This window comes from Planctomycetota bacterium (genome assembly GCA_016125255.1).
Lineage (GTDB): Bacteria > Planctomycetota > Phycisphaerae > Phycisphaerales > Zrk34 > RI-421.
On the sequence record WGMD01000015.1, the window covers coordinates 1 to 57,671 of the forward strand.

The following is a 57,671-nucleotide window of genomic DNA, read 5'->3' on the forward strand; positions in this document are numbered from 1 at the left end:
CGAATCATTCTACGCCTCGCGTGGCGGGTCCGCTGCGCTTGACCCACCCTACTTCGCTAATGGAACATGGGCAATGGAAAATGGAAGACGGATCCGATTTTCCATTGGTCATTTTCCAGTTGCCATTTTCCATTGGGGGACCGGGGAGCGCGGGGGGAGCATGGGGCGAGTTTCGCATGGGCGCGTCGCGAAACGCGCATGGGGATGGCAAATTTGCCTCGGGCGCGCGCACGAGCGTTTGTAAGTGCTTGATTGACGGGGCACGAAGGGCGAGGAAGTTGCCTTGGGCGCGCGCATGGGCGCGCCCGTGCGTGCGGCGATCGGGAAAAGGGATGCGGAAATCGGCGATGGGACGTTGAAAACGGGGGTACCCGGAGGGAGCTGCGGAGGGACGAGCTTTTGGGGGAGTTGCCCGGCGGATGCGCGGGCGGGCGAGCGTCGGCAAAAGGCGTCGGCGATTCGCTGGAATTTGTTTGTCAGGGCGGGATTCGTCGGGTATGTTGAACGTATCGCCACGCCGGGTGGCCGATTTCGGGGGCACATCGTGTGCCCGGGGATACGACAGGGTTGGACGGTTCCGAGGGACTTGGTCATGAGTCATGGCGGTTTGCCGCTGCGCGTGATGGTCCTGGGCGATTCGCCCGCGACGCATGCAAACGACCCATTCTGGTCGGCGCTATTGGCTGACGGGATGTCGGCGGATTTCACATCGGATATGGCGGCTTGTCTGGAGCAAGTGAAGCGCGGCGGGTACGGCGCGGCGGTGCTGGACCTCAACGCACCGGGGCGGAGTCTGATGGAGTTGAGGGCTCTGCGCGGGGAGCGGCCGGAGTTGCCGGTGGTCGTGCTGATCGACGCCACGGACAGCATGGTCGGGCACTGGGTCGTCAAGCATGGGGCGGCGGCGTGTCTGGACCGCAAGTATTACAACGGGGCGGCGGCGCGGCACATCCTCGAACAGGTCGCGGCGCATGCGGCCCAGCGGGCGTAAGCGGACGTTTTCGATCGGCGGGGGATGTGCTACAATCCGTGTTTCCGCATTGTTTTTGCAATGGAGACACGGATCATGACGCAGATGGCGACAAGCAGCAGGACGATCGAGAAGTCGGACCGTTTGAAGGCCCTTCCGCCATACCTTTTTATTGAGATTGACAAGAAGAAGCGGGCGAAGATCGCCAGCGGGGCGGACGTGATCAATCTCGGTGTGGGCGATCCGGACCGGCCGACGCCGAAGTTCATCATCGATCGGATGGCCAAGGCGATCTACGACCCCAAGAATCATCGCTATCCGTTTGACGAAGGCGTGCCGGCGTTCAAGGACTCGGCGGCTTCGTTCATGGAGCGCCGCTTCGGCGTCAAGCTCGATCCGGCGACGCAGATTCTCACCACCATCGGCTCGAAAGACGGGATCGCGCATCTGCCCTTGGCTGTCGTCAATCCGGGCGACATCGTGCTCGTGCCCTCGCCGGGCTATCCGGTGTATCACAGCGGGGCGGTGTTCGCGGGGGGGCGGCCCTGGAAGATGGACCTGACGGAGGCGAACGGATATCTGCCGGATTTGAGTGCGATTCCGGAGGATGTCGCGTCGCAGGCGAAGCTGATCTGGGTCAATTATCCGAACAATCCGACGGCGGCGGTGGCGCCGATGGCGTTTTACGAATCGCTGGTGGAGTTCGCCCGCAAGTACGGGATCATCATCGCGTCGGATCTGGCGTATTCGGAGACGTATTTTGATGAGCCGCCGCGGTCGATTCTGGAAGTGCCGGGGGCGATGGACTGTGCGATCGAGATGCATTCGCTGAGCAAGACGTTCAACATGACCGGTTGGCGACTGGGCTTTGCGGCGGGGAATCGAGAGGTCATCGCGGCGCTGGCGCAGGTCAAGGGCAACAGCGACTCGGGCCAGTTCAATGCGGTGCAGTGGGCGGGCAAGGAAGCGCTCGATCATTACGATCACGAGGAAGTGAAGGCGATGACGGAGACGTATCGGCAACGGCGCGACGCCTTGTGCGACGGCCTGGGCGCGATCGGTATTGAAACGCCCAAGTGTGCCGCGAGTTTCTTTGTGTGGGGCAAGTGCCCGAAGGGGATGAGTTCGATGGATTTCGTGGGGCGCGTGCTGGAGGAAGCGGCGGTGGTCATGGTGCCCGGCGGGGGATTCGGGGCGCACTGCGACAAGTATTTCCGCGCGGCGCTGACGGTCGAAGTCGATCGCATCAGGGAAGCCGTCGAGCGCATCGGGAAGATCAAGTGGTGATCATGCGTTTAGCGGTCGGGCAAAGCCCGACGTTTCGATGGCGAGAGCGCGGGGCGATGCCCCGCCGCTAAACAAGGAGGCGCGTCATGGGCGTGGGCATTTCGTTCCTCGGCATCCTGGTCATCGGCCTCGTCGTGCTCGCCGGCGGATTCGCGGTGATCTATGCGCTGATGGGCGGATTTAAAAAGGACAAGGAGGACTGACATGGCGGCCAAGAAGATTCTGCTGCTGGCGGGGGACTACGTCGAAGACTACGAGATCATGGTGCCGTTTCAGGCGCTCGCCGCGGTCGGACACGTGGTGCATGCGGTGTGCCCCGACAAGAAGGCGGGCGAGCAGGTTCGCACGGCGGTGCACGACTTTGACGGCGCTCAAACCTACAGCGAAAAGCCCGGCCACAACTTCACGCTCAATGCGGCGTTCGCCGATGTCGATCCCGAAAAGTATGACGCGCTGCTCATCCCCGGCGGGCGCGCGCCCGAGTATCTGCGGCTCGATCCGCGCGTGATCAGGATCGTGCGGCACTTCGCGGAGGCGAACAAGCCGATCGCCGCCATCTGTCACGCGCTTCAGCTTCTCGCGGCGGCGGGCGTCCTGAAGGGGCGCGCCTGCACCGCCTACCCCGCCGTTGGCCCGGAGGTCACACTCGCCGGCGGAACCTACGAGGAAGTCGCCATCGACGCCGCGTTCACCGATGGCAATCTTGTCACCGCGCCCGCCTGGCCGGCGCATCCCGCCTGGCTCGCTCAGTTCCTGGACGTGCTGGGCACGAAGATTCAACTTTGAATCGCTGTCAGCGGTCAGGCTTCAGCAGTCAGTCGGACGCGCCGCGCGCCCTCTGGCTGATCGCTGACACCTGATCGCCGACGCCTCGCCACCATATATAGTGGTGCGACACGCCGTTCGCGCCGATATGTGGTGGTCGATTGTGGAAAACGTCGTATCTTGCGTCTATTCATGATGTTCGGCGCAATTTGTTGGACAAAATGTAAAAGTTTTCGCGGCTCCTTAGTCGATGAGGATTACCGGACGCGTCGCGCGCGCCGTCGGCTCCTGCGGCGACGCCGGCTGACATGGAGGTCAGCGGACGGACGAATCTGAATCTGGTCGGCTCGTTGAAAGGATTTCAACATGACCACCTTTGCCCCCGAACGGGCGAGCGCCTGGGCCATCCCTCCAAAACGCTATCGCATCGGAGAGATCGTCCAGCACACCGGCCTCTCTCGCCAAACCATTCACAACTACACGCTCATGGGCCTGATTCACGAATCCGACCGCACGCCCGGCGGGCATCGTCTCTATGACGAGTCGGTCTTCGAGCATCTGGCGCAGATCGCGTCGATGAAGCGCACCAAGCGCATGGAGCAGATCGTGCGACTCATGCGGCTTACCCATCAGCACGTCGATGAACTTCCCTCACGGAGCGGAACTGAAGCGTGACGGACCCTGCTGTCCACAACCCGTCGCCGCGCTGGTCGCAGGTCTGGCAACTGCCGGTGCTCGTGCTGAGCATCGCGCTGTTCGCCGCCGGGCTTTTTATGGCCAAGCCCGAAGCGCCCGTCGATCAGTACGGGCAGGAGTTGCAGAAAGTGCAGGCCTTGGTCGTCGCCGGTCAGTTCGACACCGCGATGGCGACGCTCAACGAGCTCGCCAGGATCATGCCCACTTTGCCCAAGCCCACGCAGGGACAGTTCGAACTGCTCGCCGCCGACACGATGTATCTGGCGCAGCGGTCGAAGGGATGGAACAAGGCGTCCAATGATGAAGGGATCGTCAAGCACTATCAGTCCGCGCGCGATCTGGGTCAGACGCTCGACAATCAGCAGTACGACCGCCTTGTCGATTCGCTCGCCGAACTCGGCCGGGCCGATGAAGGGCTGAATCTGCTGGCCGAGCGCGGCGAGGCCGGCGCCGACGCGCGGTACCACCTGCTCCGCCGCATGATCACGACGGCGATGGCGGTTCAGCCCCTCGACGCTGACAAGGCCGGCAAGCTCATCGACCGTCTGCTCGCCGAGCCGAAGCTGCCCACCAGCGAGGAAGTCTGGGCCACCGCTCGGCAGGCGGAACTCCTCATGAAGGAGGATCGGGTCAAGGAAGCGGTGGATATGCTCCTGCGCCGCATCGCCCGCTTGCAGGACGACAAGGTCGACGCGCTGGGCGAGCTGATGGTGCAGCTTGGGCTCGCGTATCTGGACGACGGCGACATGGTCAACGGCGAACGCTGGCTCCTTCGCGCCCGTCAGTCGCTGACGCCCGACGATGCGCTCAATGCCGATGTGCTGCTGGGCCTCGGTCGTATCCGCTTCAACGAAGGCAACGTCACCGAGGCCGCCGAACATTTCAAGGACGTCGTCGATCAGTTCGCCTCGACGCATGCCTATCCGCCCGCATTGATCGGCCTCGCCGAGTCCAACGCCCGGCTTCAGTACACCGATCAGGCCCTCGCCGACTTCGACAAGGCGGTCAAGCTCATCGGCGTCGACCCCGCGACGAGCCCCGACCTCCGCAAGCAGCTCATCGAAACGCTCACCACGCAGTTCGACCTCCGCTTCGCGCAGGGCGAATATGACACCGCGCTTCAGTACGTCAATCTGATTCAGCAGCTTTACAATCCGCCGCTTCCCGCCGACATCCTCCTCAAACTCGCCACCACGCACGAACAGCTTGCCCGCAAAGGGCTCGGCCTCGCCGACAATCAGACCGAAAAGCCCTCCGACTGGCAGAAGCTCGACAAGAATCAGCGCCGCCAGGTCGCCGAGCACTTCGCCCAGGCCGCCGACAATTACCTCGCTCACGCCCGCGCGGTGACGGTCGAAGATGACGAGACCTACGGCAAGAGTCTCTGGAACGCCGGCGTCTACTACGACAAGGCCGGTCTGCACAAGCAGGCCATCGCCGTGTTCGGCGAATTCGTGACGGCCCGGCCCAACGACCCGCGTCACCTCGCCGCCATGTTCCGCCTCGCCCAGGCCCAGCAGGCCACCGGCAATTACGATCAGGCCGTCGCGCTCTACAAGCAGCTCATCGAAGAACACCCCAAGAGCCCCGAGGCGTACGCCAGTCTTGTCCCCCTCGCCCGCAGCTACATCCTGCAGGGGCCGACCAAAGTCGATCTCGCGGAGCAGGTGCTTTTGAGTGTGGTCACCGATCACCCCGCCCTGCGCCCCGAGAGCACGGAGTATCGCGAAGCGCTGATCGAACTCGGTCAACTTTACTATCGCCGCGGCGCCGAGGGCGACTACGAGAAGGCGATCGCCCGCCTCGATGAAGTCGCCGAGCGCTACGGCGGCGAAGCCGGCCCGACGCAAATGCCCGAACTGATGTTCCAGTTGGGCGACGCATATCGCAAATCGGTGCAGCAGATTGATGAGAAACTCGCGATGGAGCTTCCGCCCAGCAAGAAGGCGGCGCTTCAGGCCGAGCGCGCCCGCCGACTCGACCGTGCTCAGCAGAGTTTCGACGGCGTGATCAACTCCTTTGAATCGCACGACCCGGCGACGCTGACCGATCTGCAGAAACTCTACCTCCGCAACAGCTATTTCTACCGAGGCGACTGCGCTTATGAACTGGGCCGGTACGACGGGCCCGGCGGGGCGATTTCGCTTTATGAGAAAGCGGTGCAGCGTTACGACAAGGAGCCGGCCGCGCTGGTGGCGCTCGTGCAGATGGTCAATAGTTACTGCGAACTGAAGGATTGGGACAAGGCCCGCGCGGTCAATGAGCGGGCGAAGGTGTTCTTGAAACGCATTCCCGAATCGGCGTTCGACGATCCGAACCTGCCGATGAACCGCAAGCACTGGCAGCGCTGGCTCGACTGGACGAGTCAGATGGCGATGACCAGTGCCGACAAGCCGGCCCCGTAGGCACACACTGAGGGCGGAGCCCTCGAAAGGCAGGTCAGGATGACCGTCTCGACGCAACCGGATTGGGCGCTGGAGCTCATCAGTCTCCTCGAGCAGCAGCAGCGCATCTACGAACAGCTCACCGATCTGTCCCGCAAACAGACCCAGCTTGTGAGCACCGGCGACGCCGAGCCGCTCTTGACCGTGCTCGGCCAGCGCCAGCAGCTCATCGATCAACTGACCCGGCTCAACAGCCGCGTCGAACCGTACAAGCAGGACTGGCCCGCGCTGTGGGCGCAGCTCGATCGCATGACGCAGGCGCGCGTGCAGCAACTCATCAGCACCGTGCAGTCGCTCTTGGACGCCATCGTCGAGCAGGACGAAAAGGACCGCGCCGCCCTGTCCGCTCAGCGCATGCAGATCGTCGGCGACATTCAACAGGTCCGCCGCGGCTCCGCCGTCAACCGCGCCTACGGCGCCCCGGCCGTGCGACCGGAAATGAACCGCTACACCGATTACAAGGGCTGATCGTCTCCCATGAGCGTGCAGACTTCGCAATCCCAATCCGCCCCGGCGAGCGTGACAAACGACCGGCTCGATGAGCTGACCCAGATCATCGAGGCCTACAACCGTGTCACCAACAACCTCCAGCAGAGCCACGACACGCTCACGCGCCAGGTCGTGCGCCTGCAGGAGCAGCTTGCCTCCGCCAACGAAGCGCTGCAGCGGTCCCGCCGGCTGGCGGCGCTGGGCGAGATGGCGGCGGGCATCGCGCACGAAGTCCGCAATCCGCTCGCGTCGATTCAACTCTACGCCCGCATGCTCAGCGACGATCTGACCGATCGCGTGCCGCAGCGCGATCTGGCGGAGCGCATCGCCTCGGCCGTGCGCGGACTCGACCGCATCGTCGGCGATGTGCTCACCTACGCCCGCCAACTCCGCCTCAGCACCGCGCCCGTCGAAGTCGCTGAACTGTTCGGCCGGGCGATCGACGCGGTGCGCCCCATGATCGACGCGGCGAATATTCGCATCGTCACGCACATCGACCCCGCCGACCTGTCGCTCGAATGCGATGCCGAGCAGATGCACCAGGCATTGGTGAACCTCGTGCGCAACGCCGCCGAGGCGACCCCCGGAAGCGGCGTCATCCGGCTGGCGGCGAAGCGCGAGGGCGTGTCGATGGTGTTGACGATCGCCGACACCGGGCCGGGCATCGATGCGGAGGATGTGGACCGCATCTTCAATCCGTTTTTCACCACGCGCGCCACGGGCACGGGGCTGGGTCTGCCGATCGTGCACCGGATCGTTGACGCCCACGGCGGATCGATCGCCGTGCACAACGACCCCGAAGATCAGGGCGCGGTCTTCACACTGACCTTCCCGCCGATCGCAGGAGATGTTCGCCATGGCTAAAGTCCTCGTCGTTGATGACAAGCAGATGATGCGCGACAGCGTGACGGCGACGCTGGCGCGCGACGGGCACGCGCCGATCGCCGCCGAAGACGGCGAGATGGCGCTGACGATGATCGCGCGTCATCGGCCCGCCGCGGTGGTGACGGACTTGAAGATGCCGAACATGACGGGCATCGAACTGCTCGCCCGCATCACCAAGATCGACCCGGACCTGCCGGTCATTTTGATGACCGCGTACGCCACCGTCGAGACCGCCGTCGCGGCACTCAAGCAGGGGGCGTTCGACTACATTCAAAAGCCCTTCGAGGGCGACGAACTGGTCGCCACCGTGCGTCGGGCCGTGCGTCATCACGAACTGGCCGTCGAGAATCAGGCGCTCAAGTCCACCTTCAGCGGCGGGGCTTGCCCCGCGCGGCGCGAAATGATCGGTCGCACCACCGTGATGAATCAGCTTCGCGATCAGATCGAGCAGGTCGCCGCGAGCCACGGCACCGTGCTCATCAGTGGTGAATCCGGCACGGGCAAGGAAATCGTCGCCCAGACGCTTCACGCCGCCAGCCCCCGGCGCGACCGCATCATGCTTGCCCTCAACTGCGCCGCGCTCAGCGACAGTCTGCTCGAAAGCGAACTGTTCGGCCACGAAAAAGGCGCCTTCACCGGCGCCGACCAGATGCGCAAGGGCCGCTTCGAGCTTGCCGACGGCGGAACGCTCCTGCTCGATGAAATCAGCGAGATCAGTCTGGCCGTGCAGGCGAAACTGCTTCGCGTGCTTCAGGAGCGTCAGTTCGAGCGCGTCGGTTCCTCGGTGACGATGGACACCGATGTCCGCATCATCGCGACGACGAATCGCGATCTGGAACAGGCGGTGCGTTCGGGCGACTTCCGTCAGGATTTGTATTTCCGGCTCAACGTGCTGCCGATTCGAATTCCGCCGCTGCGGGCGCGCCGGGCGGATGTGCCGCTTCTGGCGGAGCATTTTCTGATGCGTCAGGCGCTGCGCGACGGTCGCGAGGCCAAGCGGTTCGACGTGGAGGCGATCGGGCTGCTGATGGACTACGCCTGGCCCGGCAATGTGCGCGAGCTGGAGAACATCTGCGAGCGCGCCGCCGTGCTGACCGCCGGGCCGACGATCGTGGCGGGAACGATTCAGCCCTGGCTCTGCGGCGCGGTGGTCAGCGAGACCGACGCGGCGATGCCGACCATCGAGGGCAAGACGCTCGAGGAACTGGAGCGCGATGTGATCGTGCGGACGCTCGGGCGATTCGAGGGTCATCGCCAGCGGACCGCCGAGGCGCTGGGCATCGGCGTCCGAACGCTCGGGCTCAAGCTCAAGAAATGGAAGGAGGACCGCCTTGTCGCCAGCACGCTTTGAACAGCGCAAGTATTGCGCCGATGCGGCGCATATTTTGCCGAGAGGCATGATGGCTGATGCGAATTTGCCGCAAAATCGGCGGGATTTCGCACGGCATGACCGTTGCGGGTGTTTTTGTTGGTTCGTCGCGCGATTGGAGCAGTCGGCATGATTGAAGGTCTGTTCAACACCGGTTCGATGCCCGCACTGGAGCGGCTGGTGCAGTTCACCAGCGAGCGCCATCGCCATCTGATCAACAACATCGCCAATCTCTCGACGCCCAACTATCAGCCGACGGATTTATCCGTCAGCGCCTTTGAAGAGCAGCTTGGCGAAGCGATCGACGCCCGGCGGGCGCGGCACGGCACGGCGCAGACCTCGACCGACAACACGCCGTTCGTCGTCGAGAAACTGCACGACAACCTCCGCTTCCACGATGGCAACAACCGCAGTCTCGAAAATGAAATGAAGTCGCTGGCGGAGAACACGATGGCGCACAACGCGGCGCTGGAAATGCTCAAGAACCAGTTTTCCCTGCTCCAGGTCGCCATTCGCGGGCAGGTTTAATTACGGAGTGATCCACTATGTTCGGCGCACTTGATGTTTCAACTTCCGCACTCATCGCCCAGCGCACGCGGCTCAATACGATCTCCGCGAACCTGGCGAATCAGAATTCGATCCTCGATGCCAAGGGCAACTATGCTCCGTATCAGCGTCGGATTCCGATCTTCGCCGCGGGCGACCCGGCGACGGGGTCGGATCTGGGCGTGCACGTCAAGGAGATCGAACTCGACCCGGCGCCGTTTCAGAAAAAGTATCAGCCGGGCAGCCCCTATGCGGACAAGGACGGGTACGTGAACTACCCGAATGTCGATCCGGCGATCGAGATGGTCAATGCGCTCGAGGCGAGCCGGGCGTACGAAGCGAACATCACGGCCGCGGAATCGACCAAGAGCATGATGAACTCGGCGCTGCGGCTATTGGCATAGTTGTGACGCGGTGATGATCACCGCCTTTGAGGTGACGCGATGACGGATCCGCTTGGACTCATTGGAAAGACGGCGAATCTACAGGCCCCGACGCTAGGTAAGTCGGGCGGGAACGCCCCCGCGGAAGGCCCGAGCTTCAAGGATGTTCTGCTCAAGAACATCGAGCAGGTCAACAAGCTTCAGCAGGACGCGGAGGCGGCGATCGAGGACATCGCGGCGGGACGGCGGGATGACATGGCCGACGTCATGATCGCCAAGCAGAAAGCGGACATGGCGTTCAAAATGCTCTTGCAGGTGCGCAACAAAATGATGGACGCATACGACGAGATCAAGCAGCTCAGAGTGTAGCGGTCAGCCGTCAGGCATCAGCGTTCAGCCACAAGGGCTGACGGCTGATACCTGACACCTGACAGCTTCTTTCGGCATGGAGGCCGATTCATGGATTTTGTCCGACGCTGGATGACGCAGATTCACGCGAGAATGCTCGAGCTGACGCTGAGCCAGAAGATGCTCATCATCACGCTGGCGGTGGTCATTCCGATGCTGTTGTGGATGATGTTTCAGTGGGCGGCTTCGCCGGAAATGGTGCCCGTGCTGGATCAGGCGCTCGACGCCCCGCGCCAGGCGCGCATCACCGCCACGCTCGACGGGCGCGGCATCACCTACAAACTCGTCGGAGACCGAATCTTTGTACCGCGCGAGAAGCAGCTCATGGTCCTCGCCACGCTTCAGATGCAGCAGGCGCTGCCCGACGACACGACGCAGGGATTCGAGAAACTCGTCGTGGACAATCAGAGCTGGTGGAAATCCAGCGAGCAGAACCGGCAGGTCTACAACATCGCCAAGCAGAATGTGCTCGCGCAGGTGCTGCGGGCGTATCCGTGGGTGCGTGATGCGACGGTGATCATCTCCCCGCCGCAGGACACCGGCTTCGGCGCGACGCATCAGCGTCCGACCGCGGCGGTGAATCTCGTGCTCGAGGGCGGGGCGATGGACCAGAAGAAGGTCGACGCCGTCGCCGGGCTCGTCAGCGGCGCGGTCGCCGAGATGCGGCCGGAGGACGTGAACGTCATCGACGCCGTCGCCGGCCGGCAGTGGAAAGTCCGCCCCGAAGGCGAAGTGCTCCCCGGCGACTATCTGGAAACAATCAACGCCCAGGAAAAATACGTCCGCGAGAAAATCGGCCGGGCGCTGGGCTACATCAACAACGTCATCGTCGCCGTGAACGTCGAAGTCGACATCACCCAGCGTAAGGCCAACACGCGCAGCTACGACAAGGACAAGAGTCTGACGCTGCCCAATCACGAAAAGACGCAGAGCACCGAGACGTCGTCGACGGAAGGCAACGGCGGGGAGCCGGGCGTACGCTCCAACGCCGGAGCCGCCAACGCCGGCGCGACGATCATCGCCTCCAACGGCGGCAGCAAATCGACCAGCGAGACGACCGAGACGGAGTCCAACACGTTTGCGGGTGAAACGACGGAGGAATCCGTCAATCCCGGCGGCGCGCCGACGCGAATCAGCGCGACGGTCAACATCCCGCGCAGCTATTTCGTGATGCTTTTCAAGCAGGGCAAGGCCGCCGATACGCCCGAGCCGACGGATGAGGCGCTGACGCCGATCGTCGATGCGGCGCTTCAGCGGATCAAGAAGCAGGTCGAGCCGCTGGTGGCGACGGCCAAGGCGCCGGGCGAAGTCGTGGTGGACATGTTCCCCGACGGCGGCGCCGGCTTCGGCGGACCCGGCGGCACCGCCGCGCCGGCCGGATTCAGTAGCACGCTCATGGCGACCGGCTCGATGAAAATGATCAGTCTCGGTGCGCTGGCGCTGACGGCGGTGGGGCTCATGTTGCTGATGGTGCGCAAGGCCAATCAGAAACCGCCGGTCCCGACCTTGCAGGAACTGGCGGGTCTGCCGCCGAAGGTGATGACGGAGGACGAGTTCATCGGGCAGGCGGACGAGGCCGACCCGGCGATGACGGGCGTCGAGCTTGACGAATCGGAGATCCGTCACCGCAAGCTCACCGAGCAGGTCAACGACATGGTGACGGCCAATCCGTCGGAAGTGGCGGCATTGCTCGGGCGGTGGGTGAACAAGACCGAATGAGGCGCCGGGCGCAGCCGGTGCGACAACTATGCCCAAAGTTTCGAAAATCGAGAAGATCGAAGACCTCAACGGCATTCAGAAAGCCGCGGTGCTGATGCTGGCGCTGGGTCAGGAAGCGGCGGGGGCGATTCTCTCGAACATGGGCGAAGGCGCGATCGAAGACATTTCGCGCGAACTGGCGTCGATCGGATCGGTCCCGCCGATGGTCCGCCGGCAGGTCGTCGAGGAGTTTTACAATGTGCTCATGGCCCAGGCATGGGCCACCGAAGGCGGACTCGACTACGCCAAGAATCTCCTGAAAAACAATGTCAATCCCGAACTGGCGTCGAAGATCATCGGCCAGATTTCATCGCACGTGCAGCGCACGCCCTTCGCCTTCCTCCAGAAAGCCGAGAGCGAAAACCTGCTCACGTTCATTCAGGACGAGCACCCGCAGACGATCTCGCTGATTCTCTCGCATCTGCCGTATCACAAGGCCTCGGAAATCCTGGCGGGCTTGCCCAGCCAGAAGCAGATCGAAGTCGTCAAGCGCGTCGCGAACATGGAGCAGACCAACCCCGAAGTCATCCGCGAAGTCGAGAAGGGTCTCGAATCGCGCTTGTCGAGCATGCTCACGCAGAGCTACGAAAAAGCCGGCGGCGTCGAGAGCGTCGCCGAGATGCTCAACCTCTGCGACCGCACGACGGAGAAGGGCATCATGGAGGGCCTCGAATCCGAAGACCCCGATCTCGTCGAGCAGATTCGCCGGCTCATGTTCGTCTTCGAGGACATCCTGCTCGTCGACGACAAGGGCATTCAGGCCGTGCTCAAGGAAGTGGACAACGACGAACTGGCGCTGGCGCTCAAGACGGCCAGCGAGGACCTGAAGAACAAGGTCTTCGGCAACATGTCCGAACGCGCCCGCGAACTGATTCAGGAGGACATGCAGTACATGGGCCCCGTGCGCATCAGCGATGTGGAGGCGGCGCAGCAGCGGATCGTCGACATCGTCCGGCGTCTGGAGGACGCGGGCGAAATCATGATCGCCGGCCGCGGGGGCGAAAAGGAAATGATCGTTTAAGTCACCGTTTAGCGACGCCGCTCGCGGCGTGTTTGAGTCAATGACATGGCCTTAATCAAACGTTCCCAAGCTGACTGCATCTCCCACGACGCGATCGTGCTGGACCTTGGCGATCTCCGCCGGCAGGCCCGCGTGCTCATCGAGCGGGCGCAGCGCCAGGCGGATGAAATCCTCACCAATGCGAAGGCGGAGGCGAAGCGGCTCACGGATGCCGCGTCGAAGATCGGCCATGACGAAGGTTTCGCCAAGGGCAAGGCCGAGGGATTCGAAGCCGGTCGCGCGGCCGGTCGCATCGAGTCGATCCGCAAGACGGACGAGGCGCTGGTGAAGCTTCAGGAAGCATGGATCAACGCGGCGCGTCAATGGGATGCGGATCGGCGGGCGATGCTGCTCGAAGCGCGGCAGTCGATTCTGAAACTGGCGATCGAGATGGCGTCGAAGGTCGTGCGGCGCGTGCCGAAGGTCGATGCGTCGATCGTCGTGGACCAGGTCGCCGAGGCGATCAGCTATGTCGCCCGGCCGTGTGATGTGACGATCCGTATCCATCCCGATGATCGCGCGCTGGTGAGCGATGCGATGCCCAAACTGCTCGACGAGACGCAGCGCATCGAACATGCGACGCTCGTCGACGACGCCAACGTCGCGCCCGGCGGATGCGTCATCACCTTCGGCAAGGGCCGCATCGACGCTTCGCTCGACAAGCAGCTTGAACGGCTCATCGACGCGCTGTTGCCGCACGAGGCGCGCGCGGATCAGGGCATGGAGGGAACGGAAGCGGAATGACGCTTTTCACTGACACATACCGAACGCTCGAGCACCTCATGTCGCCGGAACTGGCGGGGACGGTGTCGCGTGTGCAGGGATTGACGCTGTATGTGTCGGACCTGTCGCTGCCGGTGGGCGCGATGGTGCGCGTCGGCGGCAGGCAGGGTCACGTGTGCGGCGAAGTGGTCGGGTTCGACGACGATCAGACGTTGGTCATGCTGCTGGGCGATACGACGGGCATTCGGCGCGGCGACCGCGTCGTCAGCGCGCAGGCGACGCAGGTGGCGGAAGTCGGCGAGCAGTTGCTCGGCCGCGTCGTCAACGGATTGGGCCGGCCCATTGATGGTCGCGGGCCGTTGCGCGAGACGGTCGCGCGGGCGCTGTCGCCGAGGCCGCTGGACCCGATGGAACGCGTGTCGATCGATCAGCCATTGGGCACGGGCGTCCGCGCGATCGATGCGATGCTCACCGTCGGGCGCGGTCAGCGATTGGGCATCTTCGCCGGCCCGGGCGTCGGAAAGAGCACGCTGCTGGGCATGATGGCGCGACAGACACAAGCGCAGGTTTCCGTCATCGCACTCATCGGCGAGCGCGGCCGCGAAGTCCGCGATTTCATCGAACACAACATTGGCGAAGCGAACATGCACCGCTGCGTCATCGTCGCCGCGACGGGTGATGAATCGGCCCTGATGCGCATTCGAGCGGCTCGTTATGCGACATCGGTCGCTGAGTTCTTCCGTGCCGAAGGGCTCGACGTGGTGCTGCTGATGGACTCGGTCACGCGGTTTTGTCAGGCGTTGCGACAGGTGGGCCTCGCAGCGGGCGAGCCGCCGGCGACGAAGGGGTACACGCCCAGCGTGTTCTCGGCGTTGCCGAGTCTCTTGGAACGGTCCGGCCGGACGCGCGAGGGATCGATCACGGGGTTCTACACGATTCTCGTCGAAGGCGACGACATGACCGAGCCGATCGCCGACGCCGCCCGCGGGATTCTCGATGGTCACGTCGTCCTGTCGCGCGCGATGGGCAATCGCGGTCACTGGCCGGCGATCGACGTGCTCGATTCGGTGAGCCGCGTGATGAACGACGTGACGGACGAGGCGCATCGCGAAGCGCGGGCGCAGATCGCCCGGCTCATCAGCGCGTACCGGGACGTCGAGGACCTTGTGAACATTGGAGCGTATGCCGGCGGGTCGAACCCGGAGTTCGATCTGGCCATCGAGTGCCGCCCGATCATCGAGCAACTTTTGCAGCAGCGATCAGCCGAGGCGGTGACGTTCGAGCAGTCGCGTCAGCAGCTTCTGGCGTCGGCGGCTCAGGTGATGCAACAGGCCGGTCGCCTGCGGCGCAAGGGCGCCGGGGCCGGCGCATCGGCCGCCTAACCGGGTCAGGGACCCATGGAGCCACGGATGGCGACATTCACCTTCAAGTTCGAAGCCGTGCTGCGGCATCGGCGACTCGTGGAAGACGAGCGGCAGCGCGCGCTGGCGAAGCTCCTTCGCCAGCAGATGATCTATCAGTCGAACCTGCGCACGATGCAGGGCACGATCAGCGATGACAAGCACCAGATGGGCGGGGCGCTGGTGGGGCAGGTCGATGTGAACCGCATCCGCCAGCACGCCGCGCACGTCGCGCAGGTCACCGGCCGCGCCCAGCAGATCGCGGTGAAACTGCTGGCGCTGCACCGTCAGATCGAACACGCGCGCACCCAGCTTCAGGAAGCCACCCGTCAGCGCAAGGCGATCGAATTGCTGCATGATCGCCACCTCTCGCAGTGGCGTCAGCAGATGAACAAGCGCGAGACCAACGAGCTGGATGAAATCGCCACCCAGGCCCATGGCCGCAACATCAGGGCGATCGCCGGATGATGAAGACCGCTTTCCATGTTCTGGCGATCATGGCGATCCTCCACATTCTGGGGGCGCTGGGCTTCGTCGGATACATGGTGGCGACGGACCGTGTCAACCGCGAGCGCCTCGAAGCCGTCCGCGCGGTGTTCGAGAAGACGATCGCGCAGGCGGCGGCGGATGCGAAGGAGCAGGCGAAGGTCGACGAAGCGGCGGCGGAACAGGCCCAGCGCATCGCCGCATTGGAGGGCAAGAACGCCGGGCCTGAAACCGTCTCGCAGAAACTCGAAGGCGAACAGGAGCGCAACGAGATCACGCTCCGCCAGCTTGAGCGCACGCGACAGGAAGTGGAGAGTCTTCAGCGCAGTCTTCAGCTTGCGCAGCAGCGCGTCGAAGGGCAGTACAACGAACTGCTCAAGGAGAAGCAGACGCTGCAAAAGCGGCTGGCTCAGATCGAGCAGCAGCGCAATGACGAAGGGTTCAAAAAGACGGTCGAGCTTTATGAAACGCTGCCGCCCAAGCAGGTCAAGGAGATGTTCGTGAAGCTGATGAGCGAAGGCGGCGGCGAGCATGTCGTCGCGTTTCTGGAGGCGATGCAGCCGCGGAAGGCGGCAGGCGTGCTCAAGGAGTTCAAGACCCCCGAGGAGGTCGCCAAGGCGGTGCAGCTCACGGAGCAGTTGCGCGCCCGCGGAAGCGACCTCGTCAAAGCCACGGAGTCCGTCGGATGAAACTCGCGAACCTGGATCTGTTGTCGAATCTGATCGCCACGACGCCGCCGCGTCCGGTCCATAAGGACCGCGGCGAGTTCGATGCGCATTTCAACGATGCGGTTCGCAAATCCGACGTGCCCCCGCCCAAGAGCAAGTCCGGCAACGGTGCAACCAAGAACGCCGGCGATGACACGAAGATCGAATCGGCGGACGCCTCGCCCAAGGATCGCTCGGACGTGGATGCGACGGACGAGCCCGACACGGAGATCGAATCGGCGGACGCGTCGCCGACGCCGACGAAGGTGAAGGCCAAAGAGAAGGCGGATGAGAAACCGGCGGCGAAGGAGGAAGGCGACCCGGAAGACGCCGCCGCCGTCGCGGGCGCGTCGGCGGTCGTGACGACGCAGGCGGAACCGACGGCAGCGGATGCCGAGGCGGAGGCGGCGGCGCAGCTCGCCAAACAGATCGCCGCCAAACAGGCGAAGATCGACGCCGCCGCCAACGCGCGATTGAACCGCGGGCCCGTCAAACCGGCGGTGGACAAGCCGGAGAGCGAAACGCGTGGCGAAGCGGTTGTGAAGCCCGAAGCGAAACACGCCAAGCAGGCGGCGCCCATTGAGAAAAACGCATCGGTCAAGCCGGAAGTGACGCAGACGGTCAAGCCGGCGGAGGATGCCGCGGCGACCGCGACGCTGATCAAGCCGCAGGTCAAGACCCAGGAAAAGGACACGCAGGTCCAAGCACCGAAGGACGCGCCGCAGGTAAAGGCGAATGCGCAGGAAGCCGCCCCCGTCGTCACGCCGGCCGCGACGAAGCCGGTTGCGGAGCATGCACCGACACCCGATCACGACAAGGATCGCAAGCACGATTCGCGCGACTCGTCGCGTGTCTTGGAATTGAAGCGCGCGGCGAACGAAACATCGGCAAGCATCAAGATCGAAGCGCCAACGACGACGACACCCGTGCAGGCAAGCAGCGTTCCTTCGGAGGTGCTCGCCACCACGGCGTCGCATCCGGCGGCGGACGCAACGTCCGCGCCGCCGGCGCATCAGACCGGCGTCGCGGCGGCGTCGCATCATGCGGCGGCGAGCGATGCCGACGGGCTCAACGACACGCGCGTCACGGAGCAGGCGGTGCGAGCGCTCAAGAGCGTGGTGAATCAGAAGGGCGGGAGCGTGACGTTGCGGCTCGATCCGCCGGAGCTGGGGGCGCTGCGCGTGCGCGTGCAGATGGACAGCGGCACGGTGCGGGCGACGTTCGAGGCGGCGAATCAGTCGGTGCGCAGCGCTCTGGAGCAGCAGATGTCGACGTTGCGTCATGCCCTGGAAAGCCACGGGCTCGTCGTCGATCACCTGCATGTGCACACGCCCGCCGCGGCCCCGTCGCAGCAGAGTTTCGCCGATCAGGACAACACGCCGGACGGACAGAGCCGCGGATCGTTCGGCGAAAACCCCGGCGGGCAGGGCGGCGGGGGCGAAGCGCGGGACGGATCGGGGAGGCAGTCGAATTTTGAACGTGAACTTTTGGACCTGGTGGCGTGAACCCATAACGCGGCGACGAGCCGCAGGAGTCGAACATGGCTGTTTCAGGCGTGGGTGAATCTTCGACGACGAGCGCCGGCGTGAGCAATCGCTACGCCGACCTGTCGAGCGAGGATTTTCTCAAGATCATCATGACCGAACTGCAGAGTCAGGATCCGCTCTCACCGCAGGATTCGAGCAAGCTGCTGGATCAGATTTCGAGTCTGCGCAACATCGAAAGCCAGCTCAAGCTCAACGACAACCTTCAGGCGATGGTGCTTCAGAACCAGGTCAGCTCGGCGGGCGGGCTGATCGGGAAGGTGGTGGCGGGGCTCGACGCGAACAACAACAAGGTGGGCGGGCTGGTGTCGTCGGTGCGCGTCGTCGACGACAACGTCATGCTGGAATTGGACACGGGTCAGACGATTTCGATGGACCGCGTGACGGACATCGCCGACGCGAGCATCCTCAACAAATAGAGCGCCATGTCCGACGCATCCAACTTATTGAAACTGCTCGAACCGTCCGTTCGCCCGGCCGGCGCGCCGTCGCCGATCGCGCGGGCGAAGACGCCGGTGCATCAGCAGAGCTTCGCGCAGATGCTGGACAATGCGGCGAGCGCGGGAAGTCAGCCGCTCAAGTTGTCATCGCACGCGCGGCAGCGACTCAATGAGCGGGGCGTGGAGTTGAGCGACGCGCAGATGCAGGCGCTGTCGGCGGCGGCGGACAAGGCGGAGGCCAAAGGTTCGCGGGACGCATTGATGATGATGAATCAGTTAGGGTTGATCGTGAACATTCCCAACCGCACGGTGCTGACGGCGATCGACGCTGATCGGATGCGGGACGGGGTGGTGACGCAGATCGACTCGGCGATGATGGTGGATGACCCGACCGCGCGGCCGACGCCGAGCGGATCGCATCGATTGAAACTTTAACCAGCGGCTGGACCCCATTTGGGGAGGCCCGGGACGGCCGAACGACTGACGCCGTCCAGAAACTCGGAGGTTCGCATGTCCCTGACGACCGCACTGTTCACGGGCCTGACCGGTCTTGACGTTCACACCAAGGTGCTGGACGTGATCGGCAACAACATCACGAACGTCAACACGATCGGCTTCAAGGGGAGCCGGGCGCTGTTCGAGTCGCAGTTGACGACGAGCTTGACGCAGGGCACGGCGCCGGGCGCGACCAGCGGCGGGACGAACCCGACGAGCATCGGGCTGGGCGTGAGCTTCGGCGGCACGCAGCGCAACAACACCAACGGCTCCGTACAGCCGACCGGCGTCAACACCGACCTGGCGCTCGAAGGTGACGGATTCTTCATCCTGCGCCAGCCCAACGGTCAGTTCTTCACGCGCGCCGGCACGTTCGATCTCGATGCGTCCAAGAATCTCGTGTCGCCCAACGGCGGGATCGTGCAGGGCTTCGGCGTCGACTCGAATTTCAACGTCGTGCCGGGCGTGATCAAGGACATCAACGTCCCGCTGGGCACGCTGACGATTGCCGAGGCGACGCGCAACGTCACGCTCTCGGGCAATCTCAACGCCTCGGGCACGCTGGCCACCGCCGGTTCGCTCATCAGCTCGCAGGGGCTTTTCGATTTGGGGACGGCGGGGGTGGCGACGGGGGCGACCCTGTTGTCGGACCTGAGCGCCGACGGCTCGACGCCGCTGTTCACCGCGGGCGCCGGCGCGGGCACGCCGGGCAACGTGATCACGCTTCAGAGCGTGGAAAAGGGCGGCAAATCGCTCGGCACGTTCACCTTCGAAGTCAACAGCGCCAACGCCACCAGCTCGACCGACTTCGGCACGACGCTCGATGATTTCCGTCAGTTTCTCGAAGACGTGCTGGGCATCAACAACACCGTCGACAGCGCCGGCGTGACCGTCGACGGCACGACGGGCGCACTGACCATCGCCGGGAACGTCGGTACGATCAATAACATCACGCTCCAGACCTCCGACATCTTCTCCAACGGATCGGTGGGTCAGCCGTTCCTATTCAGCACTTCGCAGAACGCGGTCGGCGAATCGGTGCGGACGACATTCGTCGCGTACGACTCCCTGGGCACGCCGCTGACGCTCGATCTGAGCGTGGTGCTGACCAACAAGGACTCCAACGGCACGACGTGGCGCTTCTACGGCGAAAGCGCCGATGACACCGACCTGAGTCTGGCGCTGGGCACCGGCACGCTTCAGTTCAATACGTTCGGCGAGCTGAGGGACGTGACCAATCCGAACATGTCCATCAACCGGACCGGCACCGGCGCCGTCGATCCGCTGACGGTCCTGCTGAACTTCGGCGACGGCACCGACGCGGTCAGCGCCCTGACCGATACGTCCAGCAACATGGCGGCGGTGTTCCAGGACGGCTCGCCCATCGGCACGCTCAGCACGTTCAGCATTTCCAACGACGGGACCATCAGCGGCGCGTTCACCAACGGCCTGACCCGCACGCTCGGACAGGTCGCGCTGGCGACCTTCTCCAACCCCGAGGGCCTCGTCGAAGTCGGGTCCAACATGTACGCGGCCGGCCCCAACAGCGGGCTGCCGGTCAATGTGCAGCCGCTGACCTTCGGCACAGGACGCATCGTCGCGGGGGCGCTGGAGCTTTCGAACGTGGACCTGTCGGCGGAGTTCGTCAACCTGATCTCGACGACGACGGGCTTCTCCGCCAGCTCGCGCGTGATCACGACCAGCGACCAGCTCATCCAGCAGTTGCTTCAGGCCGGTCGATAAGCGCGGAGGGTTCCCATCATGATCCGACTCACGCGGCTTAACGGCCAGCCGTTCGTCATCAACGCGGAATTGATCCGCACGGTCGAAGCGCTGCCCGACACGACCATTCGGCTCGTCAACGGCGACACGTTCATCGTCAGCGAGTCGATGGACGAGGTCGTCGAGCGCGCGGTGGAGTACGGGCGGAGTCTGCGCCGGCTGGTACAGCCGAGCTAGGAAGTGGCCGATGAGGGAAGTATGCGGCGGCCGGAGAAGGCTGCGGACATGCCGGTTATCAGACCCGCCCGACGCCGGAGGGATCCGGAAGTGCGAGAGGCGGGCTGTGATCAAGTGTCGGGCCGCGGGGGTCGATACTTGGTCAATCGGACGCGCCCTGACTGCGCGGTCATGGATGATGGGAGTGACAGATGGACCTGGGAACGATCGTCGGCATCCTGATGGGCTTCGCCCTGATCATCTGGAGTATCTGGGCCGGCGGCAGCTTCAGCGCGTTCATTGACGTTCCGAGTATTGTGATCGTGATCGGCGGCGCGATCTGCGCCGTGATGATCGCCAATCCGCTTGAACGCGTCTTCAAGATCATGGGGGTGTTCAAGAAGGCGATGCTCCATAAATCCGAGTCGACGCAGAAGCTCATCACCGAGCTGGTGTCGTACGCTGAAATCGCGCGGCGGGACGGGATTCTGTCGCTCGAAGCGCAGTGCAAGGAGATCGAGGACCCGTTCATCGTGCGCGGGATTCAGATGGCCGTCGACGGGACGGACCCGGAGCTGATCGCGCAGATCATGGAGACGGAGCTGGAGAATCTGATGGAGCGTCACGAAGCGGGCAAAGCCCTGCTCGACACGCTCGGCAAGTACGCTCCGGCGTTCGGCATGATCGGTACGCTGGTGGGTCTGGTGGCCATGCTGGCGAACATGAGCGATCCGTCGAAGATCGGCGGCGGCATGGCGGTCGCGCTGCTCACGACGCTCTACGGCGCGATTCTGTCCAACGTGGTCTGTCTGCCGATGTCGGACAAGCTCGCCAAGCGCAGCGCCGAAGAGGTGCTGATGAAGACGATCATCATCAAGGGGGTCATGAGCATTCAGAGCGGGGACAACCCGCGCGTGGTGGAACAGAAGCTCAAGACGTTCCTACCGCCGTCGCTGCGCGGCGCGGACAGCGAGGCCGAGGCGGCGGCGTGATCGGATCGATGACGCCGGCGACGGGGCCTGATGCGGATGAGGATGCGAGTGGGATATGGCCAAGAAGCATAAATGCCCGGAGGGCGTGCCCGAGTGGATCGTGACGTACGGCGACATGATGTCGCTGCTGTTGTGCTTCTTCATTTTGCTTGCCGCCTTCAGCGAACCGAAAAAGGACAAGGAATACCAGGAAGTCGTGCAGGCGATTCAGGAAGCGTTCGGGTACACCGGCGGATCGGGCTTCATCCCCAGCATCGAATCGCCCGCCACCAGCATCCTCAAGCGCATCGACGCCATCAATCTGCACCGCGACATTCACGCCCGCATCAGCCGGGCTGACGATCCGGGCGTGACCGGCAAGGAAGCGACGGTCAAGAAAGTCCGCGAAGGATTGCAATTCACCGTCGGCGGGCAGATCGCCTTCGAAGCGGGATCGGCCACGCTGACCGATGCGGCGAAAGTCGAGATCGGCAAGATCGCCGCCGTCATCCGCGGGCAGAACAACAAAATCGAAATCCGCGGGCACTGCTCCAACGACGACCTCGTGGCGAACTCCGGATACGCGGACCTGTGGCAGCTTTCAGCGGCGCGGGCGTCGGCGGTGATGCACTTTCTGACGTCACCCGAAGAAGGGATCGACCCGCGGCGACTCCGCGTGGTGGCATGTGCCAATTACGAGCCGATCGCCCAGCGGGTGTACGACCCGAGCAAAGTGGCGGTCAATCGACGCGTGGAGATTCTGGCGACCGAGAATCTCATTTCCGATTTCGAGGACAATCCCGGGCCGAGTTCCGCGGCCCCCATCGACAACAGCAGGTGACACCATGGCAGAAGAAAAGGTAGAAGCAACCGCGTCCGCGCCCGCCGCCGCCTCCGGCTCCAAGGGCGGCACCATCAAGACGCTCATCATGATCGTCGTCGTTCTGCTCCTTGAAGGCGGAACGATTACTGCTACCATGATGCTCGTCGGCGGACCCAAACAGGTTCAGGGCGTCGGATTGGATACCGACAAGGACGCCGACCAGAACAAGCTCGTCGAGGTGCTCGTCGTCAAGGACAAATACGAGAACCTCAAGTCCGGGCGTCAGTTTCTGTATGACACGGAGGTCTATCTCACCGTCCGCAAGAAGGACCAGCAGACCATCACCGATGACCTGACGGCTCAGAAGGCGCAGGTTTCGATGGCGATCGGGACGATCATCCGCCAGGCCGATCCGTCCTACTTTCAGGAAGCGACGCTGGCGACATTGCGGCGGCAGATCAAGGCCATGCTCGACGAGCACATGGGTAAGGACGCGGACGGAACTTCACTGGTGCAGGATGTGCTGATCACGCGATGCATTCCGTTCCGGGGCGACTTCTGATCGCCCGGAATGGACGAACGCGGGAATTGGCCAAAACGCACGCAGTTTGCCGATCTGTAAAAGAGAAGCTGCGAGGTCACGGATGGCCGATGCCCCCAAATCCAATGCCGCTGCGCCCGCCGACGCCGCGTCGGACCCGACGGCGATGGCGGCGGACGCACTGAACGCCGCTCAGCAGGCAGTCGACGAACTTCAGCAGGCCGCCGACGGCGATGCCGGCGACGGCGCTTCGCCCAGCGGACCGAATTTCGATCTGCCGAGTTTTCAGCGCGTGCTCGCCGACGTCGAAGCCAGCGGGATCGACCTGCTGCATGATGTTGATCTGCATGTGAAGATCGAACTGGGTCGGACGCACATGCTCGTAGAGGATGTGCTGCGCCTTGCCGAGGGCAGCGTCGTCGAGCTCGACAAGCTGGCGGGTGATCCGGTGGACGTCTATGTGAACGAACGGCTCGTCGCGCGCGGCGAAGTGCTCGTGCTCAATGATAATTTTTGCGTGCGCGTCAGCGAGATCGTCTCGCAGCTTGATAATAATGAGCTCGGCGAATCGGAAGAAGAGGCGGAGTCGCCCGCCCCGAAGAAGCGGTAGTCGTTGTTGATTGACCCCTGTGGGTCCGTGTCGGCGGAGTCCGGCATGTGAACAGCCAGGATGGCGCATGTTTTTCCGCACGTTCGCAATGGCGGTCGTTCTGATCGTTGGAGGCAGATGCCTCGGCGAAGTCGTCGCGTCCGCACCCGAGCCCGCCGCCGAAAGCAACACGCCGATCACCATCACCCCGGTGCCCGCGCCTGTCGAAAGCCGCGGGCTGAGTCCGCGAAGCCCCGGATCGCCCGTTGCCGCCGCCCCCGAAGTTGAGCCAATCGAAGCACCGAAGGCGGCCGCCGCGCCAGCGCCGGCTCCGACGCCGCGTGCGACCACCTCGACCGCCGCCGCGCCGACGGCCGTTCCGCTGCCCCCGCCTCCGCCGCAGGAGCGTCTGCCGCTCGGGGCATCAACCGAGTCGACATCGCTCGCCGGTGACGCCGCGCCGCCGACGGGGTCGTGGATGTTTCAGACGTTCGCCGCCCTGGCGATCGTCATCAGCATGATCTTCGCCCTGCGGTTCATCCTGCAGCGCGTTGGCGGGGGGGCGACCGCCGCCGCTCATGTCGCGCCGCTGGTCGAAGTCCTCGCTCGCACGACCATCGCGCCCAAGACGCAGGTCATGTTCCTGAAGATCAACCAGCGCATCGTCGCCGTCTGTCAGAGTCCCGCCGGCATGCATCCGCTGACCACCTTTGATCAGCCCGATGACATGGCGTGGATTCTCTCGCAAATCGAAAGCGCTAAGCCCATGTCGATCTCTCAGGGCTTCCGCCAATTGGTGCATCGATTCGACCGCGACTACGCCGCCGAGTCGGAAACCAGCCCGACCGGCCCCGACACCGGCGAACAGTACATCGACCGCACGCGCGATTCGATGTCGAGTCTGCTCAGCCGGCTCCGCACGCTTTCGCGCGGCAAGGGAAATTGACCATTGACCATTGACCATTGCAAATTGAAAATTGCGAACACTGACACCAGCCCGCGCCGGGTCGGGTCCAATTTGCATTTTTCAATTCTCAATTTTCAATTTGCAATGGTTCTTGCGCTCCTCTTTTCAACCTTCGCCTTCGCCGCGCCCGCCTCCGAACCGGCAGCCGCGTCATCGACCGACACCTCGCAGGCCCTGCCCGTCGCCAACACGCTCAAGCCCCTTCAAATCGACAACCCGATCACCATCGTGCAGGACGCCGCCGACTCCGTCCCGGGTTTCTCCGGCGGGCTCTCTGCGACGATCAATATCATTCTGCTCATGACGGTGCTCTCGCTCGCGCCGGCAATCCTGATCCTCTGCACCTGCTTCACGCGCATCATTGTCGTCCTCGCCCTCCTGCGTCAGGCGATCGGCACGCAGGCCCTGCCCCCGAGCCAGATTCTCATCGGCCTCGGACTTTTCATGACCATGCTCATCATGGCCCCCACGTTCACGCAGATCAATCGCGTGGCCATCACCCCGCTCTCCAACGGCCAGATCGATCAGATGACCGCATGGGTCCGTGCCAAGCAGCCGCTCCGCGATTTCATGTTCGACCAGATCGAACGGTCCGGCAACTGGGGCGATGTCTACATGGTCCTCAACTACCGCGGCGTCGACACCGCCCGCCCCGAAAAACTCACCCGCGCCGACGTCGACATGATCACGCTCATCCCCGCCTTCATCTTGAGCGAACTGAAAACCGCCTTCCTCATCGGCTTCCGAATCTACCTGCCGTTCCTCATCATCGACATGGTCATCGCCTCGCTGCTTATCTCGATGGGCATGCTGATGCTCCCGCCGGTGTTGATTTCGCTGCCTTTTAAGCTGCTTTTGTTCGTCCTCGTCGACGGCTGGCGCCTCATCGTGGGCAATCTGCTCGACAGCTTCGCGGTTCATGGAGGGGGAGTGGGTTTCTAGTTTCTGGTTTCTAGTTTCTTGTTGGAGTGACCGTATGGCGACTTTCTCGAGATTTGAAGACATTGAAGCATGGCAGAAAACCCGTGGTCTTGTCAGCAGCATCTATGCTGCAACGCGCCAGGATGTGTTTTCACGTGACTTCGGCCTCCGTGACCAGATTCGACGCGCTGCTGTGTCGGTCCTCTCCAACATTGCCGAGGGATTTGAACGCGACGGCAACAAGGAATTCATTCAGTTTCTGGCAATCGCAAAGGGCTCGCTCGGCGAGATCAAGAGTCAGCTTTGTGTGGCGATGGATCAGCAATACATCCAGAAAGCAGAGTTTGATCACCTGTACAAGACTGCCGGTGAAATCAGCCGCATGATCGCCGGACTCATCACCTACCTGCGACGGACCCCGATACGTGGCCCCAAATACAAACACCCCAACAAATGACAACAACAAGAAACTAGAAACAAGAAACTAGAAACAAGAAACTAGAAACAAGGAACACCCCGCCCATGACCCTCGAACAAGCAACAGCCATTTTACGGGAATCAATGCTCGTGGCCCTGATGATCAGTGGGCCGATCCTTGCGGTGGGCTTGATCATCGGGCTCATCATTTCGCTCTTTCAGGCCGTGACGCAGATTCAGGAGCAGACGCTGACGTTCGTGCCGAAGATCGTCGCGATGGCGGTGACGGTGATTCTGCTGGTGCCGTGGATGGGTGTGAAGATGATTGAGTTTTCGCAGCACATGTTCGCGCCGAGATGAAATGGATATGACGCATGCCCGTATCGCTGGTTCCGATTCTGCCGCACATCCCGGTGTTCCTGCTGGTGGTGTTTCGCCTGGCGGGCATCTTCATGTTCGCGCCGATGTTCGGGTCGGACATCATTCCAGTGAAAGTCAAGGCGCTGCTCGCGCTGGTGCTGGGGTTCTGCGTGTACCCGCTGATTCCCCCGCAGGCGCCGGTGCATTTGACGATGATGTCGATGGTCGTGTCGATCGGGTCGGAGATGCTCATCGGGCTGGTCATCGGCTACGGCGCGTCGCTGCCGCTGGTCGCCATGCAGCTCGGCGGATTGATCATGGGGCAGCAGCTTGGGCTGGGTTTCGCGCAGGTGCTCAATCCCGACTTCGGCGAAGACACGGACGTGTTGGGTCAGACGCTCTTCGTCACCGCGCTGACGGTGTTCATCGTGCTCAACGGGCATCACATTCTGCTTTCGACGCTGGTGCACAGTTTTTCGACCGTGCCGATCGGGGCGTACATGCCCGGGTCGAGCGTGCTGCACGTCATCACCGGCCTGCTGGCGTCGATGTTCGAGTTGGGCGTGCGCGTGGCGGCGCCGCTGCTTTGTCTGGTGTTTTTAGAGACGATCGCGATGGGCTTCATCGCCCGCACGGTGCCGCAGCTCAATATCCTCAGTCTCGGATTCCCGCTGCGCATCATCATCGGCATGATGCTCGTCATCGCGCTGATCGGCCCGATCTACGAGTCGCTGATCGTCTCCATGCGTCACGCGCTGGGTCTGGTTTACCAATTGTTCGGCGGGTGACACGTCGCCGCCTTCGCGTTTCGAGTTTCGGATTTCGAGTTTGATGTAAGGAACTGCCCATGGCCATGGATGAAATGGGCGAAAAGACAGAGGCCCCGACGGCGCGGCGATTGCAGGAGTCGCGCGATGAAGGTCAGATTGCGCGCAGTCAGGACCTGACCGCCGCGATCACGCTGATGGGCGCGATGCTGCTGCTCGGCACGTATGGCGAGAAAATGCTCGGCGGGATGGAAACGCTCGTGCAGTCGATGATCAGCGGGTCCTACACCTCCAACGCCACGCGGGCCGACGACATCGGCGGTCTCTGGGCGATGGGCATGCAGCTGGCGATGCGCATGGTCGCCCCGGTGGCGATCGGCATCGTCGTGCTGGCGATCGTCGCCACCGTCATGCAGGTCGGCATCCTCGTGACCTTCCGCCCGCTCATGCCCAAGTTCGAAAAGCTCTCGCCGCTTCAGGGCTTCGCGAATCTCTTTTCGCTCCGGGGCCTGATGCGGCTGGCGATGAGCGTGCTCAAGGTCGCCATCGTCGGCGCGGTCGGCGCGTGGTGCGTCTATGACGATCTGCCGAAGCTATTGGCGCTGATCTATCTCGATGCGCCGTCGCTGCTGGCGGCGGCGTCATGGCTGATCTGGGTCGTGGCGATCAAGCTCGCGGCGGTGCTCTTGATCCTGGGCATTCTCGATTACGCCTACCAGAAATGGCAGCACATGCAGCAGCTCATGATGAGCAAGCAGGAAGTCAAGGAAGAGATGCGCAACATGGAGGGCGATCCGCTCATCAAGCAGCGCCGGGCGCAGGTCGCACGGCAGCTTGCGATGCAGCGCCTGCAGGCGGACGTGCCCAAGGCGGACGTCATCGTGACCAACCCGACGCACTTTTCCATCGCGCTCCAATACGACGGCAAGAAGATGGCGGCGCCGAAGGTCGTCGCCAAGGGCGCGGACCTGATGGCGATGCGCATTCGGCAACTGGCGGTGCAGCACGGCATCCCGATCGTCGAGCGCCCGCCGCTGGCGCGGGCGCTGTACAAGGCGGTCAAGGTCGGGGACCAGATCCCCGGCGAGTACTACGCCGCGGTGGCGGAAATCCTGGCATACGTGTATCGACTCAACGGACGCAAGAGCGCCTAGTGATCAGGTGAAACGAGCTTCATGGCCAAAGCCCTCGCACAACTGAACACGCCCCGATGGATCCAACTGGTCAAGCAGTACTCGACCTATGCGGTGCCGATCGGCGTGGTGTCGCTCCTGGGCGTCATCATCGTGCCGATGCACCCGCGGGTGATGGACATCCTCATCGCCATGAATCTGGCGCTGTCGGCCATCATCCTGCTGACCACCGTCTACATCGAAAGTCCGCTGGAATTCTCGGTGTTTCCGTCGCTCTTGCTGACCACGACGCTCTTCCGACTCGTGCTTAACGTGGCGTCGACGCGGTTGATTCTCTCGGCCGACGCGACCGATCCATCGCAGGTCGTCGGCGTGGCGGGCGATGTGATTCAGGCGTTCGGCAACTTCGTGGCCGGCGGATCGGTCGTCGTCGGCGTGATCATCTTCGTGATTCTGATCGTCGTGCAGTTCGTCGTCATCACCAAAGGCGCGACGCGCATCTCGGAAGTCGCGGCGCGATTCACGTTGGACGGCATGCCGGGCAAACAGATGGCGATCGACGCGGACCTGAACGCCGGCACGATCAACGAAGGCGAAGCCCGACGCCGGCGCGAACAGGTCACGCAGGAAGCGGACTTCTACGGTGCGATGGACGGTGCGTCGAAGTTCGTGCGCGGCGACGCCATCGCGGGCATCATCATCACGCTCATCAACGTCATCGGCGGGTTCGCCGTCGGCGTGTTCGACAAGGGTTGGCCCGCCGCGGACACGCTTGGCAGTTTCACGAAGCTGACGATCGGCGACGGGCTGGTGTCGCAGATTCCCGCGTTCATCATCTCGATCGCCGCCGGCCTGATCGTAACGCGGTCGAGCTCCAACAACGACCTGGGCACGGAACTGAGCGATCAGCTCACCAGTCAGCCGGTCGCGCTGGCGATGACGGCGATGTTCCTCGGGTTGCTCGCATTCACGGGATTGCCGGCGGTCCCGATGCTGGCGCTGTCGGCGGGCGTGGGGAGCGTGGCGTTCTACCTGATGCGCAATGACAAGGCGGATCGACAAGTCAATGAAGCGGAGAAGAAGGCGAAGGAGGCGGAAGCGGCCGCGCCGCCGCCGGTCGAAAAACTGTTGACGGTCGACACACTGGAACTGGAGATCGGCTACGGACTGGTGCGGCTGGTGGACGCCAAGCAGGGGGGCGATCTGCTGGACCGGATTTCGATGTTGCGGAGACAGATGGCGGTGGAACTGGGGCTGGTCGTGCCGCCGGTGCGGATTCGCGACAACATGCAGCTTCAGCCGCACGATTACCACATCAAGGTGCGCGGCAACACGGTGGCGTCGGGCACGGCTTATCCGGGCAAGTTCCTGGCGATGCAGACGGGCATGGCCGACACGCACAGCGATCCGCTCGACGGCGTGCACACGCGCGAGCCGGCGTTCGGGCTTGACGCATGGTGGGTCGAGCCGGCGCTGAAGCAGCGGGCGGAAACGCTCAACTACACGGTGGTCGATGCGACGACGATGCTGGCGACGCATCTGACGGAGGTCGTGAAGAACCACGCCGCCGAACTGCTCAGCCGCGAGGAGACGAACAATCTCGTGACGCAGCTCAAGGAGAAGTCGCCGAAGCTGGTGGAGGAAGTGATCGGCGAGCAGATCAAGCCGGGCGAGCTTCAGCGGGTCTTGCAGAATCTCTTGCGCGAGCGCGTGCCGGTGCGCGATCTGGAGACGATCGTGGAGACGCTCAGTGAATGGGCGGGTCGGACGAAGGACCTGGATGTGCTGACGGAGTATGCGCGCAACGCGCTTCGCCGGACGATCTGCAATCAGTACATCGAGACGGATGTGGAGACGGGGGCGGGGCGGCTGTTCTGCGTGACGCTCGATCCGTCGCTGGAGGATTTGATCAACGGGTACATCGAGCGGGGGACGGGCGGGACGACGATGACGATGCCGCCGGCGATCGCCAACCGCATCACCAGCGCGATGATCGGCGAGATTCAGAAGCTCATCACGACGGGGCATCATCCCTTGGTGCTCGCTTCGCCGCAGGTTCGTGCGCAGGTGCGCGGATTACTGGAGCAGAGCATTCCCAACATCGCGGTGATGGGGTATAACGAGGTTTCCAAGGGTGTTGAAGTCGAGTCGGTCGGGTTGGTGCAGGTGGAACTTGCACCTGAGCCGACGATCAGCACATCGAATCGATTACAGGGGTCACTCAGTTGAACATGAAGACGTTCGAGGCAGGGTCGATGGCCGAAGCGCTGAAGCGGGTCAAAGCGGAGCTTGGCCCGTCGGCGGTGATTCTGCACACGCGGACATTCCACCGCGGGGGCTGGCTGGGATTCGGCCGGCGCAACGTGGTGGAGGTCACGGCGGCGAATGACGTGAACATCGTGCCGCCCAAGCTTCGCCGCGCGGTGCTGGAGGACACGCCCGTCGCACCGCCGCCGCGGCGCATCGCCGGCAGCGCGGTGGCGGGGGCGTACGGTCAGCCGGCGCCCGCCGCATCGCCGGCGACGGCGCGCCCGACGCCGGAGATCGTCGTGCCGACGCAACAGGCGATGGCGACGCCCGGCGGGGCGGTGAACGAGGACATCACGCAGATTCGCATGATGGTGCAGCAGATGATGCGCCGTCAGTCCGCCCGCCCGCCGCAGGATTTGCCGGACGTGCTGTTCAATCAGTATCTGGCGCTCCTGGAGCGGGAGGTGACGGAGGAGTTGGCGGACGAAGTGGTGCAGAGCGTGCGCGGGAAGCTCAATGCGAAGGAACTCAACGACGCGGGCGCGGTGCGCGAGGCGGTTCGGCGGGAGATCGCCGAGCTGGTGCCGGTCGATGTGCAGTCGCCGCACCGGGCGCGGCCGGCGGACGGTCGCCCGCTGACGATCGCGCTGGTCGGGCCGACGGGTGTGGGCAAGACGACGACGATCGCCAAGCTCGCCGCGACGTTCAAGCTGCGGGAGAAGAAGAAAGTCGCGCTGATCACGATCGACACCTACCGCATCGCCGCGGTGGATCAGTTGCGGACGTACGCGGACATCATTCAGGTGCTGCTGCACGTCGCGCTGACGCCGGCGGAAATGAAGGCGGCGATCCGCAAGTGCGCCGACTGCGACGTGGTGCTCATCGACACCGCCGGTCGCGGTCAGCGCGACGACGCCAAGCTCTCTGAGCTGCGCAAGTTCATCGACGCGGCCAACCCGCACGAGGTGCACCTGGTGCTCTCGAGCACCTGCTGCCAGTCGGTCCTGATGGAGGCGGTCGAGCGGTTCGCCCATGTCCGCACGGACCGGGTGATTTTCACGAAGCTCGACGAGGCGGTGAGTCTGGGCGTGGTATTAAATGTTGTACGCCGGGTCAATAAGCAGCTATCCTATATCACGACAGGCCAGGAAGTCCCCCATCAGATCGAGCCCGGGTGCTCGAATCGGCTGGCGCAACTGATCCTGGGCGAGGGACTGTGAGAAAGGACCGGTATGTACCAGGACCAGGCGACTGAGCTACGCGCGATGATGCACCGAGCAGGCAGTGACAAGCAGTCGGGTTCCGCGCGCGTGGTGGCGATCACCAGCGGCAAGGGCGGCGTCGGTAAGTCCAATGTGGCGGTCAACTTAGCAGCCCGTCTGGCGAAGATGGGACGCAACGTCGTGTTGCTCGATGCGGACATGGGCATGGCCAACGCCGACGTGCTTTGCAACGTCGCGCCGCGGGCGACCCTGGCCCATGTCGTGGCGGGGCGGCGGCAGCTTGAGGAGGCCATGGTCGAAGCCCCCGGCGGGTTCACCCTGATACCGGGAGCGTCGGGTCTGGCTCAGATGGCCAACCTCTCGGAGTTCGAGCGGGCGCGGGTCGTCAATCTGTTCCGCCAGCTCGAGGACCAGCACGACCTACTACTGATTGATACCGGGGCGGGCATCGGCCCCAATGTGATGAGCTTCCTTCTGGCCGCGCAAGAATTGCTCGTCGTCACCACCCCCGAGCCGACCGCCGTCACCGACGCCTACGCGCTCATCAAGGCGGTCAGTCGCCAGCGCGAGTCGGTGACGATCAACCTGCTGGTCAACATGGCGCGGGACCGCGAAGAGGCGCGGCGGGTCTACGAACGGATCAGCGCCGTGACGCGCCGCTTCCTCGGTCACGCGCTCTCCGACGCCGGGTATGTGCTCTACGATCCGCGCGTCGGCGCCTCGGTCCGACGGCGGTGTCCGTTCGTGCTCGACGCCCCCGATGCGCCGGCCAGTCTGTGCATCAAGCAACTCGCCCACAAACTCGATCGCCACGCAACCGAGCCCGGACAAGGCGGATTTTTCAAAAAAGTTGCATCGTGGCTCGCAGGTTAGTATACTTCCCGTGTCCGTATAAAAGTGTGCGGACCTTCTCGTCAATGGATTGACGAGCAGATCTTTGCAGTTCAAGCGACGGAGCGCTGGGGCATGCCCACGCAAGTGTTCGCCAGCAGTCTCGCGTTGATCGGTTTTGCGATCGCGATCGTGACTGGTTTGGCGGTGGACAATCCCGCAACCACGACCTTGATGCGCGCCATCGGCGCGATGATCGTCTGCTACATCGTCGGCACCATCCTCGGCGCGATCGGCGAACGCGCGATCAACGAACATCTTTCCCAATACAAGAAAAAGCACCCGCTGCCTTCGCTCGACGACCCGGAGCAGAGCGAAGACGTCCTTGTGATTGAACATGAACCCGAAGGCGCTGCGCCGGTGATGGATGCCGGCGGCAGACGCGATTCGAAGACGGCGCGGCCGACCCCTGTGCGCGGGGGCGCTGCGGCGTAGTGCTGTGCGGTGCCGTCGCGTATGACGGTGTCGAGCGATCACCAAGACCGTGATCGTCAAGGAAGAGCCGGCTGATCGGTCAAGGAGCAGACCATGGCAAAACGCAGGACCGCCACGAAGAACATCCCGCTGGAAGAACGTGACATCAAGGAAGTGTGGGTCGAGTACAAGCAGACCGGCAGTGAAACCATTCGCAATTTTCTCATGACTAAATACCTGCCGCTGGTCAAGTACAACGCCGAACGCATCCACACCAAGCTTCCCGATGAAGTCGACGTCGAGGACCTCAAGCAGGCGGGCATCTTCGGGCTCATGGACGCCATCGACGCGTTTCAGATGGACCGCGGCGTGAAGTTCGAAACCTACTGCGCCCCGCGCATCCGCGGCGCGATCCTCGACGAGCTGCGCGCGATGGACTGGGTCCCCCGGCTCGTCCGCAGCCGGACCAACAAGGTCGAAGGCGCCCGCAAGCGCCTCGAGATGGAGCTCGGCCGAAAGGCGACCGACAAGGAAATCGCCGAGTCGCTCAACGTCGACATGGAGGAGTACAAGAAGCTGGCGCGCGACTCGGGGCCGACCGGCGTGGTCAGTCTCAACCGCAAATACTACGAGACGGATTCCAACAAGGACGTGCGCGAGATTGACGTGCTGCGCGATGATCGTCAGATCAATCCGCTCACCGCCGCCCAGAAGCGCGACCTCAAGGACCTGATCACCAAGGGCCTCTCCCGCGCTGAACGCCTGATCGTCATCCTCTACTACTACGAGGAAATGACGATGAAGGAAATCGGCGTGACGCTCGACCTGTCCGAGTCGCGCGTGAGCCAGATGCACAGCTCCATCCTCGCCCGCCTCAAGGCCCAGATGCAGCACCGCGACACCGAGTTCGAACCCGAAAAGGAAGATTAAGTCGGCGGCCCATCCTTCCGTTTAGCGACGCCGCCTGCGGCGTGTTTCTCCGCCGTGTGATATAACACGCCGATGCCCCTCGCCTGTCTCGGTCTCGGCTCCAACCTCGGCGATCGAGCCGCCTATCTCCAAGGCGCTCGCGAAGCGCTGGCCATCCTGCCCGAATCGCGCCTCGTCGCCTTCTCCTGTATCTACGAAACGCCGCCCGTCGGTCCCGTTGAGCAGGGCCCGTACCTCAACGCCGCCGCGGTGATCGAGACAAATCTCGCCCCGCACGATCTGCTCGCCCACCTGCGCGCCATCGAACGCGCCGCCGGCCGGGAGCGCCACGAACGATGGGGCCCGCGTACGCTCGATCTGGACATCCTGCTCTACGAAGATCGCGTCATCGCCGCCGATGATCTGACTGTGCCCCACCCGCATCTGCACGAGCGATGGTTCGCTCTCAAACCCCTCGCCGAAATCGCGCCGCAGATGGTGCATCCGACACTCGGCGCGACCATCGCCGAGTTGCTCAATCGCGTCGAGTCGTCGATGTGAATCGGCGATAAGGTCAGTGAGAGATGGGCACGTAATGCTGCGACGGATGCGAGCCGTTCGTGCCGGGATGGTACCACTCGGTTTCCTGGGCGTTGTATTTTTCGACGTGACCGTCAAGATATCCGCCGCTGAGCAGAAGTTCGCGCGGGCGTGTGGCGGTCGGGTCGGTCGATTGCCAGTACGAATGCGATGAACTGGCGGGATTGTTGGCGCGGACGGGGCCCGCGTCGGCGAAGGGATGCGAACTGGTCCAGTACGAGGTGCCGCCCGGCTCGTTCCACGCCAGTTGATCGCAGGTGAGCAGTTGCCCGGGTCGCCCTTCGCCCATGCGGTCCGGCCCCTCAAAATAATTGGGCACCTGCGTCTTGTACCCTTTGAAGCCCCAGAACAGGAAATACGATCCGTTAAGAATGGCGGAATTGCCCGTCTCGTATTCCTTCTGCGCGTTGTCCGGCCTCTGCGGCGCGAGCGGGCAGTAGAACGTGTCGACCTTCGGAATGTATTTGAGCAGGCGCTTGCCCATCCACCCGCCGTCAAACCCATTGGGCGCTCCGCCGTACACGTCCGGGTGATAATTGATGCGATTGGGCAGCGTCCACCACTGACTCGTCGCCGACACCTGATAACCCTGAATCGACGTCGGGTAGTAATCGCGATTGGCCGAGGCGTAGACGGTCACGGTGGCGATGATCTGTTTCTGATTCGTGCCGCAGACGACGAACTTCGCCGCCGCCCGCGCCTGCGCCAGCGACGGCAGCAGAATCGCGATGAGCAGCGCGATGATCGCGACAACGACGAGCAGTTCGATGAGCGTGAAACCTTGTCGGCATCGAGCGCGCCGTTTAGCGGCGGGGCTCGCCCCGCGCTGCTCGATGCACGCGCCCTGCGGGGCAAGCCCCGCCGCTAAATGCGCACTGCGATTTGCATGCTCGTGTCTCATTTGCGTCGCATCCACACCAGCGTCAGCACCATCAATCCCGCCGGCAGCGCGCCCGGCGCCGGCACCACGAACGACTGATTCATCAGACCCAGGTTGTACAGGTTCGCCACTTCCTGCTCGCTCAGCACGCGGTTCCAGATCGAAAAGTCATCGATGAGCCCGTTGAACTCGGCATTCAGATCACTCGCCCGCGCGCCCAGCATGATGCCCAGCGCATTGGAGAAGTCCCGGCCGGGGGTGAACACGTTCGTGTCCCCGCCGCTGCCGCCGATGGCCCAACCGTTCTGCGTCCCGTCGCCCGCCGCCAGGCCGTCGTAGTACGCGTTGAACACACCGTTGGCGTTGTCGATGACGAGCACGAGGTTGTGCCATGCGTTCATGTCCGCCGCGGTGAAGGCGTGATTGAGGCCGAGGTTGTCGGTGGCGTTGTTGGCGCCGGTGTAGTTGGCGCGGACCTGGATGCGGCCGGCGCCCGTGGGCTGCAGCCAGATCGACCAGCCGTTGTCAACCGAAGCGGAGTTGCCCTTGGAGGCGATGAACGCCGTCGTGTCCGCCTCGCGGGCGTTGAACCAGAGCGAAATCGTCTGGCTGTCTGAGGCGGTGATGTCGTAGTTGTCGCCATAGTTGACGCGTGAGTTGCCGTCGCCCGCCACGCCGTCGAGTCCGTCCGTCAGATCAATCGCCTGGCCGATGCGGCCGGGGGCGGAGGAAGTCACGGCGCTGTTGGTGGTCGCTGCGGAGGCGGTGCCGTTATGCGCCGGGTCGACCTGGTTTTGAATGGTGAAGCTGCCGCCGTTGGTGCTCAATGCGGGCGGGGGCATGGTGACGCCGCGGTTGACGTGACCGTCATCCATCGACGAATAGAGCAGCAGCCCGTTGTTGAGCGCGGCCGTATCGACAAAATCGTACTTGGCGTTGAGATAGCCCTGCACGAGCGCCTGCTGATTGGCGCTGAGCGTCGTGTTGTAGACGAGCACTTCGGAGATGTCGCCGTTGAAGAATTGGTTGACGGCACTGGTGTTGGCGCCGACGCGCGTGAACTGGTGTCCGGCCGGCGAGGCGGTGGCGCCGGTGGCGCTGGCGGCGGCGACGCCGTTGAGCGATTCGGTGACGGTGTCGTCCGAGGCCCACTTGGCGGTGATGATCGTCGGCTGTGTCGAAGCGGTGGCGTTCGACCCGGCGAATGTCCCGCTGCTGGCGCGGGCATGCGAAATGTAGTCGCCGGATTGGGTGAACGTGCCCCACAGCCCCGACGAACCGGCGCCGGCTCCCGAGCTGTACGACGAGCGGAAAAGTATCTGCGTCGACGCCGGCGCGTTGGACTGCGCCACGATGAACCACGTGAACTGATCGCTGTTAAAGGCGCTGTTGGCGGCGATCTGAAGGTATTCGCTCGTGCCGTTGAAACGCACGGTGGGCAGGCCGTTGATGCCGTTGGCGATGTAGGTCGGCCCGTCGATCGCGCCGCTGTTGTCGGTCGCGTCATTGGACCCGCCGACGCTCGTCGCCTGATCCGCCCACGACGAAATCGCATCGGTCCCGTCCTTGGTCACGCCCGCTCCCGCATCCAGATGCAGCAGCAGATTGTTCGTCACGGTCAGCGTCGCCGCCTCGCTCGCGCACGGCACGGCCATGCAGCCCGCCGCCATCGCCGCCGCGATCAGCCGTCGCTTGTTCGTCCATTGCTTGTTTTGCCCTGCGGTCAGCGTCGATGTGCGTGTGCGGTGCCTCATGGTTCCGTTCTCCTGTGGGGGTGCGATCGTTGCGGGGTCATCTCATTCGAGCCGTTCGGAAACTTCAGCTTCACATCAATGATCTCGTGCGGCGGATCAACCGCTTCCTCCGCCGCCTGCTGTGCGAACATGCGCCCGATATGCCGCCCGATGCTCTCGGGGTCGAGCGCCTGCTGCGCAAACGGATAGGGCGGCGCTGCGTCATGCGGGCGCAGATAAATATCCGACGCCGCGATGGCGATGTTTTTGCCGGGTTTGAGCTTCAAGGTCATCGCCGCCGCCAGCGCGCCGTCGGCCAGCGGGCGGCTCCGGGCGATGATGCCGAACGGCTTGCCGCAGCGCTTCAGCAGATGCGCCACCTCCGCCGTGATCGCCGCCGGGTCCGCCGGCAGATTGCGGACGATCAGCGCCCCCGCCGGCAAACCCGCCTGTGCCATCGCCGCCGCCACGCCGTCGTACAACTCGAAATCGCCCGCCAGCACGTTGTCGCGCTGAAGCAGGAGCAGCCGCTCATGACCATGCGACAGCGCATACTCGACCAGCAGCCGCCCGATCTTGCGATGATCACGGTCGATCCACGGCAGCGTTGAAACCGACGGTTGAAGCGACCCGAGCACCACCGTCGGCAAACCCGACGCCGCCAGCGCCCGCTGCGTCGAAACGCTCGATCGCACCAGTAAAAAACCCTCGCGCACCGAGCTGGCCAGCGCCTCGGACACGAGCGCCTGAACCTGCTCCACGCCGTCATTGGCGCGCAGGAAATTGAACTGCACATCCGCGCCGGGAAGCTGATGCTGCATGCCGATGACGACGCCGTCGCTGAGCAGGCCTTCCTTGCGCAGATGATCCTCGCGCACGAGCAGATGGATGCGCTGCAGCGTGTGCTCGTGATGATTCTCGCCGGGGTCGGTGATGAACGTGCCGCGGCGTTGCTTGCGTTCGATGACGCGCCGCTTGGCCAGGAGCTGAAGCGCGCGATTCGCCGCCGTGGTGGACACGCTGAGCATCCGGGCCGTCTCGGCGGTGCCGATGTACGGATCGCCGGGCTTGAGCCGCCGCTTGCGGATATCGACCTCGATCCGCTGGGCCAATTCGGTAATCGTCGGGCTGCGCCCTGACTGGAGCATGAAGTGATCTCGGTTCCGTGCCTCTGACGCTGAGGAGGGTATCAAAAACATTTTTATTCGTCAAGCAATTTTTTTGCTCTTTGTAGAATTTAATTGCCCGCGATATGATGGTCCCGACATCGACACAAGCGGCGCATCGCTCCCCGTCGCGCTCAAATGAGGCCAAGTCATTGTCAAACCAACGCTTGCAATTCATCATCGGATTGGTCGCCGCCGCCTTGCTCGCCCCCGGCTGCGCCGCTTCGGACGTGAAGCCCGTCGCGCAGACACCCCCGGCCGAACCGGCGATTTACGATCTGGGCGACCCCGCGTCCAAACAGATCACGATCCCCTCCATCGACATTTCCGATCAGACCCAGCGCCATGTCGTCATCGCCGCCGGCACCCCGACCGTCTATCAGGGCCACGCCACCACGCTCCTCATGCCCGATGGCAAAACCATCTTCTGCACATGGACCCTCAACCACGGCGGCGCCTGCGGCCCGCTCAAGCGCTCCGACGACGGCGGCAAAACATGGAGCGACCTCATCCCCACCCCCGACAACTGGCGCACGATCCGCAACTGCCCCTCGATCCACCGCCTCGTCGACCCCGCCGGCAAAGAACGACTCATCGTCTTCGCCGGCAACGGCCCGATGTACCAGTCCGTCAGCGACGACGCCGGCAAGACCTGGTCATCAATGACGCCCAATGGTCTGCACTGCATTGTCGCGCCGACAAGCGTATTGAACGTCGACAACGAAAAAGGTCACTACATGATGTGGGTCCATCGCGGGCCCAGCGATCGTGACCACTCCCCGCTCAAGCTCTATCAATCCGAAACATTCGACGGCGGGCTGACATGGGTCAACGAGCGCATGATCCTCGCCGTCAAGGACGCCAATCCGTGCGAGCCGGCCGTGATCCGCTCGCCCGACGGCAAACAGCTTCTGCTCATCGCGCGCGAAAACGCCCGCCGCTACAGTTCGCTGATCATGACCAGCGAGGATGAAGGCAAGACCTGGTCCGCGCCGCGCGAAGCGCCGCCGGGGCTCATGGGCGATCGCCACCGCCCGCAGTATCTGCCGGACGGACGGCTGATGATGGTCTTCCGCGACGTCAATCCCAAAAGTCCGACGTTCAGGCATTTCGTCGGCTGGGTCGGCGCCTATGACGACATTCTCACGGGAAAACAAGGCGAATATCGCGTCAAACTGCTGCATTCCAACAAGTCGATGGACTGCGGGTACGGCTGCCTGGAGCGGCTGCCGGACGGGACGATGGTGGCGACGACGTATGTGAAGTATCAGCCGGGCGAGAATCTCAATTCGGTGGTATCGGTGCGATTCACCGCGGCCCAGCTCGATCAGCTTGTCGATGCATCGCGCGTCCAGCGCAGCGATGTCTTCGTGTCGGGCGAAGGCGGGTATCACACGTTCCGCATTCCCTCGATCATCGCCGCGCCCAATGGCGATCTGCTCGCGTTCTGCGAAGGCCGCCGCAATGCCTCCGCCGACTCGGGGGATATCGACTTGCTGCTCCGCCGCTCGACCGACGGCGGCAAGACCTGGGGCGATGTGCGGACACTCTGGGACGACGGACCCAACACCTGCGGCAATCCCTGCCCGGTGATCGATCGCGACACAGGCGTGATTCATCTGCTCGTGAACTGGAACCGCGGCGACGATGTCGAAAGCAAGATCAAAAGCAAGACGTCAAAGGACGGCCGGCATATTTATGTGATGACCTCCGGCGACAGCGGCGCGACATGGTCCAAGCCGCGCGAGATCACCGACAGCGTCAAGCCCGACGACTGGGCGTGGTACGCAACCGGCCCCGGCGCGGGCATTCAGATCGAGCGCGGCGAACATCGCGGGCGCCTCGTCATTCCCTGCGACCACAGCGCCTTTCCCTGGCAGGGCACCGATTCCTATCGCGCGCACGCCATCTACAGCGACGATCACGGCAAAGCATGGCGCACAAGCGGGATCATCGCGCCCGGCGTCAACGAGTGCGAAGTCGTCGAGCTGACCGACGGACGGCTGATGATGAACATGCGAAATTACCGGCGTTCCGAGGACAAAACGCGCGCGATCGCCTACAGCAGCGACGGCGGCGAAACATGGTCCAAGGTCACGCACGACGAAGCGCTCATCGAGCCGATCTGTCAGGGGTCGATCCGCCGCATGACCTGGCCGCATGATGGCAAAGCGGGCGTGATTCTGTTTTCCAATCCCGCGAGCCGGGACAAGCGCGTCGATCTGACGATCCGCGCGAGTTTCGACGATGGCGGGACGTGGCCGGTGTCGAAGCTGATTCAACCGGGGCCGGCGGCTTATTCGTGTCTGGTCGCGCTGCCGGGCGGGCGCGTGGGGTGTCTTTACGAAGCGGGGGGCTACAAGCGAATCGTTTTCGCGTCGTTCGATCTGGACTGGCTGACCGGGCCGGCGAAGGCGGAGTGAATCCGCAACGCCCATTTCACACGGAGCGCATCAACATGGACCGCAAGACACACGGACTGATCGCCGCGACGTTCACGCCGATGAATTCGGACGGATCGCTGAACCTTTCGATGGTGCCGCGGATCGTCGAGCATCTGATCGACACGGGCATCATCGGCATGTACATCGCCGGGAGCACGGGCGAGGGCGTGTCGCTGACGAGCGCCGAGCGCGAGCAAGTCGCCGAGGCGTACGTCAAGGCGGCGGCGGGGCGGATGCTGACCTTCGTGCAGGTCGGGCAGGACTCCGTCGAGCAGGCGCGTCAGCTTGCGGCGCATGCGGCGAAGATCGGCGCGACCGCCGTCTCGGCCGTGACCCCGACGTACTTCAAACCCACCAGCGTCACGGCGCTCGTCGAGGCCATGGCGCACATCGCCGCCGGCGCGCCCGATCTGCCGTTCTACCACTATCACATTCCGACGGTGACCGGCGTGAACCTGGACATGGTCGAGTTCCTCAAGCTCGGCGGAAAACGCATCGCGAACCTCGCCGGCCTCAAGTACACCGCGTCGATGCTCCACGAATATCAGGCCTGCCTCGAACTCGACGGCGGGCGGTTCGATGTGCTCTTCGGCTTCGATGAAATGATGCTCGGCGCCATGGCCGTCGGATCGACCGCCTCCGTCGGCAGCACGTTCAACTTCTGCGGCCCGGTGTATCAGAACATCATCCGCGCCTTCAACGACGGCGACCTCGAAACCGCGCGTCGCTGGCAGAGCCGCTCCGTCCAGATCGTCCGCACGTTCGTCCCCTACGGCGGGCGCGAAGCGCAGAAGGCCATGATGAAAATGATCGGCCTGGACTGCGGCCCGACGCGCACGCCGCTGACCACGCTCGCCAGCGAACGCTACGACAAACTGCGGAGCGAACTGGAGGCCATCGGCTTCTTCGACCTCCAGCACGCCGCCGCATCACACTGATCGCGCTCGACTCACCCCTCCCTTGAAGGGAGGGGCCGGGGGAGGGATTGCGATCGTCGGTGCGCTTGCAAGTTACGAACGCGGCATCGACGTTTGGAATCCCCCCCTCCCAACCTCCTCCTTCGAGGGGGAGGGGTGAATGGCAACGGAACCTCATCTCTTGGAGGCGACAACATGACGAACGCACGTCGAGCCGCGCTCGCGCTATGGGTCATGCTCACCATGATCGGCCCCGCCCGCGCGGACAAGCCGATGCTCGAGACGATGGACCTCTTTGAGAGCGGACAGCTCGGCTACAAGCTCTATCACATCCCCGGCCTCGTCACGACGGCAAAGGGCACCGTCTTGGCGTGGTGCGAAGCCCGCAGGAAGGGCAGCGACTGGGACGCGATCGACATCCTCCTTCGCCGCTCCACCGACGGCGGCAAGACATGGAGCGAGCCGCAGAAAGCAGCGGATGTGCCGGGAAAAAAGGACAAAAACCCCTTCGCCCTGCGGCTCAAGTTCGTGGACCCCAATGATGTGACCTACAACAACCCCGTCTTCATCGCCGACCGCGACGGCACGGTGCATTTTATTTTCTGTCTCGAATACATGCGGTGCTTTTACAGCCGCAGCACCGATGACGGACTCACATGGTCGACGCCCGTCGAGATCACCGATACGTTCGAGAAGTTCCGCGCGGATTATGACTGGAAAGTGCTGGCGACGGGACCGGATCACGGCATCCAACTCAAGAATGGTCGGCTGATCGTGCCGGTCTGGATCTCGACGGCGACGGGCGGCAACGCGCATCGGCCGTCCGTGACGGGGACGATTTACAGCGATGATCACGGCAAGACATGGCAGGCCGGCGACATTGCCGTGCCGTGCACGGACGCATGGATCAATCCCAATGAGACGACGACGGTCGAGCTTGCCGACGGGCGCGTCATGCTCAATGTCCGCAACGAATCGAAGGACAATCGGCGCCTCGTCGTGACGAGTCCCGACGGCGCGACGCACTGGTCGGAGCCGAAGTTCGATGAACATCTGGTCGAGCCGATCTGCATGGCGAGTCTGATGCGCCTGTCGCTGGCGCACGACGGTCATGGGAAAAACCGGCTGCTTTTCGCCCATCCGGACAATCTGCTCGTCGGCGACAAGGAGGGGCAGCCCGGGCGCAATCGCGATCGGAAAAACCTTTCGATCAAGCTCAGCTATGACGAAGGCCGGACTTGGGCAGTGAACAAGGTGCTCGACTCGGGCGGCAGCGGGTACAGCGATCTGACCGTCACGCACGACGGGACGATTCTCTGTTTCTACGGCCGGGGCGACCGCAAGGACTACGGCGGGTTCGCGTTCAAACATCTGACGCTGGCGCGATTCAACCTCGAGTGGCTCACCGACGGCGCGGATCAACTTGAACCGGACTGGAGCGCGCGATGATGCGGATCTGGCGAGGCATGGTGTTGTGCGTGTTCGCGGCGGCGCTGTGCGGGCCGGCACGCGGGGCGGAGGAGTCGAAGATGATGGCATGGTCGCCGCTGCCGGATTTGCCGGACAAGCTGGGCGTGGCGGGACCGTTCGTCGGCGTGCATCACGATGCGCTGATCGTGGCGGGCGGGGCGAATTTTCCGACGGCCGCGGGCGGGGATCTCTGGCAGGCGGACAAGGTGTGGCACGATGAGGCGTATGTGCTGGTGCGCGATGGGAAGGACGGGTACACGTGGTTGACGGGTTTCAAGCTCGATCGGCCGGTGGCGTACGGCGCGTGCGTCAGCACGGAGCGGGGCGTCGTCTGCATGGGCGGTAATGACGCGAAGGGCGTGTTTTCCCGGTGTTTTTTGCTCAAATGGGATGCGGACACGCGCACGCTGACGCAGTCGCCCTTGCCGGATTTGCCGGAGCCGTGCGCGTTCGGGGCGGCGGCTCGGATCGGGGACACGATCTATCTGGCCGGCGGTCAGAACGGGGCGTCGCTCGAGACGGCGATGAGCAATTTCTGGGCGCTGCATCTGACGAAGGACGGGGCGGACCCATGGGAGAAACTGCCGGCTTGGCCGGGGCAGAGCCGGGCGTTCAATCTGACGCTCGCGCAGCACAATGGGTTTGACGATTGCATTTACGTCATGAGCGGGCGGCGTCAGAAGGAGGGCGTGAGCGGCGTCGACGGCATGGACCCGCTGCGCGACGTGTATGAATTTAATCCAAAGACGCGTGCGTGGCGCAAGCGCAGCGATGTGCCGGTGTGCGTCATGGCGGGGACCGGCGCGGCGGTGGGGCAGTCGCACCTGTTCGTGCTCAGCGGCGCGGACGGTTCGCTGTTCGCGAAGGCGGATGAACTCAAGGACGCGCATCCGGGTTTTCCGAAGCGGGCGTGGGCGTATCACACAATCACGGACACCTGGATCGACGCGGGCACGACACCGATGAATCAGGTGACGACGCCGGCGGTGAAGTGGGACGGGGCGATGGTGATCGCGGCGGGGGAGGTGCGGCCGCGCGTGCGTTCGAGCGAAGTGTGGCGCATCCTGCCGCTCGAGCACGGCGTGGCGTTCGGGCCGATCAACTTCGCCGTGTTGATCGTGTACCTGCTCGCCATGGTCGGCGTCGGCGTCTACTTCGCGAACAAGAACACGGACACCGACGATTATTTCCGTGGGGGGCAGCGGATTCCCTGGTGGGTGGCGGGCTGTTCGATCTTCGCGACGATGCTCAGTTCGATTACATACATGGCCGTCCCCGCCACGGCCTACGCGCAGAACTGGGTGCTGATCGTGGCGAACTTCATGATCCCCGCCGTCGCCCCGCTGGCCGTCTACGTCGCCCTCCCGTTCTTCCGCCGCATCGACGCCACCAGCGCCTACGAATACCTCTCCAAGCGATTCAACCTGCCCGTGCGGCTTTTCGGCAGCGGGCTCTTCACCGTGTTCCACATCTTCCGCATGGGCATCGTCATGTCCCTGGCGGCCCTCGCGCTCGCGTCCGTCACGCCGCTCTCGCCCGTGCAGGGCCTGCTCATCATGGGCCTCTTGAGCATCATCTACTGCACGCTCGGCGGCATCGAAGCCGTCGTCTGGACCGACACGATTCAGACTTTCGTCCTGCTCGGCGGAGCGATGGTGTGCTTCGTCCTGGTGATCATCGACATCGACGGCGGGCTGGGCCGATTCTTCGACATCGCCATGACCGACCACAAAATGCACATGGTCAACTTCGACTTTTCGGAAACGAGCTACATGACGATGGCGATCTGGGTCGTCGTGCTCGGCGGGCTCGGTCAGAATGTTTCGTCCTATGTCGCCGATCAGGCCGTCGTGCAGCGGTACATGACGACAAGCGACGCCGACACCGCCGCGCGGTCCATCTGGATGAACGCCGCGCTGACGATCCCCGCCTCGTTCCTCTTCTTCGGCATGGGCACCGCCCTCTACGTCTACTACAAGCTCCATCCACAGCAGCTTGATCCGACGATCAACACGGACCAGATCTTCCCGCTGTTCATCTCGACGCGCCTCCCCGTCGGCGCGGCGGGACTCATCGTGGCGGGCATCTTCGCCGCGGCGCAGTCCACGATCTCCACCAGCATGAACTCCACCGCCACGACCCTCGTCACCGACTTCATGCGCCCCTTCAATCTCTGCCGCACCGAACGCGGCTACCTCAATGCCGGACGCACGCTGACCCTCGCCCTCGGCGTGGCCGGCACGATCATCGGCCTGCTCTTCGTCGACGCCAGCAACCGCCTGCGCTTCGCCTCATTCCTCTGGATCATCGGCCTGTTCATGGGCGTGCTCGGCGGGCTGTTCTGCCTCGGCATCCTCACGCGCCGCGCCAACGGACTCGGCGCCTTCATCGGCGTCGTCAGCGGCGTGGCGGCCATCATCGCGCTGAATCTCTACAGCCACATCCACTGGTACCTCTACGCCCCCGTCGGCATCGTCATCTGTTTCAGCATCGGCTATCTCGCCAGCATCGTCATGCCCGCTTCGCCAAAGAACATCGACGGATTGACGATCTACACGATGCGGCAACCGGTCGCATCGAACGCGAGCGCGCCGGCGGCGACGACGGTGGAGTGAGGTGCTTGTCCCCTCCCCCTGCAAGGGGGAGGTTGGGTGGGGGTGAATCGCATCAGTCTGAACCTGTTGCGATTTGAAGCATGCTCCTACGGATGCGCTTCACCCTCCCCCGGCCCCTCCCTCGGAGGGAGGGGGGTTAGATTTCCACCAGAAGCCGGGCCGGCTCCTCGATGGTTTCCTTGACGCGTTTGAGGAACGTCACGGCTTCGCGGCCGTCGACGATGCGGTGATCGTAGGTCAAAGCGATGTACATCATCGGCCGGACGACGACCTGCCCGTCGACCGCGATCGGGCGTTCCTGAATCGAGTGCATGCCCAGCACGCCCGACTGAGGCGGGTTGATGATCGGCGTGGACATGAGCGACCCGAAGATGCCGCCGTTGGTGATCGTGAACGTGCCGCCCTCAAGGTCGTGCGGCTCGAGTTTGCCTTCGTTGGCCCGGCGGGCGAAGTCGGCGATCGTCAGCTCCACCTGCGCGAAGCTCAGCCGTTCGCAGTCGCGCACGATCGGAACGACCAATCCCTTGGCGGCGCTGACGGCGATGCCGATGTCGAAGTAGTTGCGATAGACGATCTGCTTGCCGGTGATGCGGGCGTTGAGCGCGGGGCACTGGCGCAGGGCGTCGACGGTGGCTTTGACGAAGAACGACATGAACCCGAGCTTGATGCCGTAGCGCTGCTCGAACGACGGGTTGTAGCGCTTGCGCAGCGCCATGACCTGCGACATGTCCACTTCGTTGAACGTCGTGAGCAGCGCGGCGTTGTGCTGCGCGTCGACGAGCCGGCGGGCGATCGTCTGGCGCAAAAACGACATGGGCACGACTTCCTCGCCGCGCTCATCGGGCACATAGGGCTTTTCCATCGGCGCCGGCCGCTCGGCGACGCGCGTCGCCGGAGCCGGGGCCGCGGCGGGCGCCGGTGAGGGCGCGGGCTTGGCGGCTGGGGGCGGCGTCGCGGGGGCGGCTTTGGGCGCGGCCTTCGCTTCGCTCTTCGCTGGTGCGGCGGCGGGCGCGCTCTCCGACGCGGCGGCCTTGCCGTTGGTTTCGATCATCGCGATGACATCGCCGACCTGGCAGATGTCGCCGTCGCGCTTGGCGACGTGCGTCAGCGTCCCGGCGACCGGCGAGGGAATCTCGACCGACGCCTTTTCGCTTTCGACTTCGACGACCGGCTCGTCCTTGGCGACGGCCTGACCTTCGGTCTTGAGCCATTGAAGGATGGACACTTCGGTGATGGACTCACCCAACTGCGGGATTTTCAATTCGGTGGACATGCGTTTCTCTAAGTTGGTCTATATCGCCGCTCGGCGCGGCGGTCAATGGCACGACCCCACGGGGACGCCGCCGAATACATTGGACATGAGCTGCTCCTGCTCGAGCTTGTGCGCCGAGTGCGAACCGGTCGCCGGGCTCGCCGACTCCGGCCGCGTGATCGACGAAAGCGGCATCCGCCCCAGCAGGTCACAACCAAAACGATTGAAAATATAAGGCCAGGCGCCCATGTTCGCCGGCTCGTCCTGCACCCAGAACGTCGGCGTCCCATCGCTGTACGGCGCCAGCGCTTCCTCAAGCTGCTGCATCGGCATCGGGTAAAGCTGCTCGAGCCGAACGATCGCCACGTCGTCCCGGCCCAGTTCCTTGCGCCGGTTGACCAGCTCGTAGTAAATCTTGCCCGTACACAGCACGATCCGATCCACCTTGCCCGCCTCCACGACATCGTCCGCGATCACGCGCTTGAACACCCCGCTGCTCATCTCGTCCAGCGACGACGTCGCGGCGGGAAGACGCAACAGACTCTTGGGCGTGAACACGATCAGCGGCTTGCGCCACGGACGCACGACCTGACGCCGCAGGCAGTGGAAATACTGCGCGGGCGTGGTCGGCTGAACGATCTGCATGTTCTGCTCGGCGGCGAGCATCAGGAAGCGCTCCATCCGGGCGCTGGAGTGCTCGGGGCCCTGACCTTCAAAACCGTGCGGCAGCAGCAGCGTCAGACCCGACAGCCGCCGCCACTTGTCTTCGGCCGAAGCGATGAACTGATCGATGATGACCTGCGCGACGTTCACGAAGTCGCCGAACTGGGCTTCCCAGATGATCAATCCCTCGGGCGTGTCCAGACTGTAGCCGTATTCAAATCCGAGCACGGCCGCTTCGGACAGCGGGCTGTTGTGAATCTCGATCGGCGCGGCCGACTCGCCGAGGTTGGCGAAAAGCGAATGTCGATCGCCGTTCTCGACATCGTGCAGGACGGCGTGGCGCTGGCTGAACGTGCCGCGCTCCGAGTCCTGCCCGGTCATGCGGATGCGGTGCTGCGAAGTGGCGAGCGTCGCGAAGGCGAGCAGCTCGGCCGTGGACCAGTCCAGCGGTTTGTCGCCGCTCGCCATCTCCCGCCGCGCTTCCATGACGCGCGCCGCCTTGCGGTGCGGATGGAAATTCTCCGGCAGCGTCGTCATGCGCGTCAAAAGATCCTTGAGCCGCGTCTTGTCCACGCCCGTCGAATCATCGCGCACGTTCGACTCGTCCCCGCCGACGTAGTTCTTCCAGTCGCCGATGCGCTCGTCGGGCCGGGGCAGATAGTCGGTGTCGCGCGCTTCGGCCAGCGCCTTCTCGAACTCGGCGGTGCGCCAGTTGGCCAGCGCGTCCGCTTCCTCGCGGGAGACGTCGCCCATCTTCAAGAGCTTGTTGAGATAACCCTCGCGCACGCTCGGGCGCTGATTGATCGCCTTGTACATGAGCGGCTGCGTGAATTCGGGTTCGTCGCCTTCGTTGTGGCCCCGGCGGCGATAGCAGTACATGTCGATCACCGCGTCGCGCTTGAACTTGCGGCGGAAGTCCATGCCCAGCCGCACCACCTGCGCCACCGCTTCCGGGTCTTCGCCGTTGACGTGGAAGATCGGAATATCGAGCATTTTCGCGATGTCGGTGCAGTACGCGTTGGAGCGGTACTGTTTGGGCAGCGTGGTGAAGCCGACCTGGTTGTTGACGATGATGTGCAGCGTGCCGCCGACGCCGTAGCCCTCGAGCTGGCTGAGGTTGAGCGTTTCCTGCACGACGCCTTCGCCGGCGAAAGCGGAGTCGCCGTGGATGAGCAGGGTCATGCCGCGTTTGCGGGCGGTGTCGTTGTTGCGGTCCTGCTTGGCGCGGACGCGGCCCTCGGCGACGCAGCCGATGAACTCCAAATGCGAGGGGTTGAAGCACAGCGACAGGTGCACCTTGTGACCATTGGTGGTGCGCCAGTCGTTGGAATGACCCAGGTGATACTTCACGTCGCCGCCGCCCATGTACAGGTGCGGGTCCATGTCCTCGAACTCGCGGAAGATCACGCGCGGGCTCTTGCCCATGATGTTCGCCAGCACGTTGAGCCGGCCGCGGTGCGCCATGCCGATCACGAACTCGTCGATGCCCTGTTCGCCGCCGTATTCGATCGCAAGATCGAGCAGCGGGATGAGCGTCTCGGCGCCTTCCAAGCTGAACGTCTTGGCGCCGACGTACTTGGTCGCCAGGAACGACTCGAAGACGACCGCATCGGTGAGCCGCTTGAGGATGCGAAGCTGTTCGGCGCGGCTGAGCGTCAGCCGGTTCTCCGTGCTTTCCATGCGATACTGAAGCCACTTGCGGACTTCGGTATCGGTGATGTGCATGAACTGGACGCCGATCGAACGGCAGTAGGTATTGCGAAGGCGCTGAACGATCTGGCGGAGGGTTTGCGTTTTGGGGCCGGCGGTGGCGTCGGTGGAGAACGGATGATCCATGTCCGAATCGCTCAAGCCCAGCGAGACGGGGTCGAGTTCGGGCCAGTGTTGTCGCGGTTGATCGAGCGGATCGACCTTGGCGATCATGTGCCCGCGCACCCGGTAGTTGCGGATGAGCAGGTCCACGCGTTCCTGAAGCAGCTCCAACGCCGCGCCGGTGTGATCGAGGACGCGCGGTTTGGCGATGGGCGAAACCTTCGCCGCCGGGGAGCCGGGCGTCGGCGTCGCGACCGACGGGATGCGCGTGGCGAACATGCTCTGCGGCTTGAACGAGGGGCCGAGCTGAAGCGTGGCGTGCCCGTTGCCGTTGCCGTTCTCGGCGGGCTCTTCCGGGCCGACGTCCTCCCCGCTCAGGGAGCGGAAATAGCGACGCCATTGCGGGGATACGGATTCGGGGTCGTCGAGGAACATCGCATACTGCTGCTCGACGAACGTAAGACTATGCGAATTTTGGGGAAGGTCCATTTCCAGCCCTGGCGGCCGCTTGCCGCCTTCAAATGCGTTGCGCCTCACTCAGTCACCATTTATGCAGTCCAATGATAGCATAGTGTGACGCGACTTGACATCTGCCCGTTCCCAACAAGGATGAACGGATGGACCGCACCCCGAGCAGTCCGCGTATCCTCATTATCGGCGGCGGGTTCGCCGGCGCTTACTGTGTTTCCCATCTTCACCGAAAGCTCCGCCCCGCTGAGGCCGACATCACCCTCGTCAACCGCTCCAATTACTTCATCTTCTTCCCCCTCCTCGTCGAGGCCGGCACCGGCTCTCTGGAACCGCGGCACACCGTCGTCTCGCTGCGCAAGTTCCTGAAAAAGACGAAGATACGCACCGCCGAGGTCACGGGGATCGACCTTGCCGCCCGCCGTGTCACCGCCGAGCGGAGCGATGGCCAGCCCATGCATTTTGACTATGACCATCTGGTCTTCGCCCTCGGGTCCGTCACGCGGCTCCCCGATGTGCCGGGGCTGCGCGAGCATGGATTCGAACTCAAGTCGCTGGCGGACGCGGTCGGGCTGCGCGACCGGGCGATCGAGCTGTTGGAACTGGCCGATGCGTGCGATGACCCGGAGCGGCGCAAGGCGCTGTTGCACATGGTCATCGTCGGCGCGAATTTCTCCGGCGTCGAACTGGCCGGCGAGTTTCACGTCTTCATGCGACACGCCGCCCGGCTCTACCCCAATGTCAGTCCCGATGAGTGTGGCGTGACGCTCGTGGAGCGCGAGGATCGGATTCTGCCGGCGCTGGACCGTTCGCTCGCCGACTATGCTGCCGATCATCTGCGCGGGCGCGGCGTGAACATTCGACTCAAGCAGTCCGTCACCGCCATCGGGCCCGAATCGGCGACGATCGACAACGGCGACACGCTCGCCGCGCACACGGTCGTCTGGACCGCTGGCATCGCGCCCAATCCGCTCATCGCACGGACCGGCCTGCCGACCGACCCGCGCGGGTACATTCGATGCGAGCGCGATCTGCGCGTCGAGGGGTACGACCATGTGTGGGCGATCGGCGACAGCGCGGTCAATAAGGATGCGGACGGTCATGCGTATCCGGCGACGGCGCAGCATGCGGTGCGGCAGGGCAAGCATCTGGCGGCGAATCTGCGCGCGGTGCTGCGCGGCGAGCCGACCCGGCCGTGCGAGATTACCAATATGGGTTCGCTGGCGGCGCTGGGCTGTCGGACGGCGGTGGCGCAGGTGTTCGGATTCCGCATCGCGGGGTTCCCGGCGTGGTTCATGTGGCGCACGGTGTACCTCATGAAGATCCCCGGCTGGGGCCGACGCATAAGAATTGCGCTGGACTGGACGATCAACCTGATATTCTCACATGAGTATGTGCAGTTGGGACTTCACCGTGCGCGCTCGGACGATGCCTGACCGGTGCGCACGGTCAAGTCAACCCGCGGGTTGATCCGACAAAAAGGTATAATCAGACGCGACTAACATGCGGCCGATCACGCTTCATGTCTTTCGCTGTTTTGCCCGCTGGGTGCGCCGTCATGAAAGAACCCACCAACGACCGCACCACGCCGCTGCAAGACGCCCGGCTCGATGATGACGATCAGTTGCGCGACCTGCTCGATAACGCCAGCGACCTGATTCAAAGCGTCGCGCCGGATGGGCGATTCCTGTATGTCAATCAGACCTGGCTGGACACGATGGGCTACCGGCGGGAGGAACTGGCGGACATGACGGTCATGGACATCGTGCACCCGGACAGTCTGCTGCACTGTCAGGAGGTTTTCGCGCGTTTGATGACGGGGGAGAAACTCGGGCGGGTGCGGGCGGCGTTCGTGACGAGCCGGGGGCGGCGCATCGAGGTCGAGGGGGCGGTCAACTGCCGGTTCGAGAACGGCCGCCCCGTCGCCACACGCGGGATCTTCCGTGACATCTGCGACAAGGTCGAGCGGGAGAAGGAGCTTCAGGAAAGTCTTCAGCGATTCGAGATGGTCACCAAGCTCGCGCCGATCGGCATCTGGCTCACCGACACCGAAGGGCACACGGTGTTCGCCAACGATCGCCTGCTGGCATATGCCGGGTTGAGCGGGCGGGACATCCGGCCCGATGAATGGCTGGCGGTGATTCATCCGGAGGACCGGGAGGAATTGGTCGCCAAGTGGCGTGAGGCGATGCGGTCGGGCGGGCCGTTCGCGGCGGAATATCGCTTTCGCACCGCGGCGGGCGTGGAGCGCGACATGACCTCCGTCGGCCGGCCGCTGCGTGATGAGCACGGGCGGTTGACCGGATATCTGGGCATCACCGCCGACGCCACCGAACGCAAGGATTCGGAGCGCAAACTCAACGAGTCAGCCCGTTTCCTCAAATCGGCGCTGGACGCGCTGACGGCGAATATCGCGATTCTCGATGAACAAGGCGTGATTCTTGAAGTGAACGAATCATGGCGGCGATTCGCCGATGAGAATCACCTGCTGATGCCGCGTCATGCCCGGGGCGTGAATTACCTTGACGTGTGCGATGCGGCGGCGGCGAAAGGGTCAGCGGACGCGCGCGATGTGGCCGAAGGCATCCGCATGGTGATCGACGGCAAGCTCGATCAGTATGCTCGTCAGTACGAATGTCACGCCCCGAAGGAAAAGCGGTGGTTCGTCGCGCGTGTGACGCGTTTCGTGGGCGTTGGGCCGGTGCGGGTCGTGGTGGCGCACGAGAATGTGACGGCAAGGCGCGAGGCGGAGCGGGCGCTTCAGCGGAGCGAGAAGCTGTTCCGCGATCTGTTTGAGTATTCGCCGGACGCCATCTTCGTCGAGGATATGCAGGGGCGGGTGCTGGACGTGAATCCCGCGGCATGCACGCTGCATCACATGGCCCGCAAGGACCTGATGGGGCTGCACGTCGAGCAGCTCGTGCCGGAGCACCGGCGGGCGGAGGTGCGCCTGGGGTTCGAGATGCTCACACGCGGGGAATTGCAGCAGGTGGAGGGGGAAAGTCTGCGTGCGGACGGTACGACGGTGCCGGTGGAAATCCGCGCCAGCCGTATCGACTACGCCGGTCATCCCGCCATGCTCATGCACGTGCGCGACATCACGGAGCTGAAGCGCGCCCGCGACGAACTGGAGCAGCGCGTCATCGAGCGCACCGCGGAACTGGTCGAATCCAACCGCCGCCTGCGCGACGAGATGGTCGAGCGCGAACGCGCGGAGGAACGGGCGGTCGAACTGCACGCGCAGCTCGCGCACGTCAACCGACTGGGCATGATGGGCGAAATGGCGGCGGGGCTTGCGCACGAACTGAACCAGCCGTTGTGGGCGATCATCAACTACGTGCGCGGCTCGCTGCGTCTGCTGGACGCGCCCGACACGCCCCCGCAGCGCATCAAGGGCGCGATGCACAAGGTGGCGCAGCAGGCGGAGCGGGCCGGGCAGATCATTCACAACCTGCGAGAGTTCGTCGCCAAGGGCGTCCCGCAGCGGGCGCCGACCAATGTCAACGAACTTGTCAACGAGATGGTGCAGCTCCTGGCGGTCGAAATCCGCCGCGGCGGCGTGCGCATCCACCGCGAGCTTCAGACGGACCTGCCCAATGCCTACGCCGACCCCGTGCAGGTGCAGCAGGTGCTCGTGAACCTCGTGCGCAACGCCATCGAAGCGATGCACGAAGCGGCGTCGGACCCGCGCGAGCTGACGATCCGCACCACGGCCTCGGATGCGATGATTCATCTGCATGTGCGCGACACCGGTCCGGGCTGCGAAGTGGAAATACTTGACCGGCTCTTTGAATCGTTTTTCACCACCAAGCCCGATGGGATGGGCATGGGGCTGGCGATCAGCCGGTCGATTGTGGAAGCGCATGGCGGGACGCTGACGGTTGTCAATGTGGAGCCGCACGGTCTATGCTTTGAACTGACGCTGCCTCTGTACCGGGAGTCACAACATGAGTAAGGCACGCAAGCGCATTGTGGAAGAGACGCCGAAGCCGCCTCAGCCGGAGGGGCCGGCGCTTGATGGGACGGTCTTCGTGGTGGACGACGATGACGCGGTTCGGGAATCAATCGAGTTTCTGATGGACTCGTCAAGTCTGCCGGTCAAGGCGTTCGCCTCGGCGGAGGAATTTCTCAAGGCGATGGAGCCGGGCTGGCGGGGGTGTCTGCTTCTGGACGTGCGCATGCCGGGTATGAGCGGCTTGCAGCTTCAGGGGGTGCTCAACGAGCGCTTGTTCAAGCTTCCGGTCATCATCCTGACGGGTCACGCGGATGTGCCGATGGCGGTGCGAGCGATGCAGGGAGGGGCGTTCGATTTCATCGAGAAGCCCTGCCGCGAAGAGGTGCTGCTGTCGCGCGTGCGGGCGGCGCTTCAGAAGGATGCGGCGGATCAGGAGGAAGTGGTGAGCTTGGGCGATCTGTCGAGCCGGTATCAGACGCTTTCGCCGCGCGAGCAGGAGGTTATGGCCCTGGTGGTCGAAGGGCATCTCAACAAGCAGATCGGACAGATGCTCGGCATCAGCATGAAGACGATCGAAGTCCACCGCGGACGGGTCATGAAGAAGATGGAAGCCCAAAGTCTGGCGGACCTGGTGCGGATGTCGATCCGTCTCAACGGCGGGTCGTGAGACGAAAACCCGCCGTTTTGCACAACGTCCGAAAACCGATGCAGATCGAAACGGCTCAATAATTTTGACGCCGGGGACCGAATTGCTTGTTGACCGGACGGCGTTGACATACAATGGCCGCCGTTACAGGTGCGTGGCAGGTCACGCCTTGGAGCACGCAACGCGTGTCTCTTTTCTTCATTGACGGGAAGCGACGGACTTTTCAACTTGGAGGTCACAATGAAAGTGATCAATCTGTCTCGAATCGTGTGTGCAATGTGTCTGGTCGGCATGCTGATGCTCTCGGGCTGCGGGAGCGCTCAGCCGATGTCCGGCGAGAAAACCTCCGGCTTTCCGCAGACGAGCAAGACGATCATCGTCGATTCGGCCCATCCGCCGGTCGACGGCGCGAAGGTCGTCAAGGTTTACGAAGACGGTCTGTACGGCAAGACTGAACTGCGCGATGATGATTACCACCGTCACGCCGACCCCGCCTCGCCGACCGGCTGGACGCCGTGGCACTATCGTCATGCGCCGCACAACTGGGGCGACATGCCCGCCAAGGCCGCCCCGGCGCCCGTCGGCATGAACCACACCACGGCCTACTTCCCGACCGCCTACACCGGCATGGACGGCAAGTCGGGTCTGGCGACGGTTCGCCTGGACAAGTACGCCCCCGGCGAAGTCGCCGTCGGGCAGGAATACGACTACAAGATCGTCGTGACTAACGACAGCAGTCTCAAGCTCCATGACGTCGTCGTCACCGACATGATGCCCGCCAACTTCAAGGTCGCTTCGACCGATCCGTCGATCGAAGGCATCAAGGACGGCAAGGGCGTTTGGATGCTCGGCGACCTCGATGCCGGTGAATCCAAGACGATCACGATCAAGGGCGCGGCCACCGAACCCGGTCAGCTCGTCGATTGCTCGACCGTCACCTTCGTGCCCTACAACTGCATCGCGACGAACGTCATCAAGCCGTCGCTGCAGCTCACCAAGACCGAGCCGGCCGATGTCATGCTCTGCGAGCGCATCCCCGTCACGTATGTGGTCACCAACAACGGCACCGGCACCGCCCGCAATGTCATGATCAAGGACACGCTGCCCAAGGGCCTCGTGACTGAGACGGGCGACAACATGGTCTCGATCAACGTCGGCGATCTGGCCGGCGGCGAGTCCAAGCGCTACGTCGTCACCACCAAGCCGCTCGACACCGGCGCCTACGAAAGCAAGGCGATGGCGATGGGCGACGGCGGACTCAAGGCCGACGCCACCGCGGGCACCAAGGTTCATGAGCCCGTGCTCAAGCTGACGAAGACCGGCCCCGAGAAGATGTTCATCGGCAAGGAATTCACCTACACCATCAAGCTTGAGAACACCGGCGACGCCCCGGCCGATGACGCGGTCATCACCGACATGGTCCCGGCCGGCACGACGTACGTCGGCGCCTCGACCGGCGGCACGATGGCCGAAGGCAAGGTCACCTGGAACGTCGGCTCCATCGCGCCCAAGGGCTCGAAGGAAGTCACCGTGACGGTCAAGTCCGCCACGCCCGGCACGTTCAAGGACACCGCCATGGCGCATGCCAAGTGTGCCAAGGATGTGTCGGCTGAAGCTTCGACGATGGTTACCGGCATCCCGGCCATCCTGCTCGAAGTCGTCGACGTCGAGGACCCGATCCAGGTCGGCAACAACGTGACCTACCTCATCACGGTGACCAACCAGGGCTCGGCCCCCGGCACGAACATCAAGATCGTGGCGGACCTCGAAGACACGATGCAGTTCGTGTCGGCCGAAGGCGCGACCGCCGGCAAGGCCGCCGGTAAGGTCGTCACGTTCGACCCGCTGCCCTCGCTGGCGCCCAAGGCCCAGGCCGTGTTCAAGGTCGTCGTCAAGGCCGTCAAGGAAGGCGACGTCCGATTCAAGGTCTCGATGAACAGCGACCAGATCGGCCGCCCCGTCGAGGAAACCGAAGCCACCAACTTCTTCAAGTAATTGAAAGGAGTTGACAACGCCGGGTTCCGCCCGGCATCGTCCGAACCTCGGCTGCACGACGGGAAACCGCCGTGCAGTCTTTTTTCTTCAAGCCAGGGAGATCGCCATGGTGAACGTGTGCGGACTGCGGGTGGCGGCGTGTGGGTGGATGATCGTGATCGCGATGCTCCTGGTCGGCGGGTGCAAGTCGATGGAGTCGATGCTCGGCTCTCAGAAGCCGTCCGCCTCCGTGCAGGATGTGCATTTTTCCAATCTGAGCATGGATCACGTCGATGTCGTCTTCGATGTGAAGATTGACAACCCCTACAGTCTGCCGCTCCCGCTGGTCGATCTCGATTACGCCCTGGCCAGCGGCGACAGCCCCTTCCTCGACGGCAAGGCCGACGTCGGCGGAACGGTCCCCGCCAACGGGTCGCGCACCGTGCAGCTTCCGGCGACGATCTCGTTCACTAAGCTCCTCAGCGCCGTCAAGAACGTCAAGCCCGGCTCGCTCGTGCCGTACAAAGCGCAGCTCAACCTCAAGGCCGACGCGCCTGTCGTCGGTCCGATGACGCTGCCGATCTCCAAGAGCGGCGAAGTTCCCGTGCCGGCCGTCCCGCAGGTCGAACTGGCGGGCGTCGAATGGAAGAATCTTTCGCTGACCAGCGCCGCCGCCGTACTCAAACTCAACGTCACCAACACCAACGCCTTCCCCGTCGATCTGAGCCGCATGGGCTACGAACTGTCGCTCGCCGGCAAGTCGGTGGTCAACACCACGATCGAAGACGCCACCAGCTTCAAGTCCAACGAAAAACAGGAATTGTCCATCCCCGTGTCCTTCTCGCCGGCCAACCTCGGCATCGCCGCGTTCAACTTGCTGCGCGGCAAGGGATCGGCCTACGAACTTTCGGGCGCGATGGACCTCAAAACCCCCTTCGGTTCGTTCAACACCCCGTTCCACCGCACGGGACAGACCACCTTCAAGCAGCCCGGTTGATGCGCGTCCGACGGCGCGGTGGCGCCGATTCGTCGCTGACCAGAAAAACGAAAGTAACGACCCATGCCCGAAAACAGCGATAAGTTGTGGCTCGTGATCAATACGTACCT

General features: G+C 63.6%; 54 protein-coding genes (1 of these 54 running past the window's edge). 49 read left to right on the forward strand and 5 right to left on the reverse strand.

Going from position 1 to position 57,671, the window contains the following annotated elements; translation table 11 throughout:
- Window positions 1-592: 592 nt before the first annotated feature.
- The 39 genes from GC162_12695 to folK all read left to right on the forward strand — a co-directional run bounded on the left by GC162_12695 (window position 593) and on the right by folK (window position 34,530).
- Window positions 593-991 carry a hypothetical protein gene (locus tag GC162_12695; protein ID MBI1369497.1) on the forward strand — a complete coding sequence of 133 codons (399 nt, stop codon included), beginning with the start codon at window positions 593-595 and terminating at the stop codon, window positions 989-991.
- Between the two features lie 84 nt (window positions 992-1,075).
- Entirely contained in the window at window positions 1,076-2,257 is a 1,182-nt protein-coding gene (locus GC162_12700; GenBank protein ID MBI1369498.1) for an aminotransferase class I/II-fold pyridoxal phosphate-dependent enzyme, read from the forward strand.
- A gap of 204 nt (window positions 2,258-2,461) precedes the next feature.
- Window positions 2,462-3,043 carry a DJ-1/PfpI/YhbO family deglycase/protease gene (locus GC162_12705; protein MBI1369499.1) on the forward strand — a complete coding sequence of 194 codons (582 nt, stop codon included), beginning with the start codon at window positions 2,462-2,464 and terminating at the stop codon, window positions 3,041-3,043.
- A 345-nt stretch (window positions 3,044-3,388) separates the two neighbouring features.
- Entirely contained in the window at window positions 3,389-3,697 is a 309-nt protein-coding gene (locus tag GC162_12710; protein ID MBI1369500.1) for a MerR family DNA-binding transcriptional regulator, read from the forward strand.
- Window positions 3,694-6,123, forward strand: coding sequence for a tetratricopeptide repeat protein (locus GC162_12715; protein ID MBI1369501.1), 2,430 nt, complete (start codon window positions 3,694-3,696; stop codon window positions 6,121-6,123). The genes GC162_12710 and GC162_12715 overlap by 4 nt, the downstream gene beginning before the upstream one ends.
- 39 nt (window positions 6,124-6,162) lie before the next feature.
- Window positions 6,163-6,630, forward strand: a complete 468-nt coding sequence (locus GC162_12720) for a hypothetical protein (protein MBI1369502.1) — start codon at window positions 6,163-6,165, stop codon at window positions 6,628-6,630.
- A 9-nt stretch (window positions 6,631-6,639) separates the two neighbouring features.
- Window positions 6,640-7,515 carry a hypothetical protein gene (locus GC162_12725; protein ID MBI1369503.1) on the forward strand — a complete coding sequence of 292 codons (876 nt, stop codon included), beginning with the start codon at window positions 6,640-6,642 and terminating at the stop codon, window positions 7,513-7,515.
- On the forward strand, window positions 7,499-8,887 hold the full coding sequence (locus GC162_12730) for a response regulator (protein ID MBI1369504.1): 1,389 nt from the start codon (window positions 7,499-7,501) through the stop codon (window positions 8,885-8,887). Before GC162_12725 ends, GC162_12730 begins: the two co-directional genes overlap by 17 nt.
- A 147-nt stretch (window positions 8,888-9,034) precedes the next feature.
- Window positions 9,035-9,433 carry a hypothetical protein gene (locus tag GC162_12735; GenBank protein ID MBI1369505.1) on the forward strand — a complete coding sequence of 133 codons (399 nt, stop codon included), beginning with the start codon at window positions 9,035-9,037 and terminating at the stop codon, window positions 9,431-9,433.
- Window positions 9,434-9,450: 17 nt separating this feature from the next.
- On the forward strand, window positions 9,451-9,855 hold the full coding sequence (flgC, locus tag GC162_12740; protein ID MBI1369506.1) for a flagellar basal body rod protein FlgC: 405 nt from the start codon (window positions 9,451-9,453) through the stop codon (window positions 9,853-9,855).
- Window positions 9,856-9,894: 39 nt separating this feature from the next.
- Window positions 9,895-10,203: a flagellar hook-basal body complex protein FliE gene (gene fliE, locus GC162_12745; GenBank protein ID MBI1369507.1), complete on the forward strand. Its 309-nt coding sequence runs from the start codon at window positions 9,895-9,897 to the stop codon at window positions 10,201-10,203.
- A 90-nt stretch (window positions 10,204-10,293) separates the two neighbouring features.
- Window positions 10,294-11,961, forward strand: coding sequence for a hypothetical protein (locus GC162_12750; GenBank protein MBI1369508.1), 1,668 nt, complete (start codon window positions 10,294-10,296; stop codon window positions 11,959-11,961).
- Window positions 11,962-11,989: 28 nt separating this feature from the next.
- On the forward strand, window positions 11,990-13,021 hold the full coding sequence (gene fliG / locus GC162_12755; protein MBI1369509.1) for a flagellar motor switch protein FliG: 1,032 nt from the start codon (window positions 11,990-11,992) through the stop codon (window positions 13,019-13,021).
- A gap of 45 nt (window positions 13,022-13,066) precedes the next feature.
- A complete protein-coding gene (locus GC162_12760; protein MBI1369510.1) occupies window positions 13,067-13,804 on the forward strand; it encodes a hypothetical protein in 738 nt (245 codons plus the stop codon).
- Entirely contained in the window at window positions 13,801-15,165 is a 1,365-nt protein-coding gene (locus GC162_12765) for a FliI/YscN family ATPase (protein MBI1369511.1), read from the forward strand. The genes GC162_12760 and GC162_12765 overlap by 4 nt, the downstream gene beginning before the upstream one ends.
- A gap of 15 nt (window positions 15,166-15,180) precedes the next feature.
- Window positions 15,181-15,651 carry a flagellar export protein FliJ gene (gene fliJ, locus GC162_12770; protein ID MBI1369512.1) on the forward strand — a complete coding sequence of 157 codons (471 nt, stop codon included), beginning with the start codon at window positions 15,181-15,183 and terminating at the stop codon, window positions 15,649-15,651.
- Window positions 15,648-16,358 carry a hypothetical protein gene (locus tag GC162_12775; protein MBI1369513.1) on the forward strand — a complete coding sequence of 237 codons (711 nt, stop codon included), beginning with the start codon at window positions 15,648-15,650 and terminating at the stop codon, window positions 16,356-16,358. The genes fliJ and GC162_12775 overlap by 4 nt, the downstream gene beginning before the upstream one ends.
- The gene (locus GC162_12780) at window positions 16,355-17,881 is read left to right on the forward strand and encodes a hypothetical protein (protein MBI1369514.1); all 1,527 of its coding nucleotides are present in this window, start codon (window positions 16,355-16,357) and stop codon (window positions 17,879-17,881) included. Before GC162_12775 ends, GC162_12780 begins: the two co-directional genes overlap by 4 nt.
- A gap of 35 nt (window positions 17,882-17,916) precedes the next feature.
- Window positions 17,917-18,339: a hypothetical protein gene (locus tag GC162_12785; GenBank protein MBI1369515.1), complete on the forward strand. Its 423-nt coding sequence runs from the start codon at window positions 17,917-17,919 to the stop codon at window positions 18,337-18,339.
- A gap of 6 nt (window positions 18,340-18,345) precedes the next feature.
- Window positions 18,346-18,795, forward strand: a complete 450-nt coding sequence (locus GC162_12790) for a flagellar biosynthesis protein (protein MBI1369516.1) — start codon at window positions 18,346-18,348, stop codon at window positions 18,793-18,795.
- 75 nt (window positions 18,796-18,870) lie between these two features.
- Window positions 18,871-20,598, forward strand: a complete 1,728-nt coding sequence (locus tag GC162_12795) for a flagellar hook-basal body complex protein (protein ID MBI1369517.1) — start codon at window positions 18,871-18,873, stop codon at window positions 20,596-20,598.
- 18 nt (window positions 20,599-20,616) lie between these two features.
- Entirely contained in the window at window positions 20,617-20,814 is a 198-nt protein-coding gene (locus tag GC162_12800; protein MBI1369518.1) for a flagellar protein, read from the forward strand.
- 191 nt (window positions 20,815-21,005) lie between these two features.
- On the forward strand, window positions 21,006-21,785 hold the full coding sequence (locus GC162_12805) for a motility protein A (GenBank protein MBI1369519.1): 780 nt from the start codon (window positions 21,006-21,008) through the stop codon (window positions 21,783-21,785).
- A gap of 55 nt (window positions 21,786-21,840) precedes the next feature.
- Window positions 21,841-22,605, forward strand: coding sequence for an OmpA family protein (locus GC162_12810; protein ID MBI1369520.1), 765 nt, complete (start codon window positions 21,841-21,843; stop codon window positions 22,603-22,605).
- Between the two features lie 4 nt (window positions 22,606-22,609).
- Window positions 22,610-23,149 carry a hypothetical protein gene (locus GC162_12815; protein ID MBI1369521.1) on the forward strand — a complete coding sequence of 180 codons (540 nt, stop codon included), beginning with the start codon at window positions 22,610-22,612 and terminating at the stop codon, window positions 23,147-23,149.
- Between the two features lie 145 nt (window positions 23,150-23,294).
- Window positions 23,295-23,738, forward strand: a complete 444-nt coding sequence (gene fliN, locus GC162_12820) for a flagellar motor switch protein FliN (GenBank protein ID MBI1369522.1) — start codon at window positions 23,295-23,297, stop codon at window positions 23,736-23,738.
- A gap of 245 nt (window positions 23,739-23,983) precedes the next feature.
- Window positions 23,984-24,238, forward strand: a complete 255-nt coding sequence (locus GC162_12825; protein ID MBI1369523.1) for a hypothetical protein — start codon at window positions 23,984-23,986, stop codon at window positions 24,236-24,238.
- Window positions 24,196-24,663 (forward strand): hypothetical protein, encoded by a 468-nt coding sequence (locus GC162_12830; protein MBI1369524.1) that lies wholly within the window; start codon window positions 24,196-24,198, stop codon window positions 24,661-24,663. The genes GC162_12825 and GC162_12830 overlap by 43 nt, the downstream gene beginning before the upstream one ends.
- Window positions 24,664-24,768: 105 nt before the next feature.
- Window positions 24,769-25,626 carry a flagellar type III secretion system pore protein FliP gene (gene fliP / locus GC162_12835; GenBank protein MBI1369525.1) on the forward strand — a complete coding sequence of 286 codons (858 nt, stop codon included), beginning with the start codon at window positions 24,769-24,771 and terminating at the stop codon, window positions 25,624-25,626.
- 34 nt (window positions 25,627-25,660) lie between these two features.
- Window positions 25,661-26,062: a four helix bundle protein gene (locus tag GC162_12840; GenBank protein ID MBI1369526.1), complete on the forward strand. Its 402-nt coding sequence runs from the start codon at window positions 25,661-25,663 to the stop codon at window positions 26,060-26,062.
- Window positions 26,063-26,127: 65 nt separating this feature from the next.
- On the forward strand, window positions 26,128-26,382 hold the full coding sequence (gene fliQ / locus GC162_12845) for a flagellar biosynthesis protein FliQ (protein MBI1369527.1): 255 nt from the start codon (window positions 26,128-26,130) through the stop codon (window positions 26,380-26,382).
- Between the two features lie 14 nt (window positions 26,383-26,396).
- Window positions 26,397-27,170: a flagellar biosynthetic protein FliR gene (gene fliR / locus GC162_12850; protein MBI1369528.1), complete on the forward strand. Its 774-nt coding sequence runs from the start codon at window positions 26,397-26,399 to the stop codon at window positions 27,168-27,170.
- 59 nt (window positions 27,171-27,229) lie between these two features.
- A complete protein-coding gene (gene flhB / locus GC162_12855; GenBank protein ID MBI1369529.1) occupies window positions 27,230-28,303 on the forward strand; it encodes a flagellar biosynthesis protein FlhB in 1,074 nt (357 codons plus the stop codon).
- A 21-nt stretch (window positions 28,304-28,324) separates the two neighbouring features.
- Complete coding sequence (flhA, locus tag GC162_12860) at window positions 28,325-30,511, forward strand: flagellar biosynthesis protein FlhA (GenBank protein MBI1369530.1); 2,187 nt, start codon at window positions 28,325-28,327, stop codon at window positions 30,509-30,511.
- Window positions 30,512-30,513: 2 nt separating this feature from the next.
- Window positions 30,514-31,752: a flagellar biosynthesis protein FlhF gene (gene flhF, locus GC162_12865; GenBank protein MBI1369531.1), complete on the forward strand. Its 1,239-nt coding sequence runs from the start codon at window positions 30,514-30,516 to the stop codon at window positions 31,750-31,752.
- A 12-nt stretch (window positions 31,753-31,764) separates the two neighbouring features.
- Window positions 31,765-32,628 (forward strand): AAA family ATPase, encoded by an 864-nt coding sequence (locus GC162_12870; GenBank protein ID MBI1369532.1) that lies wholly within the window; start codon window positions 31,765-31,767, stop codon window positions 32,626-32,628.
- Window positions 32,629-32,721: 93 nt separating this feature from the next.
- A complete protein-coding gene (locus tag GC162_12875; protein ID MBI1369533.1) occupies window positions 32,722-33,081 on the forward strand; it encodes a hypothetical protein in 360 nt (119 codons plus the stop codon).
- Window positions 33,082-33,174: 93 nt separating this feature from the next.
- Entirely contained in the window at window positions 33,175-33,990 is an 816-nt protein-coding gene (locus GC162_12880; GenBank protein MBI1369534.1) for a FliA/WhiG family RNA polymerase sigma factor, read from the forward strand.
- A 72-nt stretch (window positions 33,991-34,062) separates the two neighbouring features.
- Window positions 34,063-34,530: a 2-amino-4-hydroxy-6-hydroxymethyldihydropteridine diphosphokinase gene (gene folK / locus GC162_12885; protein ID MBI1369535.1), complete on the forward strand. Its 468-nt coding sequence runs from the start codon at window positions 34,063-34,065 to the stop codon at window positions 34,528-34,530.
- Between the two features lie 13 nt (window positions 34,531-34,543).
- Here the strand turns inward: folK and GC162_12890 are convergent, their stop codons facing one another.
- Genes GC162_12890 through GC162_12900 form a run of 3 tightly spaced genes read right to left on the reverse strand, consistent with a single transcriptional unit; the run spans window position 34,544 to window position 38,381 of the window.
- On the reverse strand, window positions 34,544-35,470 hold the full coding sequence (locus GC162_12890) for a prepilin-type N-terminal cleavage/methylation domain-containing protein (protein MBI1369536.1): 927 nt from the start codon (window positions 35,468-35,470) through the stop codon (window positions 34,544-34,546).
- Window positions 35,467-37,203, reverse strand: a complete 1,737-nt coding sequence (locus GC162_12895) for a hypothetical protein (protein MBI1369537.1) — start codon at window positions 37,201-37,203, stop codon at window positions 35,467-35,469. Before GC162_12895 ends, GC162_12890 begins: the two co-directional genes overlap by 4 nt.
- Window positions 37,200-38,381: a GntR family transcriptional regulator gene (locus GC162_12900; protein MBI1369538.1), complete on the reverse strand. Its 1,182-nt coding sequence runs from the start codon at window positions 38,379-38,381 to the stop codon at window positions 37,200-37,202. The genes GC162_12895 and GC162_12900 overlap by 4 nt, the downstream gene beginning before the upstream one ends.
- 1,208 nt (window positions 38,382-39,589) lie before the next feature.
- Here GC162_12900 and GC162_12905 point away from each other — a divergent pair.
- The 4 genes from GC162_12905 to GC162_12920 all read left to right on the forward strand — a co-directional run bounded on the left by GC162_12905 (window position 39,590) and on the right by GC162_12920 (window position 45,794).
- Window positions 39,590-40,771, forward strand: coding sequence for an exo-alpha-sialidase (locus tag GC162_12905; protein ID MBI1369539.1), 1,182 nt, complete (start codon window positions 39,590-39,592; stop codon window positions 40,769-40,771).
- A 35-nt stretch (window positions 40,772-40,806) separates the two neighbouring features.
- Entirely contained in the window at window positions 40,807-41,730 is a 924-nt protein-coding gene (locus GC162_12910; protein MBI1369540.1) for an N-acetylneuraminate lyase, read from the forward strand.
- Between the two features lie 174 nt (window positions 41,731-41,904).
- Window positions 41,905-43,158, forward strand: a complete 1,254-nt coding sequence (locus GC162_12915; GenBank protein MBI1369541.1) for an exo-alpha-sialidase — start codon at window positions 41,905-41,907, stop codon at window positions 43,156-43,158.
- Window positions 43,159-43,175: 17 nt separating this feature from the next.
- Window positions 43,176-45,794, forward strand: a complete 2,619-nt coding sequence (locus GC162_12920) for a sodium/solute symporter (GenBank protein MBI1369542.1) — start codon at window positions 43,176-43,178, stop codon at window positions 45,792-45,794.
- Window positions 45,795-45,930: 136 nt separating this feature from the next.
- On the opposite strand, the gene sucB is transcribed toward GC162_12920, so the two are convergent.
- Together sucB and GC162_12930 are read right to left on the reverse strand one after the other, a co-directional pair.
- Window positions 45,931-47,067, reverse strand: coding sequence for a dihydrolipoyllysine-residue succinyltransferase (gene sucB, locus GC162_12925; protein ID MBI1369543.1), 1,137 nt, complete (start codon window positions 47,065-47,067; stop codon window positions 45,931-45,933).
- A 42-nt stretch (window positions 47,068-47,109) separates the two neighbouring features.
- The gene (locus GC162_12930) at window positions 47,110-50,010 is read right to left on the reverse strand and encodes a 2-oxoglutarate dehydrogenase E1 component (protein MBI1369544.1); all 2,901 of its coding nucleotides are present in this window, start codon (window positions 50,008-50,010) and stop codon (window positions 47,110-47,112) included.
- A 128-nt stretch (window positions 50,011-50,138) separates the two neighbouring features.
- On the opposite strand from GC162_12930, the gene GC162_12935 reads away from it, so the two are divergent.
- The 6 genes from GC162_12935 to GC162_12960 all read left to right on the forward strand — a co-directional run.
- A complete protein-coding gene (locus GC162_12935; GenBank protein MBI1369545.1) occupies window positions 50,139-51,425 on the forward strand; it encodes an NAD(P)/FAD-dependent oxidoreductase in 1,287 nt (428 codons plus the stop codon).
- A gap of 86 nt (window positions 51,426-51,511) precedes the next feature.
- A complete protein-coding gene (locus GC162_12940) occupies window positions 51,512-53,944 on the forward strand; it encodes a PAS domain S-box protein (GenBank protein ID MBI1369546.1) in 2,433 nt (810 codons plus the stop codon).
- Window positions 53,937-54,611, forward strand: a complete 675-nt coding sequence (locus GC162_12945) for a response regulator (GenBank protein ID MBI1369547.1) — start codon at window positions 53,937-53,939, stop codon at window positions 54,609-54,611. The genes GC162_12940 and GC162_12945 overlap by 8 nt, the downstream gene beginning before the upstream one ends.
- A gap of 219 nt (window positions 54,612-54,830) precedes the next feature.
- Window positions 54,831-56,585, forward strand: coding sequence for a DUF11 domain-containing protein (locus tag GC162_12950; protein ID MBI1369548.1), 1,755 nt, complete (start codon window positions 54,831-54,833; stop codon window positions 56,583-56,585).
- 106 nt (window positions 56,586-56,691) lie between these two features.
- Entirely contained in the window at window positions 56,692-57,561 is an 870-nt protein-coding gene (locus tag GC162_12955) for a hypothetical protein (GenBank protein MBI1369549.1), read from the forward strand.
- Between the two features lie 63 nt (window positions 57,562-57,624).
- Window positions 57,625-57,671: the beginning of a mechanosensitive ion channel gene (locus tag GC162_12960; protein MBI1369550.1), read on the forward strand. The gene runs 787 nt beyond the window's last position; only the first 47 of its 834 coding nucleotides appear in the window; it begins with the start codon at window positions 57,625-57,627; its stop codon lies beyond the right edge, outside the window.

What these genes read in the sequence shown, in the direction of transcription:
- GC162_12695 (MBI1369497.1), top strand. Translation starts at nt 593, where the DNA reads ATGAGTCATGGCGGTTTGCCGCTGCGCGTGATGGTCCTGGGCGATTCG.
- GC162_12700 (MBI1369498.1), top strand. Translation starts at nt 1,076, where the DNA reads ATGGCGACAAGCAGCAGGACGATCGAGAAGTCGGACCGTTTGAAGGCC.
- GC162_12705 (MBI1369499.1), top strand. Translation starts at nt 2,462, where the DNA reads ATGGCGGCCAAGAAGATTCTGCTGCTGGCGGGGGACTACGTCGAAGAC.
- GC162_12710 (MBI1369500.1), top strand. Translation starts at nt 3,389, where the DNA reads ATGACCACCTTTGCCCCCGAACGGGCGAGCGCCTGGGCCATCCCTCCA.
- GC162_12720 (MBI1369502.1), top strand. Translation starts at nt 6,163, where the DNA reads ATGACCGTCTCGACGCAACCGGATTGGGCGCTGGAGCTCATCAGTCTC.
- GC162_12725 (MBI1369503.1), top strand. Translation starts at nt 6,640, where the DNA reads ATGAGCGTGCAGACTTCGCAATCCCAATCCGCCCCGGCGAGCGTGACA.
- GC162_12730 (MBI1369504.1), top strand. Translation starts at nt 7,499, where the DNA reads ATGTTCGCCATGGCTAAAGTCCTCGTCGTTGATGACAAGCAGATGATG.
- GC162_12735 (MBI1369505.1), top strand. Translation starts at nt 9,035, where the DNA reads ATGATTGAAGGTCTGTTCAACACCGGTTCGATGCCCGCACTGGAGCGG.
- flgC (MBI1369506.1), top strand. Translation starts at nt 9,451, where the DNA reads ATGTTCGGCGCACTTGATGTTTCAACTTCCGCACTCATCGCCCAGCGC.
- fliE (MBI1369507.1), top strand. Translation starts at nt 9,895, where the DNA reads ATGACGGATCCGCTTGGACTCATTGGAAAGACGGCGAATCTACAGGCC.
- GC162_12750 (MBI1369508.1), top strand. Translation starts at nt 10,294, where the DNA reads ATGGATTTTGTCCGACGCTGGATGACGCAGATTCACGCGAGAATGCTC.
- fliG (MBI1369509.1), top strand. Translation starts at nt 11,990, where the DNA reads ATGCCCAAAGTTTCGAAAATCGAGAAGATCGAAGACCTCAACGGCATT.
- GC162_12760 (MBI1369510.1), top strand. Translation starts at nt 13,067, where the DNA reads ATGGCCTTAATCAAACGTTCCCAAGCTGACTGCATCTCCCACGACGCG.
- GC162_12765 (MBI1369511.1), top strand. Translation starts at nt 13,801, where the DNA reads ATGACGCTTTTCACTGACACATACCGAACGCTCGAGCACCTCATGTCG.
- fliJ (MBI1369512.1), top strand. Translation starts at nt 15,181, where the DNA reads ATGGAGCCACGGATGGCGACATTCACCTTCAAGTTCGAAGCCGTGCTG.
- GC162_12775 (MBI1369513.1), top strand. Translation starts at nt 15,648, where the DNA reads ATGATGAAGACCGCTTTCCATGTTCTGGCGATCATGGCGATCCTCCAC.
- GC162_12780 (MBI1369514.1), top strand. Translation starts at nt 16,355, where the DNA reads ATGAAACTCGCGAACCTGGATCTGTTGTCGAATCTGATCGCCACGACG.
- GC162_12785 (MBI1369515.1), top strand. Translation starts at nt 17,917, where the DNA reads ATGGCTGTTTCAGGCGTGGGTGAATCTTCGACGACGAGCGCCGGCGTG.
- GC162_12790 (MBI1369516.1), top strand. Translation starts at nt 18,346, where the DNA reads ATGTCCGACGCATCCAACTTATTGAAACTGCTCGAACCGTCCGTTCGC.
- GC162_12795 (MBI1369517.1), top strand. Translation starts at nt 18,871, where the DNA reads ATGTCCCTGACGACCGCACTGTTCACGGGCCTGACCGGTCTTGACGTT.
- GC162_12800 (MBI1369518.1), top strand. Translation starts at nt 20,617, where the DNA reads ATGATCCGACTCACGCGGCTTAACGGCCAGCCGTTCGTCATCAACGCG.
- GC162_12805 (MBI1369519.1), top strand. Translation starts at nt 21,006, where the DNA reads ATGGACCTGGGAACGATCGTCGGCATCCTGATGGGCTTCGCCCTGATC.
- GC162_12810 (MBI1369520.1), top strand. Translation starts at nt 21,841, where the DNA reads ATGGCCAAGAAGCATAAATGCCCGGAGGGCGTGCCCGAGTGGATCGTG.
- GC162_12815 (MBI1369521.1), top strand. Translation starts at nt 22,610, where the DNA reads ATGGCAGAAGAAAAGGTAGAAGCAACCGCGTCCGCGCCCGCCGCCGCC.
- fliN (MBI1369522.1), top strand. Translation starts at nt 23,295, where the DNA reads ATGGCGGCGGACGCACTGAACGCCGCTCAGCAGGCAGTCGACGAACTT.
- GC162_12830 (MBI1369524.1), top strand. Translation starts at nt 24,196, where the DNA reads ATGTTTCAGACGTTCGCCGCCCTGGCGATCGTCATCAGCATGATCTTC.
- fliP (MBI1369525.1), top strand. Translation starts at nt 24,769, where the DNA reads ATGGTTCTTGCGCTCCTCTTTTCAACCTTCGCCTTCGCCGCGCCCGCC.
- GC162_12840 (MBI1369526.1), top strand. Translation starts at nt 25,661, where the DNA reads ATGGCGACTTTCTCGAGATTTGAAGACATTGAAGCATGGCAGAAAACC.
- fliQ (MBI1369527.1), top strand. Translation starts at nt 26,128, where the DNA reads ATGACCCTCGAACAAGCAACAGCCATTTTACGGGAATCAATGCTCGTG.
- fliR (MBI1369528.1), top strand. Translation starts at nt 26,397, where the DNA reads ATGCCCGTATCGCTGGTTCCGATTCTGCCGCACATCCCGGTGTTCCTG.
- flhB (MBI1369529.1), top strand. Translation starts at nt 27,230, where the DNA reads ATGGCCATGGATGAAATGGGCGAAAAGACAGAGGCCCCGACGGCGCGG.
- flhA (MBI1369530.1), top strand. Translation starts at nt 28,325, where the DNA reads ATGGCCAAAGCCCTCGCACAACTGAACACGCCCCGATGGATCCAACTG.
- flhF (MBI1369531.1), top strand. Translation starts at nt 30,514, where the DNA reads ATGAAGACGTTCGAGGCAGGGTCGATGGCCGAAGCGCTGAAGCGGGTC.
- GC162_12870 (MBI1369532.1), top strand. Translation starts at nt 31,765, where the DNA reads ATGTACCAGGACCAGGCGACTGAGCTACGCGCGATGATGCACCGAGCA.
- GC162_12875 (MBI1369533.1), top strand. Translation starts at nt 32,722, where the DNA reads ATGCCCACGCAAGTGTTCGCCAGCAGTCTCGCGTTGATCGGTTTTGCG.
- GC162_12880 (MBI1369534.1), top strand. Translation starts at nt 33,175, where the DNA reads ATGGCAAAACGCAGGACCGCCACGAAGAACATCCCGCTGGAAGAACGT.
- folK (MBI1369535.1), top strand. Translation starts at nt 34,063, where the DNA reads ATGCCCCTCGCCTGTCTCGGTCTCGGCTCCAACCTCGGCGATCGAGCC.
- GC162_12890 (MBI1369536.1), bottom strand. Translation starts at nt 35,470, where the DNA reads ATGAGACACGAGCATGCAAATCGCAGTGCGCATTTAGCGGCGGGGCTT.
- GC162_12895 (MBI1369537.1), bottom strand. Translation starts at nt 37,203, where the DNA reads ATGAGGCACCGCACACGCACATCGACGCTGACCGCAGGGCAAAACAAG.
- GC162_12900 (MBI1369538.1), bottom strand. Translation starts at nt 38,381, where the DNA reads ATGTTTTTGATACCCTCCTCAGCGTCAGAGGCACGGAACCGAGATCAC.
- GC162_12905 (MBI1369539.1), top strand. Translation starts at nt 39,590, where the DNA reads ATGGTGGCGACGACGTATGTGAAGTATCAGCCGGGCGAGAATCTCAAT.
- GC162_12910 (MBI1369540.1), top strand. Translation starts at nt 40,807, where the DNA reads ATGGACCGCAAGACACACGGACTGATCGCCGCGACGTTCACGCCGATG.
- GC162_12915 (MBI1369541.1), top strand. Translation starts at nt 41,905, where the DNA reads ATGACGAACGCACGTCGAGCCGCGCTCGCGCTATGGGTCATGCTCACC.
- GC162_12920 (MBI1369542.1), top strand. Translation starts at nt 43,176, where the DNA reads ATGGTGTTGTGCGTGTTCGCGGCGGCGCTGTGCGGGCCGGCACGCGGG.
- sucB (MBI1369543.1), bottom strand. Translation starts at nt 47,067, where the DNA reads ATGTCCACCGAATTGAAAATCCCGCAGTTGGGTGAGTCCATCACCGAA.
- GC162_12930 (MBI1369544.1), bottom strand. Translation starts at nt 50,010, where the DNA reads ATGGACCTTCCCCAAAATTCGCATAGTCTTACGTTCGTCGAGCAGCAG.
- GC162_12935 (MBI1369545.1), top strand. Translation starts at nt 50,139, where the DNA reads ATGGACCGCACCCCGAGCAGTCCGCGTATCCTCATTATCGGCGGCGGG.
- GC162_12940 (MBI1369546.1), top strand. Translation starts at nt 51,512, where the DNA reads ATGTCTTTCGCTGTTTTGCCCGCTGGGTGCGCCGTCATGAAAGAACCC.
- GC162_12945 (MBI1369547.1), top strand. Translation starts at nt 53,937, where the DNA reads ATGAGTAAGGCACGCAAGCGCATTGTGGAAGAGACGCCGAAGCCGCCT.
- GC162_12950 (MBI1369548.1), top strand. Translation starts at nt 54,831, where the DNA reads ATGAAAGTGATCAATCTGTCTCGAATCGTGTGTGCAATGTGTCTGGTC.
- GC162_12955 (MBI1369549.1), top strand. Translation starts at nt 56,692, where the DNA reads ATGGTGAACGTGTGCGGACTGCGGGTGGCGGCGTGTGGGTGGATGATC.